Source organism: Pedobacter aquatilis (assembly GCF_032678425.1).
In the GTDB taxonomy this organism is placed as follows: domain Bacteria; phylum Bacteroidota; class Bacteroidia; order Sphingobacteriales; family Sphingobacteriaceae; genus Pedobacter; species Pedobacter aquatilis_B.
The window spans coordinates 288358-346028 of record NZ_JAVTSG010000005.1 but is presented as its reverse complement, the minus strand read 5'-3'; the positions used below and the strand labels follow the sequence as shown (position 1 = coordinate 346028).

At 38.0% G+C, this 57671-nt stretch carries 41 protein-coding genes (2 of these 41 only partly in view); 19 read left to right on the top strand and 22 right to left on the bottom strand.

Going from position 1 to position 57671, the window contains the following annotated elements; genetic code table 11:
• From R2Q16_RS16550 to R2Q16_RS16505, 10 genes are all read right to left on the bottom strand, one after another.
• Positions 1-276, bottom strand: the beginning of a protein-coding gene (locus tag R2Q16_RS16550) for a hypothetical protein (RefSeq protein WP_316738545.1). Its footprint begins 291 nt before the window's first position; the window shows 276 of its 567 coding nt (coding positions 1-276); its start codon is at positions 274-276; its stop codon lies off the left edge, out of view.
• Between the two features lie 3 nt (positions 277-279).
• A complete protein-coding gene (locus R2Q16_RS16545; RefSeq protein WP_316738543.1) occupies positions 280-1047 on the bottom strand; it encodes a hypothetical protein in 768 nt (255 codons plus the stop codon).
• A 297-nt stretch (positions 1048-1344) separates the two neighbouring features.
• Positions 1345-2073, bottom strand: a complete 729-nt coding sequence (locus R2Q16_RS16540; RefSeq protein ID WP_316738542.1) for a hypothetical protein — start codon at positions 2071-2073, stop codon at positions 1345-1347.
• Between the two features lie 528 nt (positions 2074-2601).
• Positions 2602-3072, bottom strand: a complete 471-nt coding sequence (locus tag R2Q16_RS16535) for a hypothetical protein (protein WP_316738541.1) — start codon at positions 3070-3072, stop codon at positions 2602-2604.
• A gap of 3 nt (positions 3073-3075) precedes the next feature.
• Entirely contained in the window at positions 3076-5046 is a 1971-nt protein-coding gene (locus tag R2Q16_RS16530; protein ID WP_316738540.1) for a DUF3289 family protein, read from the bottom strand.
• Between the two features lie 940 nt (positions 5047-5986).
• Entirely contained in the window at positions 5987-6847 is an 861-nt protein-coding gene (locus tag R2Q16_RS16525; RefSeq protein WP_316738539.1) for an SDR family oxidoreductase, read from the bottom strand.
• 97 nt (positions 6848-6944) lie between these two features.
• Positions 6945-7514 (bottom strand): Crp/Fnr family transcriptional regulator, encoded by a 570-nt coding sequence (locus R2Q16_RS16520; RefSeq protein WP_316738538.1) that lies wholly within the window; start codon positions 7512-7514, stop codon positions 6945-6947.
• Positions 7515-7597: 83 nt separating this feature from the next.
• Complete coding sequence (locus R2Q16_RS16515) at positions 7598-8029, bottom strand: DUF6010 family protein (RefSeq protein ID WP_316738537.1); 432 nt, start codon at positions 8027-8029, stop codon at positions 7598-7600.
• A gap of 34 nt (positions 8030-8063) precedes the next feature.
• Positions 8064-8381: a DUF3817 domain-containing protein gene (locus tag R2Q16_RS16510; RefSeq protein ID WP_316738536.1), complete on the bottom strand. Its 318-nt coding sequence runs from the start codon at positions 8379-8381 to the stop codon at positions 8064-8066.
• A gap of 517 nt (positions 8382-8898) precedes the next feature.
• Entirely contained in the window at positions 8899-9486 is a 588-nt protein-coding gene (locus R2Q16_RS16505) for a TetR/AcrR family transcriptional regulator (RefSeq protein WP_316738535.1), read from the bottom strand.
• Positions 9487-9755: 269 nt separating this feature from the next.
• Between R2Q16_RS16505 and R2Q16_RS16500 the strand changes: the two genes are divergently transcribed.
• From R2Q16_RS16500 to R2Q16_RS16490, 3 genes are read left to right on the top strand one after another with little or no spacing between them, the layout of a single operon-like run.
• Entirely contained in the window at positions 9756-10145 is a 390-nt protein-coding gene (locus tag R2Q16_RS16500) for a hypothetical protein (RefSeq protein WP_316738534.1), read from the top strand.
• 2 nt (positions 10146-10147) lie between these two features.
• On the top strand, positions 10148-12760 hold the full coding sequence (locus R2Q16_RS16495; protein ID WP_316738533.1) for a DUF4132 domain-containing protein: 2613 nt from the start codon (positions 10148-10150) through the stop codon (positions 12758-12760).
• Positions 12760-13461 carry a HesA/MoeB/ThiF family protein gene (locus R2Q16_RS16490; RefSeq protein ID WP_316738532.1) on the top strand — a complete coding sequence of 234 codons (702 nt, stop codon included), beginning with the start codon at positions 12760-12762 and terminating at the stop codon, positions 13459-13461. Before R2Q16_RS16495 ends, R2Q16_RS16490 begins: the two co-directional genes overlap by 1 nt.
• Positions 13462-13637: 176 nt before the next feature.
• Here R2Q16_RS16490 and R2Q16_RS16485 read toward each other — a convergent pair whose 3' ends face one another.
• A complete protein-coding gene (locus R2Q16_RS16485) occupies positions 13638-14075 on the bottom strand; it encodes a helix-turn-helix transcriptional regulator (RefSeq protein ID WP_316738530.1) in 438 nt (145 codons plus the stop codon).
• A 463-nt stretch (positions 14076-14538) separates the two neighbouring features.
• On the opposite strand from R2Q16_RS16485, the gene R2Q16_RS16480 reads away from it, so the two are divergent.
• From R2Q16_RS16480 to R2Q16_RS16470, 3 genes are all read left to right on the top strand, one after another.
• Entirely contained in the window at positions 14539-18240 is a 3702-nt protein-coding gene (locus tag R2Q16_RS16480; protein ID WP_316738529.1) for a hypothetical protein, read from the top strand.
• Between the two features lie 3 nt (positions 18241-18243).
• The gene (locus tag R2Q16_RS16475) at positions 18244-18786 is read left to right on the top strand and encodes a hypothetical protein (protein WP_316738528.1); all 543 of its coding nucleotides are present in this window, start codon (positions 18244-18246) and stop codon (positions 18784-18786) included.
• A 433-nt stretch (positions 18787-19219) separates the two neighbouring features.
• Positions 19220-20458: a phospholipase D family protein gene (locus R2Q16_RS16470; protein ID WP_316738527.1), complete on the top strand. Its 1239-nt coding sequence runs from the start codon at positions 19220-19222 to the stop codon at positions 20456-20458.
• Here the strand turns inward: R2Q16_RS16470 and R2Q16_RS16465 are convergent.
• Together R2Q16_RS16465 and R2Q16_RS16460 are read right to left on the bottom strand one after the other, a co-directional pair.
• Complete coding sequence (locus R2Q16_RS16465) at positions 20399-22852, bottom strand: Eco57I restriction-modification methylase domain-containing protein (protein ID WP_316738526.1); 2454 nt, start codon at positions 22850-22852, stop codon at positions 20399-20401. The genes R2Q16_RS16470 and R2Q16_RS16465 overlap by 60 nt on opposite strands.
• Positions 22845-25469 carry an Eco57I restriction-modification methylase domain-containing protein gene (locus R2Q16_RS16460; protein ID WP_316738525.1) on the bottom strand — a complete coding sequence of 875 codons (2625 nt, stop codon included), beginning with the start codon at positions 25467-25469 and terminating at the stop codon, positions 22845-22847. Before R2Q16_RS16460 ends, R2Q16_RS16465 begins: the two co-directional genes overlap by 8 nt.
• 626 nt (positions 25470-26095) lie before the next feature.
• On the opposite strand from R2Q16_RS16460, the gene R2Q16_RS16455 reads away from it, so the two are divergent.
• Positions 26096-27985 (top strand): P-loop NTPase fold protein, encoded by a 1890-nt coding sequence (locus R2Q16_RS16455; protein ID WP_316738524.1) that lies wholly within the window; start codon positions 26096-26098, stop codon positions 27983-27985.
• A gap of 869 nt (positions 27986-28854) precedes the next feature.
• Complete coding sequence (locus R2Q16_RS16450; protein WP_316738523.1) at positions 28855-29703, top strand: hypothetical protein; 849 nt, start codon at positions 28855-28857, stop codon at positions 29701-29703.
• Between the two features lie 104 nt (positions 29704-29807).
• Here R2Q16_RS16450 and R2Q16_RS16445 read toward each other — a convergent pair whose 3' ends face one another.
• On the bottom strand, positions 29808-30302 hold the full coding sequence (locus R2Q16_RS16445; RefSeq protein WP_316738522.1) for a very short patch repair endonuclease: 495 nt from the start codon (positions 30300-30302) through the stop codon (positions 29808-29810).
• A 243-nt stretch (positions 30303-30545) separates the two neighbouring features.
• Here R2Q16_RS16445 and R2Q16_RS16440 point away from each other — a divergent pair, with 243 nt between their 5' ends.
• Genes R2Q16_RS16440 through R2Q16_RS16420 form a run of 5 tightly spaced genes read left to right on the top strand, consistent with a single transcriptional unit; the run spans position 30546 to position 40236 of the window.
• Complete coding sequence (locus tag R2Q16_RS16440; protein WP_316738520.1) at positions 30546-32132, top strand: DNA (cytosine-5-)-methyltransferase; 1587 nt, start codon at positions 30546-30548, stop codon at positions 32130-32132.
• Between the two features lie 26 nt (positions 32133-32158).
• The gene (locus R2Q16_RS16435; protein WP_316738518.1) at positions 32159-33697 is read left to right on the top strand and encodes an ATP-binding protein; all 1539 of its coding nucleotides are present in this window, start codon (positions 32159-32161) and stop codon (positions 33695-33697) included.
• The gene (locus R2Q16_RS16430) at positions 33698-36874 is read left to right on the top strand and encodes a Z1 domain-containing protein (protein ID WP_316738516.1); all 3177 of its coding nucleotides are present in this window, start codon (positions 33698-33700) and stop codon (positions 36872-36874) included. It abuts the gene before it with no gap.
• Between the two features lie 3 nt (positions 36875-36877).
• Entirely contained in the window at positions 36878-37855 is a 978-nt protein-coding gene (locus R2Q16_RS16425; protein WP_316738514.1) for a PD-(D/E)XK motif protein, read from the top strand.
• Entirely contained in the window at positions 37846-40236 is a 2391-nt protein-coding gene (locus R2Q16_RS16420) for an AIPR family protein (RefSeq protein ID WP_316738513.1), read from the top strand. The genes R2Q16_RS16425 and R2Q16_RS16420 overlap by 10 nt, the downstream gene beginning before the upstream one ends.
• A gap of 119 nt (positions 40237-40355) precedes the next feature.
• On the opposite strand, the gene R2Q16_RS20385 is transcribed toward R2Q16_RS16420, so the two are convergent.
• The 5 genes from R2Q16_RS20385 to R2Q16_RS16400 form a co-directional block, all read right to left on the bottom strand.
• Positions 40356-40490, bottom strand: a complete 135-nt coding sequence (locus tag R2Q16_RS20385) for a Pvc16 family protein (protein ID WP_410478167.1) — start codon at positions 40488-40490, stop codon at positions 40356-40358.
• A 92-nt stretch (positions 40491-40582) separates the two neighbouring features.
• Entirely contained in the window at positions 40583-42928 is a 2346-nt protein-coding gene (locus tag R2Q16_RS16415; protein WP_316738512.1) for a DUF262 domain-containing protein, read from the bottom strand.
• Positions 42928-44742 carry a DUF262 domain-containing protein gene (locus R2Q16_RS16410; RefSeq protein ID WP_316738511.1) on the bottom strand — a complete coding sequence of 605 codons (1815 nt, stop codon included), beginning with the start codon at positions 44740-44742 and terminating at the stop codon, positions 42928-42930. Before R2Q16_RS16410 ends, R2Q16_RS16415 begins: the two co-directional genes overlap by 1 nt.
• A gap of 334 nt (positions 44743-45076) precedes the next feature.
• The gene (locus tag R2Q16_RS16405; RefSeq protein WP_316738509.1) at positions 45077-45622 is read right to left on the bottom strand and encodes a hypothetical protein; all 546 of its coding nucleotides are present in this window, start codon (positions 45620-45622) and stop codon (positions 45077-45079) included.
• Positions 45619-46356 carry a hypothetical protein gene (locus R2Q16_RS16400; RefSeq protein WP_316738507.1) on the bottom strand — a complete coding sequence of 246 codons (738 nt, stop codon included), beginning with the start codon at positions 46354-46356 and terminating at the stop codon, positions 45619-45621. Before R2Q16_RS16400 ends, R2Q16_RS16405 begins: the two co-directional genes overlap by 4 nt.
• 159 nt (positions 46357-46515) lie before the next feature.
• Here R2Q16_RS16400 and R2Q16_RS16395 point away from each other — a divergent pair, with 159 nt between their 5' ends.
• Entirely contained in the window at positions 46516-47424 is a 909-nt protein-coding gene (locus tag R2Q16_RS16395; protein ID WP_316738506.1) for a WYL domain-containing protein, read from the top strand.
• Positions 47425-47469: 45 nt separating this feature from the next.
• Here the strand turns inward: R2Q16_RS16395 and R2Q16_RS16390 are convergent, their stop codons facing one another.
• Entirely contained in the window at positions 47470-48369 is a 900-nt protein-coding gene (locus R2Q16_RS16390) for a hypothetical protein (RefSeq protein WP_316738505.1), read from the bottom strand.
• 33 nt (positions 48370-48402) lie between these two features.
• Positions 48403-48906, bottom strand: coding sequence for a Pvc16 family protein (locus R2Q16_RS16385; protein ID WP_316738504.1), 504 nt, complete (start codon positions 48904-48906; stop codon positions 48403-48405).
• Positions 48907-49579: 673 nt separating this feature from the next.
• Between R2Q16_RS16385 and R2Q16_RS16380 the strand changes: the two genes are divergently transcribed.
• The 4 genes from R2Q16_RS16380 to R2Q16_RS16365 all read left to right on the top strand — a co-directional run bounded on the left by R2Q16_RS16380 (position 49580) and on the right by R2Q16_RS16365 (position 55049).
• Positions 49580-50524, top strand: a complete 945-nt coding sequence (locus R2Q16_RS16380) for a polymorphic toxin type 23 domain-containing protein (protein ID WP_316738503.1) — start codon at positions 49580-49582, stop codon at positions 50522-50524.
• The gene (locus R2Q16_RS16375; RefSeq protein WP_316738502.1) at positions 50514-51263 is read left to right on the top strand and encodes a hypothetical protein; all 750 of its coding nucleotides are present in this window, start codon (positions 50514-50516) and stop codon (positions 51261-51263) included. Before R2Q16_RS16380 ends, R2Q16_RS16375 begins: the two co-directional genes overlap by 11 nt.
• A gap of 308 nt (positions 51264-51571) precedes the next feature.
• On the top strand, positions 51572-53170 hold the full coding sequence (locus tag R2Q16_RS16370; protein WP_316738501.1) for a membrane dipeptidase: 1599 nt from the start codon (positions 51572-51574) through the stop codon (positions 53168-53170).
• A gap of 583 nt (positions 53171-53753) precedes the next feature.
• Positions 53754-55049, top strand: coding sequence for a hypothetical protein (locus tag R2Q16_RS16365; RefSeq protein ID WP_316738500.1), 1296 nt, complete (start codon positions 53754-53756; stop codon positions 55047-55049).
• 335 nt (positions 55050-55384) lie between these two features.
• Here the strand turns inward: R2Q16_RS16365 and R2Q16_RS16360 are convergent, their stop codons facing one another.
• Complete coding sequence (locus R2Q16_RS16360; protein ID WP_316738499.1) at positions 55385-56596, bottom strand: hypothetical protein; 1212 nt, start codon at positions 56594-56596, stop codon at positions 55385-55387.
• A gap of 112 nt (positions 56597-56708) precedes the next feature.
• Between R2Q16_RS16360 and R2Q16_RS16355 the strand changes: the two genes are divergently transcribed.
• Positions 56709-57671, top strand: the 5' portion of a protein-coding gene (locus tag R2Q16_RS16355) for a site-specific integrase (RefSeq protein ID WP_316738498.1). Its footprint extends 246 nt past the window's final position; 963 of the gene's 1209 nt are visible here — the first part of the coding sequence; its start codon is at positions 56709-56711; the stop codon falls past the right edge of the window.

Here is a 57671-nt window from a genome sequence, read left to right as displayed (position 1 = left end):
ATTAATATAATATTCTGAAAACAAGCCTGATTTCCTGAATCTGTTTAAAAAAATCTCAACACCTGCTTTGTCAATCGATCTTTTTTTCAAATTCCCTACAGGTGTCTCTTTAACAATAACAAATCGCTTTTCCTTTGATACCGGTGTATCTTCATCAAACTTAAAAAATTTGAAAAGCGTAATTTTTATAGATTCGAACGAATCTTTCGGACTTGTTTGTGCTGTAACTACATGGCACGAACACATCATTAAAATTAGCAGAATTTGCTTTTTCATAAGCTATTTGAGGATACTTTTTCGCACTTGGGTTAATACGAAATCATGATGACCTTGAATTGAACCGTATTGGCTCATTGTCTTGCCTGATATCCTTCCTGTATTCGAATTGTAATATAATTTGTTTTCTTTACTAGCGCCATATATTGGCCAATTAGTTGAACTATTATAAAATGAGAAATATCTACCTTTTGAATCTGTTCCCATCCCAACAATTACAATAAAATGATCCGTGGTGTTATCCTCATTTGGACTACCGCTTCGAACATCAACCCCAGCGAGTACTGGAACGCCAGCGCTAAGCTTAGTTATCAAATAGGTGACTGCCCTTTTAGTCTGATTCATATCAGTTCCTGAGCTAGCAGTATAAGTTTGAAATATTTGAGACAGTTGATACCCGCCTGCCGTGTAACCATTTTTTCCTAGCTGTTCCTTTGCTAAAACAAAGCATTTTTCCACTTTTGTTGTTCCTGGTTTAAACCGATTGGGAACAAAATTTTTGTACGATATAACGCTATTTACATTAGGCCAGGTTTGCGCATCTTGGTAGGGCTGGTAAACTGTTAAATAATCGGGATCATACAAAACTTCATCGTCCGGATCTGTCCAGTCTAAATCAACTGGTAATAATGAACTATTTTCATTGAAATCCATATCACTGTTGTTCATACCGTAATTCACTGCTTCTACAAGATAATCTTTTTGCGCTGTTTCATCACCATAAGAAACCAAATATTCTGCCAATTGCTTATCAAGACCTGGTTTGGACATCAAATATCTGGATTGTGCCGGGTTTAATCCCAGACTGGCCGTAACAAATTCAAGGTTACTAAGGAGATATGGACTAGCATCACAGGGAGGGGGTAATAATTGCAGGCGAGAACCTTTGGCGAAATTTGCAGTTGAATTCCCTCCATTCCCCGCACATGGATCGAAATCCCCGGGTGTACTCGGTGTCGTACCACCCTCTCCACCGCCGCCACCACCACCAGGTATTCCACCATTTCCTTGGTAAGTAATACATGCATAATTCGTTGTACCAACAAGTGTTACACCCGGTCTTTCTCCTCAAGTTAACTGGCATTGCAATCTATCTGCAAAGCTATGTAGTCCAGATGCGCACGAATATTCATAATAGTTATAAACAGTGAACTCATAACAAAACTCAGCTAGCGATATTTTAGTGGGAACAGAACTTAACAACAACTTATCTTTAACGATAGAGTTGATGTTTCGAGTGCTTATCGCACTAGAACTATCATATAATAAAGTATGACTTATATCACCGTCAAAAGCTTGGTTCTTTTTTAATTTCCAATTTGCTATCCAATTTTTTGATGGAGTATATGTTGTCACAAAAATAGTTGTTCTTTCTTTACTTTCATCAATCGTTAGATTTTGAAATGATGTGGCATGTTTACTTGATAATTCAATCTGAAAAATATAGCTCGTATGGTCTCTATAAGTTAATGTTACTACGCTGTCCTTATTTATCTTAAGGCCACTATAGCTTTCCGGGACAGAAAGCGACATAATTTTTTCACTCATACCAGCTGGCTTTATAAACTGACTTTTGAAACTCCCTAAGTTCGAAATGTTTACCTTATTAGCAAATTCCGAATAATTTAGTATCTGAGTTTTAGGACCGCTGAGGTATTCTAAAGTTTTGGATTGTAATTTAAGGTCGATATTTTCTGTTGATTTAAGTGTTTCTTTTTTACAAGAATACAAGAAGAAAAAACAACACAAAATTAGAAATGGCTTTAACCATTTGATTGAGGGCATTAAAGTTTTCATTTTGAGAGAGGTTAGATTTATCGAATATATTTTTATTTTATCAATTTAACAAATCCAATTATCATTTTTACAGCATTATCCAAATTGACAATTACACCATACATTAATCATGGAAAATTGATATATCAAGTTAATTGTATAACATTTTATCTAACCCACGATATGTTTTTATAAAACCGCTATGACATCGCAATTTTACAAGATTCGTAATTAGTCAATCAACTAAAATAAAGAACTTTTTGACTAGGGGTGTCATGAAAGGTGTATTTAACCTAAGCAAAAAATTATATAAGAAAAATTCAGAAAATCTTTGGTAATAACTAACTTGATTACCAAAGATTGTACCCTACTACGAGTTTCAAACGAACCAATTTTTTGAAGATTTAAAGGTTTTATCAGAATTGGGGCTGCTTAAACGCAAATTGTCGGCGGGACATTAACGAACCCTTTATGAAAAGTAAATCCGGGACAACACAGAGATTGACCAGAGCGCTTGAAGAACGACAAGTAAATTCAGACGATAAAATTTTAATATACGTCCGTAACAGTTACATTATTTTGGGGCTCAATCATTTCGCCATCTCTCCATTTAATCTTAGTTGCAAACTTGCCCGAATTCCATGTGTAACTTAAAATTAGGTCATGATCTTGCGAATAACGAACCAGATCTCGTGGATTATTTTTCAACCATCCTGAATTTGTTTTTGAGGATACTTTATATATGATAATCTGATATGTATATAAATTTTTGAGTTGAGGCTCCGATTTAGCTATTGCCTTTGCAAAGCTATCAACGGTAGCATAGTTTTTTTCAGAATTTTTAAAGCCTTTTACTGTATATAACTTTAATCTAACGTTGTGAATTGAATCATTTTGACCGCGAACTGTATCACGGTAATTTGTCTGGTCTAGAGGAGCGAAGGTTAGTTTCGATTCAGTTGTATTGCAAGCGACAACTGAAATCAATAACAAAACGAAGATATAATAAGACTTTTTCATAATTTATAGGTCACCCTCAATCCTTTGTTTTAAATTAATGACAGTTCTGAATGGCTTATAGCCTCTTACGTGTTGTAGTGTCCACCATGCAGCAAACCCTTCATGCTTATACTGGTACAGTATAACATCATGTTTATCAAGGCCGAAATGATCTACTATTTCTACATTTATTATTGCTGACCAATGATTACCATTTTTCGAATAATCTTCAAGGGTAATCTTATTACTTTCTGTGTCATTTATTAAAATTTGCAAACCATTATATCGATGTAATAGTTCATCAAATTTTAATCGATTATTTATTGTTATTGACTGCACATTATTAATGTCCCCATTTACTTGCTGAAGATTAGTATTTAACAAAGATGTAAATCTCTTTACCCAGTTTTTATATACACTGCTCGCCTGAACTTTCCTTGAGAGATTTATATGACCAAATGTGTTTACATTACTTTGATTAAATGCATGAATGAAATCATGTGCAGCAACCGCCATGTCTGCATCCAAGATAGTAGTTAAATTAAATAATACTCTCATTTTATTAAACAATTGAGCGTCGCTGTATTGAAATATGGATGGCATCACACCATTAGTGTTTCCATTTGTGCCGTAGGTGAGATCTTCTCCCGTGTCTGTCCTCGGTGGAGTTGCTCCTATTAATCTACCTCCCAAAGATGGAGCATCACCTAGATCCGCTAGTATTGTTCCGTTATCAATTACAGGCCCTTCAATTACTGTGCCTGGTGGATTTGCTAAATCTGAAAATATATTTGGGACTATGTAATCATTAATGAATTTTGCAGGTGTGAAATCAGGGCTGGCTTCAGCATTATTTAAATACCATTTACAAAATGCTTTTGAATCTTGAGAATAGAGATTTTGCGATAAAAATGATAGCATAGGATCAACAAATCCAGGATTACGCACTAGAATCCTCTTTTCTTCTGGATTCAAACCTATATTTGCAACTAGAAATTCTACTGGTGCAAGTGTAACTGGCCCCCCATTATCACATGGGGGAGGAACTAATTGCAATCTAGTCCCTCTTTCGAATGAGGCACCAGCACCACCCATCAATCCATCACAGGGATCAAAATCTTCATTAGGGTCTGGTGTAGTCCCAGGATTTCCACCACTACCTCCGCCAGTTCCTCCTCCGCCACCATTAATAAATTCGCATTCTGTAGTTGTTGTAAGAACTGTTGTGTATCCGGCTGCAAGTGCTGTTCCTGCATAATCACATGCCTCGCCTGGTAAATGCATGCCTGAATAGCAAGGAAAACTAACATGTGAATACACCGAATAAGTTGTACAAACCTGAGTCAATGAAATTTTTTCTGGTGGTCCCAGCGATGCTTGTTTGTGGCTTTTAAGAGTAGATGCTAAACTTATCGATTCAGAGACTGCTTTTCCATCAATGCTAAGCATGGTATGTTCCACCTCGCCATCGTAAACTTGTTCTTGGTGTGCTCTCCATTTAGCTACCCAACTCTTACTAGGAGTATATGTTGATACAAAGATGAATGTTGAATCTTCACTCTGATCAATTGTTAAATTCTGGAATGATACAGCGTGAGGGCTAGATAACTGAACTTGAAATATAAAGCTGGTACGATTGCCATGAACGATCATTTTTACGCTATCGGTATTAATCGTCAGGCCTTTATAGCTTTGCGGTATAGAAAGGCTCATCAATTTTTCTTTGGAACGATTTTTTACAAATTGATCTTTAAATTCACCAAGCGCTCCAAGATCAACTTTATTAAGAAAATCAATATATCTAATTTGTTGAACCTTGGGTCTTTTCTGATATTCGAGATTGAGAAGTTCTTGTTTTGGATCAATTTTTTCACCTATAAGGTGACTATCTTTTTTGCAAGAAAAAATAATTAAGATAAATAAAAAAGGCAATTTTTTATAAATACTGCTAAAAGAAATCATAAGAATTTGAGATTGAGTTAATTTATGATGCAATCTAAAGAAATTTTTAAATCAAAATTTTGTCTATTGAAAGATTCCTTTTTTTTTACACGAAATCCTTTTTTTTTTATAATTGACAATGAAGGTTGTGATTCAAAACCTTTTTTTTACATAACTAATTAAGAAAACCATACAGTTATATTCTGTTTGCACTAAAATCTGCATATTTCGATAAAAGTGGTCCTTCATCACATTTGGTGAAGAACTCTGATTTGATAAATATTTTTTAGCAAATGTGTTTTCAAAACAGCAGATGGAGGAAGGCTTACGAACCCTTGCATTAAAAAAATTGCGTTTTCACCAAAAGTGACGAAGAGCTATAAAAGTGTACCGTCCATTTCGGTCCAAACTGACCAAAGATTTCTTGACCGGATTTTCTCACTAGCATCTCTTTCCCTTCCGACACTGGTGGGGTCGGCAGTCATGAAAGGTGTATTTAATAAGCAAAAAATTATATAAGAAAAATTCAGAAATTCGTTGGTAATCACTAACGTGATTACCAACGAATGTACCGATGAATGGGTGTATTTTCAACATTTGAAGTCCTTTTTGTTACTTATTGAGCCAATAGTCGATGATTTGAAGCTGAAAGGTTTAATCGAATAATGCAATTATTGTCATCAACCGTCGAAGGCGATTTCCCTAGTAAGTACAAAGGGCGGGAAGTTTTGAACCGAGAGTCTTGCTTTTGAATTATTTTTTACCATAGACAAAATTTGGTTGAGAAATTACTAAACTGCTTGGACTGAAACAGGTAGGTCACCTTCACTGAAATGTGCAGAGTTACTACTAGGATAAATCGAAACGTTCAATTCAGACTCTAATTTATTTTCTGCCTAACTGTTTATTTGGAATTCAATTTACAGATAGCTGCAGTTGGTAAATGCCAACTGTAGCTCTGCACAAAATTTACCGCAAGCTGCTATTAATGCTGCTATAACAGCTCCTCCATACCGAAAATTGCAAGTCCTTTTCCAAACTGCTCTGCCACTGCCCTGTTTGCTGCTTCGATATATTTTCCAGTTATGGGGTCTACAACAGTTCTCAAAGCTCGTTGTCCTTTTTCTGTTTCGATCAGCTTGATGATCGCATCGGCAACATCCTGTGGATTGGGATTTTTGCTCTGCATTTCACCAGTGATTGCGCCCAGCATTTTGCCCGGTAGATCAGCTATTGCACTGTAGCCCTCGAACACAGTCTGATCTGAAGCATACTGGGTTTTTTGGGACATCTCGGTCGGAAATGCACCAGGTTCGACAATCGCAACATCAATGCCAAGACGTTTGACCTCATAATGCAAGCCTTCGCTTATTCCCTCCAGGCCGAATTTTGAACCTGAATAAATAGCGGCAAATGGGAATGATACCCGTCCAAAACCACTGGTCACGTTAATGATTAGCCCATCTGCCTGTTTGCGCATAACGGGTAGCACCTGTTTGATGAATCTCCATGGCGCAAATACATTAATATCGAACAATGCCTGCACGTCAGCGGTTGTAAAACTTTCTGCGACACCATTCATAGAAAAGCCCGCATTGTTGATGAGTACATCAATAGTTTTTTCATTTGTGGTAATGGTTTCAATGGCCTGCCTAACGCTAGCATCATCAGTCAAGGTAACATCCAGCACGGTTACATTTTCCAGCGCAGAAAGTGCTTTTGCTTTTTCGGCGTTTTTACCATCAACCTCTCTCATGGTGGCGTAAACCCGATGACCCAAGGCAGCTAAACTGTGTGCGGTCAGCCAGCCGAATCCACTATTTGTTCCTGTTATCAATACGATTTTTTTGTTCATAACTCTATATTTAAATGAATAGAACAAAACTCCAAAATCGAGGCCCCATAACTTTTACCATTTGGTAAAAAGGATCATGCGCATATAAAACAGACAATTACCGGACATTTCGCCGTATCCGGCTCAGAGACTGTTGGGTGATGCCCAGGTAAGAGGCGACGCGCGAGAGTGGCACACGATTGACCAGGCCAGGGAAATGATTCAGGAACATAAAATAACGGTTGGTAGCATCTTCAGAGACCAAAGGGCTTCTGCGTTCGATTGCTTTTAACAGGCAATTTTTTTGTATTAGATTTTCAATCTCTTTCCAGCGTACAATGGTATTGCCTATCTCATCCCAGTCTCTTTTCGAGAAGACAATCAGCTCGCAGTCTGTCTCTGCCTGGATATATTCGGAAGAAATAATTTGTGCTTCGAACCTCTGCTGATCAGAAACAAAGTTGTTTTCCTCCACGAAGGAATGTGTAATATCTTCTCCCTTGTTATTATAGTAGCAAAAGCGAACCACCCCTTTTAAAAGAAACCCGACATATCTGGGAATCTTCCCAGCTTCTGAAAAATAATCTTCTTTGCGGAGATTAATTTTTTGTGCTTTAGCTGTGATGAGATCGATCTGTTGCCTGTTCAGGTCACCGAACTGAAGAATGTAGTTAACAAACGCTTCCATCCTTCAAAGTTCGGAAATCCCTTCGTGGATTTTTTTACCATTTGGTAAATATGAAATATGCCAAACAATTTTCATCAGCAGAATCAGTTGGCCAGCCTCCATCTTTTAAATACCGCCAATATGTTCGGTGCGCCAATAAAAAACCAGCAGGCCAGTATTGGATCGCAAACAGCACAACCAGCAGATGAGGAAGGTTCAATCGGCACAATAGGCGTTCCATAAAGATGATGCAGGATGTCCCATGCCGTATGCAGCAACCAGCCAATGCCAATAAAGTAATAATGTTTTAGCCCCTGAAAGGCGACAAAGAGCATTACCGAGCCAAAGACAAATTCCCAAATGCCCAGTCCCCCGTTCCAGTATACGCCGCCTGCACCGGCAATTATTATGGCGTTTAATTTTTGTCTTTCAGGCTCTTTTACCAGGGACATGATGGTAATAAATAATATCGCAATGCCCACTGCAGCCAATGCATTTATAAAGCTGAAATCAGGAATTTGATTTACCATATTCATTTAGTTATTTATTTGTTAATGGTTTAATGATTTATTATTCTGCTTTTGACCCCAATTTTCGGAGAATATGCCGATCGATATAGAATGTGCCCAAAGGAATCAGGCAGGCAAGGAGTACTTTCCAGGTTGTGTCTTTGAATTTCCATCCTTGTTGTACAGCTACACTGAAAGTGCTGAATACAAACCATAGAAACAGTGCGCCATGGACTGGCCCTATTGCTTTGACCAGAGCAGGGTTATTCCAGTAATATTTCAAAGGGACTGCTACCAATAGTAAAATAAGCAGCGAAATGCCCTCGAGGTAACTAATTATGCGCAGGCGCCCCAGGGAAGAATTGAAGAGATTTATCATATGTGTTTAAATTAAAATGTGCGGGAGTAAGGCCGGGCAGCGAAAGGAGAAAATGGCCAGGGTATTGCAACGATAATTATCAGTAGCGCAAGAAGGAACCAGATTAACATGGTCCGATACTTCCCGACATCAGAATGCATCCGCTTGGCCTTTGCCGATCCGAAAGTGATAAAAACTACCGATAACAACATCAGCGAAATGTGGATAAACTTAAAAAAGTTATGGTCATTAAAGATTTGACCATTGCTATCCGTCACTGGATATTTTACTACCGTGCTTTGAAAATATAGGATTATTCCAACCATCAGCTGAAGGTGAGCAGATGTTGCCGTCCAGTGCCTGATTTGGTTGGCGAATGCCGTGAAGACCAAGCCCCTTCGAAAACCCCGGTAAGAAATAACTATACTCAATAGTAACATGACCAATACTGCCCAGCGAAACCAAGAGTGCAATGATAGAAGAAAAGGATACATAATCATAAAAGATACTAATTGGTATGTTTTTTATTAAATTTTTTTTATGTTAAGCTGCATAAATAAATTTTGAACTGTCTGAGGAATTCTTCGTAAGCCCCTCTGCCGAAAATCTTACCCACGTTTCGAGCCCCGCTATAACTGGCAGAGATGAATAAAGCAATCTGTTTCGCATCATGGTTTTTACTAATTTTTCCTTTGTTCTGCGCAGTGGATATTGTTTCCTGCATAGCTTTTTGCCATTCCACCATTAGCCGCATCAGGGCTTTGCGGAATGTTTCGCTGATTGGGGCCATTTCATCCACCAAGTTTACTGCCGGACAACCATATTTAACTTTGAAGAAAGGATTGGTTAGCAGCAGACCTTTTAACATATTGTAAATATCCGCAGCAACATCATCGGTCTTACCCAATACTTCTACCATATAGGGCATCATGCCCGGATACATGATTTCATTGATCACGGCCAGTCCCATCTCCTCTTTATTTTTGAAGTGATAAAAAAAAGCGCCTTTAGTAACCTCTGTTGTTGCTATAATGACATCAATACTTGTTGCCTGATAACCGTTCTGATAGATAAGTTCAAAAGCCTTTTGCAGGATATTGTGACGAGTGGATTCAGCCTTGGACATAAGATACTAACTGGTATGTTCTACAAACATAGCTGAATATTTTTAGTAGGTAAAATATCAAGAGTCAGGTTTAGGTCATAAGGTGCATACGGCCCAACTGGCAAGTAAATACGTTTTTGGAAGAGGGGTCTTATTCGTCTATAACTTTACAGTTCTAAGTATTCCTAAAACCTCCTTATTTTATTCTTAATCGATTCAATTTTCTATTTGACAAAGAAAAAGAAAAAATGCATCTTGAGATCTCAATTCAAACCAAAAAAACTCTCTCTATGACCATCACGATAAAAGATGAAACCTTTGCCGGAAAAATCTTAAATGAAATCCAACTGCAATTTCAATCCAGCAGTGTCACTGTATCAGACATCATTTCCAGCCGCGTAAAAAAAGAGGTAGAAACTTACAACAATAAGCTACCCGAATACTTTACTGGTCTCGTTGAGCCCACAGAGGCGGAAAAAACACTAAATGGTTATAAGCTTAAAAACAGAAAATTAATTGATGCCGAAAAGCAAGTTTACGTCGCTTTAGATGCCTTCCAAAAGAATGGTTTTTTCGTACTCATCGATAACCAACAATCAGAAAGCTTAACACAACAAGTCGAGCTTCACCCCCACACCACCATCAGCTTTATTAAACTTACTCCTTTAGTTGGCGGATAGCGATGAAAATATTTGATAAAATTAAACAAGCCATCACAGACGCTACTGAAAAAGTAACCAGTAGCTTCAATGATGCGGTAACGAGCGAAAATCCGGAATTCAAAAAAATCATCACGGACACCAGAAACGAATGCTTAAAAATAAACGAATATTTTTATGACGTCAAATTCAGCACCATTGATACCTACCAAACTATTGTGCAGCACTGGGACAATGAAAAAAAATTAGACTTCTTATTTTATTGCCTTAAAGAAATTGATGTCTACGCCAGATCAGAAAATCTAGGCAGTCGAACCCTAGCTTCCAATGACCATACCGTTAGAGATGGCTATCTAACCCAATTATTTAGAACTAAATTGCATTTTGAAGAGCGCATCATCATAAAATTCATTAACGAATTCTTTACCAAAAAACGCTATGGTCAGTGGTCCAACGTAACCCGATGGCCAATTGCGCTCTTCCTCAATCAACTCCTTAATCAATACAAAACTGAACAACCGAGTGAGCAGGTAAAAATTAGCCTTAAAAAACTAAAAGATGCCTTCAACTCAAGCGATCAAGCCAATCTAAAAGAGAACGTTAAAATCGTTGCTAAAATCGACGAGCTGCTTTTCGAGCGTGCTATCGACGCAGTCAAGCCCATTCTTTTTCTAGGTGAAGATGCTTTTGCTGCATTTGCAAACCCTATGGTATTATCCATGGAAAATCAAGAAAAGCTCATCTGGTTTGAATTAATTGCCAAAGCGCAGAAAGCCACTGGCTCCAAGCCGAGCAAAAAATACCTCGATGAATCCCTTGCACTAATTAAAACCTTGGGAACCGATAAATTCAAAAAAGTGATTACCAGTTGGATAGATTTCGCTATCGCCCATAAAGAAATCACTACTGAGCACAGTTACGGCACCGGCAGCCAGCGCTATACCTACACTACCGCAGAGTTTTTAAGCAGCATTAACTTAGATGCCATCAAAGGCTTCATTTGGATTTGCGCCCATTTCCACGACCAAAATACCCTAAACCTAATTGCTAAACTAGCAGAACGCTGCTTCAAAAAAATACCTGGGAAAGGTCCGGCAGCGGCAGGTCTAGGTAACGCCTGTTTATATACCCTCTATAAATCCAAAGGCCTAGACGGCATCGGTCACTTATCGAGACTAAAACTGCGCATTAAACAATCCAGCACACAAGTGCTCATCGAAAAATACATCGCAGAAGCCGCTGCGATTCAAAAAGTATCTACCCATGATATAGAAGATATGGCGGTAGAAGATTTCAAGCTTAGTGGCGGAAAAAGAATGTACAGTTTTGAAGACTACACCTGCACCCTAAAAATTATCGGTGTTGGTAAATCCGAACTCACTTGGACCAAACCAGACGGCAGTCCTCAAAAAACTGTCCCAAGCTTTATCAAAGAAAAACATGCTGCGAAACTCAAAAAAATAAAAGACACGCAGAAACAAGTTGATCAAAATACCGCAGCACAAAGAGACCGCATCGATAGGCTGTTTCGTACTGGAAGAATCTGGCCCTACGAAAACTTTGAAAAATACTTCCTTCACCATGGCCTAGTCGGCACCCTAGCAGAAAAAATCATTTGGACGTTTACTAGCCCTTTAAACAGTGACCAACAAACTTTGATTCAAATTAATCAGGAATGGCAAGACAATAAAGGCAATAAAGCAGCACCAAAAAACGACTGTACCGTATCCTTATGGCATCCAGCCTTAGCCAGTACCCAAGAAACAACTGATTGGAGAACATTTTTAAGCGAGCATAAAATACAGCAACCCATTAAGCAGGCTTTTAGGGAAGTTTACCTACTGACTGATGCCGAGATCAATACCCGTACCTATAGCAACCGAATGGCCTCCCACATTTTAAAGCAGCATCAATTCAACATGCTGGCCAAAACCCGCGGCTGGAAATATTCCCTACTCGGGGCTTACGATGATGGACGATACAACCAATCGGCTCAAGTGAACCTACCAGAATATAACCTGCGTGCAGAATACTGGGTAAATGAAGTGGCCGCAGATGATGCTTTCAACGATACAGGCATCTGGAACTACATTTCCACCGATCAAGTACGCTTCGTAAACAGCACCAACGACCAGGTCATGAACCTAATTGACATCCCAGCTTTGCCCCTTTCAGAAGTCTTAAGAGATGTTGATTTATTTGTTGGCGTAGCGAGCGTGGGTAACGATCCCACCTGGCAAGATTCAGGAGGCCTTCCTGCCTACCGGGATTACTGGACCGCTTTCTCTTTTGGGGAACTCTCTGAAGTAGCTAAAAACAGAAAAGACATCATCACTGGCCTCTTGCCAAGATTAAAAATCAGTAAAGTTGCCCACATTAAAGATAAGTTTCTTGTGGTACAAGGCACTTTGCGTACCTATAAAATCCACCTGGGCAGTACCAACATTTTGATGGAACCAAACGACCAATACCTTTGTATCGTACCCGATAGAAGTCAAAAAAGCCACACCGAAAACCTCTTCATCCCATTTGAAGGCGACGCAGGCCTATCAGTCATCTTATCAAAAGCTTTTTTATTGGCCCAGGACGATAAAATCACCGACAGCACGATAACCTCTCAAATCAACCGAAGTTGATGCAGCGCTACCAACAACAAATCTTAGTACCAGAAGTACTAAAAAGTGGCCAAGAAAAACTAGCAAAAGCGAGAGTGCTAATTATTGGTGCAGGTGGACTGGGCGTTCCTCTAGCCACTTATCTTGCTTCCGCTGGTGTTGGACATATCGGCATCATCGATCAAGATACCATATCCATTAGTAACCTGCACCGACAGTTCCTATACACGATAACAGACCTAAATAAACCAAAAGTAGAGATCCTAAAAACAAGACTAAACCAAATCAACCCTGAGGTTGAAATAACCAGCTATAAGGAAAACCTTAACCAAAACAATGCAGAAAAAATTATCCAAGACTATGACATCATTTGCGACTGTACCGATGACACAGAAACAAGAATCCTTATTGGCCAAATCAGCGCAGCACACGAAAAACCACTCGTCTATGCTGCCGTTTTAGAATGGACCGCTTACCTCACTGTCCTTAACCATAAACAAAAGATCAGGCTTGAAGACATCTTTTCCAGCCAATCTTTGCGCGAAAATGCTAGTAACACCTGCAGCACAGCCGGTATCATCAACACCACTTGCGGCATCACAGGAACCATGCAAGCCTCAGAAGTACTAAAAATCATCCTTAACTTAGATAGTAATCTAGACGGAAACCTCCTTTGTATTGATACCTTGAGCAATATTTTTAGAACGTTTAAAATAAAATAATCTCATAATAATCTGAGCAGCTAAGACAAATCCAATTCATGTGCTATCAACTCGAAATGGCATAATATATCTTCCGATAAGGTATTTTAATTTCGAAGAAGAACGGAATAGCATGAGTTATTTACTTCGGTCGATTCTGTCACTACCAAAAAACTGATGCCTACTCAAAAAAGATATTAAGAATTTTGTGATCTTTTCGAATCCTTTAGATGACAATCAAAGTCGCTGACCTTTTCAAGTTTATTCATTAAAGATAATCTGTTATTTACCTGCGCTTTGTCGTAAATATTTTGCACATGTCGAGAAACTGTAGATATAGCTATAAATAATTTATCACTGACCTGCTTTTTGGTATAACCGAGTTTTAGAAGACGTATAACTTGCTTTTCACGCAGACTGAAGCCATAATTAAGAAGGTTTTCTTCAAAAACCTCCTCTGTTGGAAAATGGAAATTTTCAACTACTGTACTATTCTTATGCCATCTTCTCACGGAATAAGAAATAAATACTGGGGTAATCACTGCAAATTCCAAATTAATAAACAATATTTCAATCCACTTGGAAACATTAAAATAAATAAATAGGTCCATAACTCCCCAAGGAATTACTGCCATGCAAATCGAAATTGTCCCCCATTTACTTAAAGTAAGGCACGCCATTTTAGGCTTGAAAAATGAACGCCTTATTAGGCGAATGATTGCAATGAGCATGAAAATCAATAAGGAGTTAAACTAAATCACCCCGCCTTAATGCCAAGCGAAAATATTCGATGAAACCATAAAAAATATTTAATCTAATAATGCTGAATATTCTAAAATTTCTGGCCTTCTTTCACTGTATACCTACAACCTATTAACTAAATTTCCAATATTTTAAGTGTGCTATCGCGTAACCCTTTAAATTCAGCCAAAAAAACTGAAAAACAGATAGGAACAAAAACTTAATTTGGTATCCGAACTAGGTCTCCTTTATAAGACGTATATAGGCAACAAACATTTTTACTAAATTTATATTATAATTTAAAAAGCACTAGAAAGAGATAGATACCAAACAACTAATCAAATAAATTAACTCTCAATGAATAAAACAACCCTAAAGATTGCGAGATATCTTCAGATTTGGCTATACAAAAAAATTAAGCAATCCCAAGCTAAAAGCACATCTATCAATGACCAGGAAAATCCGAATTATCATTCCCTATCGCCAATCGGCGATGCCAATGTTGACAAATACATTGAAGCACTACAATGGGCGATTGACAATAGCAAGGAAAAAGACATCTATAATATTGCCTTAACAGGTCCGTATGGGTCCGGAAAAAGCAGTATCCTGAAAACCTTTAAAAACATATACTCACATCAAAAAGATACCTTTCTAGATATATCTCTAGCCACCTTCAAGGAAGAACTTTCTGAAGAGGAAAATACAAATACCCAATCTGCAGGCGAGAAGAAGACAAAATCAAACGATGAAATTCTGCGCTTGATAGAGCTAAGTATACTACAACAAATATTCTACCATGAAGAAGACAGCAAAATCCCAGACAGCCGATTTAAAAAGATTAAATCATTCAATCGAAAATCACTCTATTACATCACCAGTGGATTAATACTAGCCATTATTTTCGGGCTGAACATATTCTACACAGAAGAATTCAACAAACAGCTCAGACTAAACCTGACAAGCATTGGTGAAAGTATTTTGCACTGGACAAGTCTAATCGGATTCATAGTCGCAAGTACGGTTGCACTGTACCGTTCTGTTAAAGTACTATACAGTCTTAGAATAAGCAAAATCACCATACAGCAAACCGAAATTGAAATCGACAAAAACATCAGCAAATCCATCCTCAATAACCACATTGATGAAATACTATACTTTTTTGAAGTAACCCCTTACAGCATTGTTCTTATTGAAGATCTTGATAGATTCCGTCAAGCAGAGATATTCACCAAGTTACGAGAACTTAATCTACTGATAAACAATTCGAAAAAACTAAAGCATAAACACGTAATCTTTATATATGCAGTGAGAGATGAAATGTTTCAAAATAAAGATCGAACCAAATTCTTCGACTTTATCATACCAGTTATACCAGTAATAAACAGCTCCAACTCTAAAGACAAACTATCATCAATTATTCAAAACCAACATAGTGGTATAACTGATGACTTAATAGATGAGATTTCCCTATTTGTAGATGACATGCGTTTATTATATAATATCAATAATGAATACGCAATTTACAGCGGTATACTAGACAAAGCGCTTAATAGAGGAAAACTACTCGCTATATTAGTTTACAAAAATATTTATCCAGATGATTTCGTACTACTAGCGAATAATGAAGGCATGTTATATAGCCTACTGAACAAACGAGCTGAATTCATAAAGGCACAGGCGACCCACTTAGACCAACAAATAAAAGAAAATAAAAAAGAGATCGAAAGATTAGGAGAGACAATGCTCAAATCATCAGATGAATTGAGGCAATTATACACCTCAAAATACGCATCACAAACTCAGAATTTTGGCAAATTTAGATTCAAGGACACAGATTATAGCATAATTGAAGCTGCAAGCGAAGAAGGCTTTGAATACTTTTCCTCAGGTGAATTCAACTACATCACTTACATATTCTACAATTACAACCAATGGACGCGAACTGAGGTTACAGAAAATTTAGATTTCGAAGAATTCCAATACCTACTGGACCCAGATCAAAGTTACCAAGAACGATTGGCATTGATAGAAGAAAAATTCGAAGGAAAGCAAGAGATGCTAAAAAAGGAAAATGCAACATACGAAAGAGAGAAGATTTCCAACCGTAGTTTAAAACTTAAAGAGATTCTCTCCAAAACAGAAAATCAACACCTCAGCGACACATCCACGAAGCAAGGTCAACTATTAGGCTTACTATTAAGAAATGGATATATAGATGAAGAATACTTAGACTATATCTCCTTATTTTACGAAGGCAGTCTAACCAAGCAAGACAGAGCATTTATCCTAAATGTCAAAAACCAAACTGAATCCGACCATGAAACAAAGTTGACAAAAATAGAGAACATCATTAAAAAACTCCGTGCAACAGAATTTAGAGAAGTCTACATACTCAATTATAATTTAGTTGACTACCTACTTGAAAATAAAAAGCATGAAAATTATCTAATAAATCTAATGAGCCAATTCAGCAAGCTTACTGATCAGACATTTAGATTCATAGACAGTTTCATGGCCATTGGAGCGTACACAATCGAATTCATGAGAAGACTAGTGCACCAAACACCAGATCTATGGCTACAGTTAAACCATCGGGATGAGCTAACGACAGAAAGTAAAGCAATTTATTTTAAAGAAATACTGAGTGCAGCAGATGTAGAAGATTTAAAATTACCAGATATCATCAAACACTATAGAAAAGAAATACTGTCTAACAAAACCTTTCTCAATTTTTTAGAGGACAAAGAAAAAATCGCCAAAATCATTACCGAGCTAGAAATCATCTTTACAGATATAGAAATCAAAGGGGCAAGCATGGACCTCATTCATCTAATTATCGATGAAAGTCATTATGAGATCAACAATACGATGCTCAAACGAATCCTTCAGCAAGAAGACCAATTCCAACTCCCAAGATACGAACGACAAAACTACAGCGCGATACTCAGCTCTAAAGATGAAAGACTGAAAAGCAGAATCGAATTAGATATAAATAAATATATTGAAAACATTTACCTCACCCAAACAGCAAATAACATTGAGCAAGAAAACGAACTAATAAAACTTTACAACAATAGCAAAATTAGCCTTGGTAATCGCATCAACATTATCCAAAAAACAACGACTAAAATATCCAATCTATCAGCAATAAAACAACAAGAACTCGATAGCAATTTCTTCTCAGATCAAAAAATTGAACACAAATGGGAAAACCTAATAGAATACTTCCATCGTCACGCAGTATTAGACAATCCAATCGTCGATTACTTAAACAATAAGGAAACAGCCGAAGGCCTCTCAAAATTGAAGATAAACATATCCACCCCATACATTGACAAAGATACAACCAAACGATTTATACTCCAATTAATTAATACAGAAGATATTAGCAATAATTTCTATGAACAATACATCAAACAAATCCCCTATGACTACAGTATAGAAAATTTACACGTAAATGAAGAGAAAATGCGAATACTAATCGCCTTGACAATTCTTGAACCTAAGCCAGAAAACTTCATTAAACTAAAAATTGATTATTCTGGACTTCAATACGACTTTCTGGATGTATTTTCAGGAGATGCCCTTTCTGAAGCAGATGCATATGAGCTAGACATCGAAGATGTTGGCCATATTTTTGAATCTAAAGCAATTAATGAGTCATTAAAAATCAGCGCATTACAAAGCGTAAACTCATCGATTATCACTGGTAGCCATAAAGCATTAATAACAATTAAAAACTTAATGTTCAGCCTACATCCGCTACAAATATCAAAAGAAATCATGATTGCTGTTCTACAACAAAATTTCCGCGTGGAGGAGCGCGTAAAGCTTTTTAATATGTATTACAAAAACTTTGATTCTCACGATACCACATCAATATTTAAAAACTTCCCAACACCATACAATAAGATTGGGGAAAAGCATACAAGTCCTATTGTCGAAGACACCATTGAAAACCAATTCCTAGCAAATAATCTGAAGGAAAATAACATGATTTCAAACAGTAAACCATATAAAAAAGGAATTAAAATCATAAACTTCAAATGGAAATAAGTAATGTCAACAGAATATATCAAAACACAAAACAACAGAAAACGTATGCTTATCGATAGAAAATTTAAATCCAGACATAAAATACTTCAGACCCTGAGGGCACAAGCAATACCATATGATCACCTGGAAAATTTTAATCTATATGACATGCAGCTTAGCATCAATGAGCTGTCTAGGCTTGCTAAATTAAGTAAAGCCAGAATTCTTGAACAAATCGACTATCTCAATTCAGTGAGAGAAATTGATATTCAATGGATAGACAATGAGGCTTATTATCATATTACGCCAAGTGGAACAATAGCCTTATATGATGATAAGTACATTGAAATGGGTAAAAACAAACGCTTTTCCAAATTTAAAGAAACCATCACATTAGTTTCAGCTATAATAGTGACTAGCATTGCACTATTTACATTTATTGACAACTATCTAAGTACCAAAAAAAACAATAAAGCTATTGAAGATATCCAGCGACAAGTCCAAGACTTAAGTCGAAAAACTGTTCAGAAACAAAAAGAAAGCCTAAAATTAAAATGGAAACAATAGGCTACGATACTACAATCAGCCGACTAGATACCAAAAGATTAGATTCAAAAAGTGCTTAATATGGCATAACTCTATCATGAACTATCAGAGCCTCGATTTCAAATTATGCCTTGGAATGCATCAAGCGTGCAAACATGGATAAACCTGTAGCAAATGACCCCTTCTCGCCAAAAATCGTTTTCGCGTAATACTCTATTTATCAATAAATTTAGAAATGACAGAAAATTGATCCAAGGGAGTCAAATTAATTGGTTTTTCCATACATCTTTAGTACATATGTTTTAAATGTTTATTTCGAAAGATTTAATACCTTTAAAAATTTCGTTCTTATTCTAAATACAAATTAAACCATGCTTACTAGACTCATAATACTTAAAGTGTCAAATAGCATTTTTCAAAACAATCTCATTTTTATCTTTTAAACCTTCTCAACATGGAATTAAAATTTATCGGTCAAGGATTAAACCCTCTAATAAATGATAGTACAGGGCTTATACTTATCGAGTCACTTGAAGACACTAACTTTGATACTTTCAACGCTTTTGTAGCTTTTTTAAGCTCTGGCGGAATCAAAAATTTACTCGATCAATTGAATGCCTTCACTCTACGTGGCGGTAAAATCAAGTTATTCGTTGGTGTCGACCTGAACGGAACTTCGAAGGAAGCACTCGAAAAAATACTGGAATTAGGCATTGAATGTTATATCACGTATTCTCCGAATAACATAATTTATCATCCAAAAATTTACACTTTTGAAGGTCCTCTGTTATATCGAGCTATCATTGGCTCTTCAAACATGACTGAGCGAGGTTTATTCCAGAGCGTTGAAGCCTCAACTTCGATTACTTTTGAAAAAGCGAATGATATCCAAGGTATGGCTTATGTTTCGAGCTTATTAGATTATTACAAGCCAATAATTACGAACACTCATGAGAGCACAGCTCGATTAACTCAAGAGTTACTTGCTATCTTAATCGATGCAAAGGTTGTAGTTGAAGAAAAGGTCGCTCGCGCAAAACATAATAAAATCAACAAGGTTTTCCAGACCAAAGACGTTGCTGCTAACGCGAGGCTGAATGAAGTTTTCGCTAAACTTAAGGTTCAAAGGGCACCAAAAGGCTATAGTTCAGTAGTTGCAAAATCGGAGGTCAATCTGTTAGTAAATCACCAGATTGAGGTTGTCTCTCAAACAATTGAACTCCAAAATGGCTCTATGTGGATTCAGACAGGTAGAATGACCGGAGGTTCAAAGAATCAACTCGACATGTCGAAGAGTGGTCAGAATGTACATGGATTAATTCAAGGTAGTGTTAGCCATTTTGGAATAGACGCGAACGATCCCAATGAAGGTAAAAGTATAAATATCACACTTGGCGATACACAATATATCGGAAATCCAATCCTTTTCACGCCTGATAATGGCAACTGGCGCATTCAATTCAAGGGTGTAAGCCTAAATGGGGATAAGCTAACAGACATCACACGGGAGAATGCTGGTCATGACGGTGGTTTTGTTAATAAAATCCTATTATTTACGCCAATTCAAGGTGATGATTACAGGTTAGAGATATTAGAAATCGAGGAACGCGACCGATTGATAGAACACTCGAATCTATGGGGTACAATGGGTAGAGTTGGTACTGGTAGAGCTTATGGCTTTATCCAAATTTAATCCATTTAGATTCTCTATAAACCAATTTAAGTCCTCTTTTCCATAGATTTTTTCAAAAGAAGAGAGGACTAACTCTACCTCAATTGATGTCAACTTATAAGCATACATGAACAGCAGGTCTAATAATTTTATTAAAAAGCTTATGTCTTTATAGCCAGAATAATTCACTTCAGATATAGTATCAACAAGTACAGCTAATCGCTTATCACTTTTCAAAAGCTCTAGAACTATAGCTCTAATATGTACAACTAAATGAGCTTCTTGCCCCAGGAACATAATACAATTGTGAATTACTTCCTGCCCAGGAACAGGCATTTGATTAATCACAGACTGAGTGAGATCTATTCCACTTAGCTTCTTTTTCAGTATGTAATCGAATGTAACCGAGTTAAAAAGGCCGCATAAATAAATCAAATCGTTAACCTCACCTGTCAGAAACTGTACTGATTGCGATGCAGGTATGAACGGTAAAACTGTAGCAATGCAAGTCCTATTATTCGTGGCAGAAGTCAAACTTCTCCAAGCCAGCATACATGGACCAGCGTGATTTTTAGAAAGCTGAAGCCATTTATCCTTCTCAATGAAAAACCGAGCATAAGGGTTTACACCTTGAGCCTTTTCTAAATCCGTCAGTACTCTGGAAGATGACTTAGCATTATACTTAAGCTCAGCTGGCATATCATTGAATCCGGAATATTGCCCATCAAACTGATGAAAAAATTTACCCTCATAAATAGGTAAATAGTCTTTATAATAATCTTTAACAATGAAATCTGCATGTGCCGTAAAATGAACTATTCTTCCAAACTTAGCATTCCCGAAAACTTCCAAAAAATGCGGGAAATCTGTAGCCATACGAAGTAGAAAGTGCAACTCTTCATTATTAGAAAAATTTGGTACCATTTTCGTCAATGGATTTATCAACTTCAAATCTGAATTATCTACTAAAACCTCATGACCCATTTCAGAAATTTGAATAGGCTCAGTCATATTCATTCTTAGCGAAAATTTCTTTCGTTTATTGTCTCCTAAAATTAATACACAAAATCTTTCTCGGCTATCGATTTGAAATATCTTTTTTCTATTTATAAAATCATACGCTGCTATAATTTTATATCCTTCACTCCATGACCCGAACAGTTTTTTATTTACCTGACTTGTGATTATTCCACTTTTTAAAATCAGTGCTATTATTCCATTATTCGCTTTGAGTTTTACGGCAGCTTCTGCAAAAAGAGCATAGGTATTCAATTCACCCACACTCGAGAGGCTAAAAAAAGATGATTTTTTTATTGATTTTTTAGCTTTTTCTATCTCTGAATTGAAAGCGTTTGCAAAGCTAGCTAGGCCGGACATTTCGCTGGCTAGTTTTTCAATTCCAGCTGTCCTATTTGCTTTAAAGTGATCTTTCGAAACTAAACTAGAATAAAGTCCATAAAATTTCTTTTCTTCGAAACGGATTTTTTCCCATGGCGGATTGCCAAGAATCACATCGTATTTCAGTAATTTATCAGCTTGTAAGCCAAGTACTTCATGATAAACAAATCCACTAGCAAAAGTCTCTATTTTTTCTTCACTACTAAACTCACTATCAGTATGTAATAAGAAATTGGCATGCGTAAAGTTGTTACTGATTACCCTGTAAAGGTCTATATCATTTAAATCTGAAATAATGTTAAACTTGGCAAGCTCTAATGCAATACAATCGACATCAATTCCATATATGTTTTCTGCAGCCTTGAGCAAATTCAGATGTATTTCTTCAGCGTCAATACCGGCAGATTGCATTTTTCTTCTTAATATCTGCAAGCTTTGGACTAGAAAAGCTCCACCACCGCACGAAAAATCTACAAACTTGAGATCACAACAGTCTAAGATGGCCTTTTTAGGGTCAGACTTTCCATTTGACACCAGATTCTCAGTATAAATTTCTATTGCTTTCTTTGTGGTCTCTTCAGCCAGCTTTACCGGAGTATAATAACTTCCCAGTTTATTCCGATAATTATTTGATTTTATTGAGCTAATATCACTATTCTCATTTGATGACTCGACACCCAGCATAAGCTCGTATACAAAAGCAGGATCTACTCCATTCAAGTCTTTTAGCTCACAGACAGAAGACTCTATTATCTCCCTCAGCCTATCGCTACTCTCAGTATATATCTTTGTAAATAAGGTATCCTTTCCAATTTTTTCTTCCAACCACTCGCCAATCGATTTAGTCTTTAAACCATCCGGTTCAAATTTTAAAAAAATTATATAGCAAATAAAAAGTCCACGAACTTCAAAACGCTTTTTATTTAACTCCAGCGGATTTACTTGATCATGTCCAGTAAATACATGCCCCAAATATTTTACAAGTACACTTGAAAAAAGTGATAATAATTTATCCATATAATGCTCCTACTCTCACTTTATCTCCATCAATCAGCACCAGTGGGCAATTAAGGAAGCTATTTTTATGGTGAACTAAAATTATAGTACTTAGATATTCACTACTGAACTTCAACTGGTTTAAAAATGGATATTTACTCAAAAGCTGCATTGTTAGTTCTTCTAATTTTAACACCTTGCTAGTAAAGTCATTTATACTCTTCACCTCTAGTTCAAATAATATTAATTTATGTATCAAATCAGCTAGGTACTTTTGTTTAGTCTCCTTAAGGTTTGCTATGTTATTCTTTAAAAAATTAAATATTTTTTTTGGGTCCACATCAAGTCGATGAGAAATATTTTCAATCACACTCTCACTTCCGACTGAATAGCCATTAAGCGTTTTACTGTTTATCTGACAGTTAACATCTATTGACGAGGCCACAAGCTTATCTATTTGACGACATTCTAATAACTGATTATTTTTCTTATTATATAAAGTAGATTCTCCTACAATCTGTTTAACCTCGCTAAGTTCGGCATCTGTAAAGCTGTAGGCATTTCGTATCTCCTTTTCAATTTCAAACTCCATTACAAGACGCTGGAAATCACTATTGATATCAGCAAGTATCAACTCCTGGATGTAGCTCTCCAGATCCCCCATCTCGCTATAATTATTATGACTAAACTCTAGATTAGGTAATTTAGTCTTTAAATATGATTCTTTTAGTTTTAAACATTTTTTACTATTACTAGCTATTGTAGACGAAAACAAAATATCTCTAGAAACTGGGATTCTAGAAATATATCCGGCACTTATTGTAAATTTTGGATTAAGGATTTTAAGTAGAAATGTTGATATTTTAGAATTCAAAAATGCAATATGGGCATGGACGTCACCATCTAAAACTTGTATACCCGGTCCGGATGCGATGAATACCTGTCCAGGCTTCAATACTCTAACATTAAGACCTAGGCTGCCTGTATCACTAAATACCAATTGCGTAACATCCATTTTATTGACATTTCGCAAGGCACTCCCTTGATTTTTTTTAATCGCATCGCCATCTCTTCCCCAAAGCACTTTATAGTAATTCAAACCCATCCACTTGCTAAATCCCCCTCCTTTACTAACCATCTTCCAATCAGGATTTTCGTTTACCTCCCAGGCATATTTTACAAATCTAGATGAATCGCCGGTTGATGATCCTTGCATAGGTTTTCCGAAATCAGAATACTTCGGTAGCGTATTGAGGCTAGTAAAGCGTTCTTCAAAATGATAGCTGAATTCAAAATTTTCATTTTTAAAGAACTCTATTTGATTTACGCGGAAAACATGACTTGGTTCGAAATCATTCGTCTCCAAGATTGTTTTTTTCTCTGCTCTAGATTTGTATTTTAGACTGTAAAAGGTAGACTTTTCATCCTCAGATTTACCAATAATAAAAAGTCCAACATTCGTTTTCTCCCCATTAATGTCTTGAAATGCATTACTTCCAAGATCAACGAAGGTTTGTAATTGCTGGTTCCTGAGAAAAAAACTTCTAAAATCTTTCAGAGAAGATAAGTAAGTCCAGCTATTCTGAGCCACTACTCCTATAATATCGTAAGGTCGCATAAGCTCGATCATACGCTGCATGAATGATACGCACAAATCACCTTTAGACTGTGGGTAATTAGCTACCAGAAAATTCCTCAACCGTACATCCATATCTCTTTTCCCCATAAAAGGCGGATTCGTTAGAAACACTCTAGCAATATCTTCCGGAGTCGATTCCAGCAGCCCATGAAAAGACTGCTCATTGATAAAATTTGAATTGATCCGAGGGGCTAAAAAGCCGAATTGATCGTCTTTAATACCACCAAATATTCTAATTATCCCTTTCTTGCTCGGTATTGCTTTCTCGCAGGCTTTGACATATAATGATAATGTGGCAATCCTAGATAATGAGCCATCAAGGTCGTAACCGACCAATGCCTCAGATAATATCTTGTCTACAATTTTTTGATCCGACCATGCGCTATATTGTTTCTTATACAGACCATATAAACAATCAAATCCATAGATTAAGAAGTTGCCCCCCCCTGATGCTGGATCTATTATGATTAATTTATCAAGCTCCCTATTTTGCTTCTTTATCGACTCCTCGACCAGATATCGAACCATATAACGGTCAGTGAAAAACTGGGTCGTAAAAAGCAAATCTTGAGCCTCTATTTTTTTATTATTTGCTCCAACACTTGCAAAGGCTTTCTTTTCAAGCCCACGTTTGCTGAACTGATATGCCCAAGATATGATATCATCACGGTCTTCATCAGCTTCTTTAAAGGCATTTAGCAATTTCGAGTATGCATGTTCTAAAGTTGCCGGTGATATCTTTTTATGAACCTCTAAAAAGCTAGCAGCTAACTCTCCAAATCTATTTGTTAACTGTTTAATCTCATGGGAAAAATCTTGGTTAAAACCTTTGGAGCTGCGATTCGAGATTTGCATCTCTTGATAATCTTTTTTCATTTTAACACATGCAACCCAGAATGCGATAAATATGCTCAATTCATGAAAAGTGATATCAGCTCCCTTCTCCGCCTCAACACTATTTACTAAGTAGGTAACAAAAGATCTTATTTTCTGCTTCACGTATTTCTCTTCCTTTTTAAAGTAATTAGGTTGGCTTAGGAATGCCTAGCATTAACTAACAAAGTTATCTATTTCAGAGAAATTAATGCTATTTGTGAATATCTTTTTAAGCCTTGGATATACGTTCATGATAAGTAAATAGAAGCGAGTATCTATATTAAAATAAATCAACCATTTAACTACAAGACTACTAGGTATTTTCTAGAACTGTGAAGACAACCTCTATACCTTAAACAGCTTCTCTGTTTTTATTACGAATTTCGACAATAATGAAATGCAGGTTATAATCAGGCATATCGTTATAAAAGTACCTCTATTTTCCTCAAATAATCCGAGTAACTGGAGGTAGCTGTCCTTTGGACATAAAGCGTTTTGTGAGCAAAACCTCTTTGTTTAACCATTCCGCTGCTATGATAGTACCGATTAACCATATGCTAATGCAGCAAGATAAGTTACTGTACCTTAAATTACGCTTTGAATATCTGCCAACAATTGACAATTAATTTGACGACCCCAAATGATTTCCAAAGATGGTAGCATCAAATTCCAACAATAGTTCAGGACGGAAATAATCTATGTGAAACTTTTTAGAAACAAAAAAGTATTTTAGCCTAAAATGATTATTAATGGCTAAACACATTAAGGTACCAGAAGATAGGGTTGCCACCCAAATTACAGATTATCTTTACAAGGATGCTAATTCTGCACTGATGCTCACTGCTACATGGGGTGCTGGTAAAACTTATTATCTAAAAAATCACTATTTCCCTAGTTTAAAAGATACTGGATTTGTACCTATACTTGTTTCTCTATTTGGCATTAACGCTATTGATGATATCAAAGATAGAATTCAAGCAGAACTTTATCCTCTCATCACAAACAAATATCTAAGGATGGGCGGTGCGGTTATTAAGGCATTGGTTAAATCAGCAGATCTAACTGCTATTCTTGGGAAAGGACTATTAAATAATGTTGTGGACAATGCTGAAGCCTTAATAAAAGAGGGTAAACATCAACATAAAAACAATATTGATTTCTCCAATTTATTGATCTGTTTCGATGATTTAGAACGCATAAGCGAACACATGCTAACCAGTAATCAACTACTTGGATACATTAACACTTTAACTGAGGGGCATAACATCAAAATACTGCTAGTTGCAAATTATGACAAAATCAAAAATAAAAGATTCAAAAGCGTTAAAGAAAAAACCATTAGCAGTACTGTACACTTTCAGCAAAACGAATTTTCTATTTTTCAAAGTGTAGTAAGCAGCACCGAAAACAAAGACGAGCTATATTTTAAACACATCGAGAATCAGCAGGAAATTATTGAGCAACTCCTGAGCATTAAGAGAACAGAACAGATGAACTTAAGAACGCTTAAGTATTTTCTAAACTACTATTATGATATCGCCCATTTCATAATGTCTGGAACTGGCTCAAAAGAACTAGACAAGATGAAAAATGAGTTGTTAACTCGTCTAATGAAGTTCTCTCTTTTTATTTGCATTGAGTTTAAAAGAGGAACAATTAGCTTTGAAAGCAAATCGGAGCTGGAAAAAGGGCATGACTATCAAATGCGTAAATATTTCCGCAAGGAGGGGGATATGAAAACTTTAATTGAAGAGCTCCTTGATTTCTATTTTGAAAACGATGACTTTACTTTTTATGAGAGTATCCACGACTATCTTACTGGAGGAAACATATTTGATAAGCAAAAGCTAGTCGATGAATTGAAGATCCAATTCCGAATACAAGATGACCGTATTTCAGAGAGCTATAAAATCTATCATAAACTCTCAAGCACAAATTATCTTGAGCTTTCTGATAAAGAAATCAAAGCACATATAAAACAGTTAAGATCGTTTGCCCTTCGGGGGCAGTTTTTATATCGGGACTACCTAACCGTCTTCTATTATATTCTCCGGGATGGAAACATCTTAAATTTAAGTGAAGAAAAACTTTGTCGAGATTTCATTCGAGTACTCAAAACCCATGCTGCAAATCATCAGTATGACTCGATACTCGACCGTTATTTAAATCCTGAAAAGGAAAGTCCATTCTACGAATTCTATCAAAAACTGAAAACAACAATTTTAGAAATCAACAAAAATAGGTTAAACAAAGATTTCGCTCAAATGGGTTTGAGTTTAGAAAAAAAGCTGATGGTCGATTTTGAAGGTTTAGTTCAGGAAATCATGCTTGAAATTAAAAAGCCATTTAATAAAATTACACTATCTGCAGTAAGACCTGCAATTTTTTTTAGAATTTTTAAATCATCTGATAACAAGAGAAAAATGGAAATTATAAATTTATACACGATCATCTGCAACGGAAATCTTAGTAATTTTACTAGTAAAGATCGTCTTTTCTCAAAAGCGCTTTTGGATCTTATTAAAAAACATGTATTAAAAAACCCTCCGAAGAATGCTAGTGGCACCCTTATGAAGCAGCTTCAAGAAGAGGTAGCTAAACATATTGCCCAATGCTTAAGGTTTGAGGATATATATTAATCCGGTCTAGAGGATAAAAGAGTTTTTGAGACTATCTCGCTAATCTATCTAATGAACGAAGACTATGATGGTACGCACTAAGCTTAAACCTGTCAACATTTTACATCTTCACCATACACCTAGCTTTATAAATTAGCTGATGAAACGATATATTGTTGCGTATGGAGCTAATGCCACAATAGAGAAAGTCCAAACCTTATGAAGTTGAAATATTTTATCATACACAAACTCTTGGAAGCAAGACATTTTGATTAGAATATCAAACCAAATAAAAAAAGAAAGGAGATGTGCTTGCCCATCTCCCAGTATCTAAAAATACTTAAACCATCTCATAGACTAAAATCTAATTTTAAGTCTAAAACTTCTGAAGCTTATCTCAATACGAAATTTCTTCCATAAGAAAATAAGCAATAGCATCGATATCATAACATCAATAATTATCGTAAAAAAATAATTATCTAATTTTTATAAAGTATCTGTTTTTTATAATGATCTAATGCAAAGATAGCGAATTACGATTATCAGATATTATTATACTTTTTTTCTAAAAAAATCAAGTTCATCAAATAATGACCGACGCAATATTGAGTTGCTTTAACGTTAGGGCGCTATTGAGTATTGCCCGCGCTTCAGTCGCGGCATGCGGAACCCGCCCCATCATGTCAATAAATTGCGCATTTAAGAAAAAGGACAAGGTTTTGTATAGCAGGAATAATAAATAGACGGAAAATTGCAGAATTAAAAATTTCGGTTGGTACATTTACTGCTTAATTTATTGTTTACATATAACCATCATTTCTCTGATTTACGGCAAAGAATATCCCCTAATGGTCAGTGACAGGGTGGCTATAAAAGCATAGATAGCAAAAATGACGAACGGAGATAATATTATATACCATTACATACAAAAAACCCTACTTGCCGAAGATACAAGTGATGAATTTGCTAAGGAGCTAATTGAAAGACTGATTATCGACCTGTCCATCTGGCTCCCTACACATCTTTATCAGAAGATCCCGGTATTACTACCTTATGTCGTTCGGGACCATTCCTGCAGAACCAAAAAGCCCGGCCAATTAAAGCATGAATGGGGAAATGCGAACCAGTCTGGGTATTTGAGGGATGACAACTCACTTATAAAAGGGATTATAAAGCCTTTATTCGTGGATAGTCGGCGCATCATTGATTATAATAACAAAAAACTTGCAAATGGATTTGTAGCATGCCATATTTGGCAAAAACTTGAACTCACTCAGGATAAACTGGCGTCCCGACATCCAGCAACCAATTCCTTTATCCCCAATCTTGTTTGGCTACCTAGGCAAATTGCAAAACTAACCGACCGCGAGGGAAGTTTCGCGCAAAATTTGTTAAAAACGATTTCGTATAAAATTTACGGAGCATTTACTTCTCCTCTGACAGATAACATATGGCCTGAACTTTTCAACCCGCAGATTCAGACCAAATATCCGGTTGATATTAGCCGTTTGAATTATTTTAGGGTAAACGAAGCTTGGACAAAAAAACGCCGTGAGATTACGTTAGATGAGATTGAGCAGATAAAAACCATTCATTCAACAAATGTACTTGGTATTGAAATAGTTAAATGCTCTTCATACCTTCCGACTCTACTAACAAACTCTGATAAAGTCAGTAGAAAAGATTTTATAGCTTGGCTGGATGAAAACGTAAAACATTTAAGCCGCTCACCAATTTAGATTAACTCAATGTCTTCCGGCAAACGCTTCTTAGATTGCTTAACATCATGAGCATCGATTACATCTTATTATCTCTCATCTTCAGTAATATTCACCGAGCGTCATCAATATTGCTCAGGATCTGGTATTAGGCCCTGCTTACCCGATTCGATATATAGCAAAACCTGGTTCACACATTTGTTAAGCTCTGATTTTATTTGATGCTCCCAGAATCGCATAACCGTGAAACCTTTTTCAGCAAGAAAAATATTCACCTGATTATCACGCTGCATATTGCCCTCAATTTTCGCTATCCAGAAATCCTTATTACTTTTTAGGCGTTTTCTGGATTCCTCCCAATTATATCCATGCCAGAAGTCACCATCAATAAATATGACGAGCCTGTATTTGGCAATAAGAATATCTGGATTGCCCATAACTTTATGCGGATGTATCCTAAAACGAATGTTCTTTGCCCACAACGCCCTTCTGAAAAGCATTTCGACCCTCGTATTTTTTGACCGGATACGAGACATATTGTAACTCCTCGCTGGTGAGGTCACATTTTTGTTTTTCTTGGCTATGGCAGCTGTCGGAACGGATTTATTTTGAACATCCATAACAGGAAAACATTTATTGGAGCTTATAGTTTCACTATAACCAGCCAAAAGGCAGCCTAGGGTAGAAAAATAGTTAAAGGAAAAGAAATTTACTCTATTGCTGGCAGAAATCCAGGGCTGTTATTATATTTGGAAATAACCGGGCATTTTGAAAAATTCGGGTGGCATCTTTCTAATGTTTAGAAAGACTGGCCCATCACCGGCTTATTATTTTATTCAACATTTTGACAGATTAACGCTCACATGGCAATCCCTATTATAGATATTTTTGCAGGCCCGGGTGGATTAGGGGAAGGTTTTTCAGCGTTAAAAAACAATGAAGGTGAAAACATTTTTAAAATAGCCCTTTCTATAGAAAAAGATCCACTGGCGCACTTAACACTAACGCTCAGAAGCTTTTACAGGCAATTCAACAACAATGACCTGCCGCAGGATTATTACGAACTGCTGAAAGGGAATATTGACGCAAAGGAACTTTACAGTCGCTGGCCAGAGCAGGCCGCACATGCCCATGCAGAAGCCTGGTGCGGAACGCTGGGCGACCCGGATGAAAAAGATGCAAACGCTGTATCCGATGAGCAGGTAGACGCTAAAATTAGGTCTGTACTAGCTGGAAGGAACGATTGGCTGTTGATAGGCGGACCACCCTGCCAGGCCTATTCTATAGTTGGACGCTCAAGAAGGAAGGAAAAAATCCTGAATGAAGACACTGACAAACGCGTTGGGCTATATAAGCAGTATTTACGTATTCTCGCTAAACATAGCCCTGCAGTATTCGTAATGGAAAACGTTAAAGGTATTCTATCTGCAGAAACCTCGCATGATAGGATATTTTCCCGCATCTTGCAGGATCTTTCCGATCCGCAGGGCTATTATCCGGCTCTTGATGGGGATGTTATATGTCCGGGCTACCGGATATATTCGCTTGTGGCGCCTCCGGAAAGATTAGATGAAAAGGGAAGGCCGGTATATAAACCTGGTAAATTCGTTATACAGGCAGAAAAATACGGCATTCCGCAGACCCGCCACCGGGTAATTCTCCTTGGGGTGAGAAATGATATCGACATCCAACCTTCAGTGCTGCAAGAGCATGAAGAAGTGCCCATAAAATCAGTAATCGGGAAACTTCCAAGACTTAGGAGCGGTCTGTCCAAAAGGCAGGATAGCTATCAAGCCTGGAAATCGCTTCTGGAGGAATTAAGTCAAAAAGTTTCCTTAGGTGTTACCAGTCCTATTGACCTTACAATATCAGAAACATTAAAAAAAATAAGCGATACCCCTTATGGCAAAGGTAAAGATTATCTTAGGACTGAAAACCAAGAGATAGATTATAAAAGCGACTGGTACTTAGACGACCGGTTGGAAGGGGTCGTAAACCATGCATCTCGGTCTCACATGGACAGCGATATTCACCGCTATTTATTCGTTTCGAGTTTTGGCAAAGCTAAACAGCACTCTCCAAAGCTTTCTGATTTCCCGCACAATCTACTGCCTGCTCACAACAATGTAAAAGAAGGAATAGACGATAAGAAATTTGCGGACCGCTTCCGCGTGCAGCTTGAAGGAAAAGCAAGCAAAACCATTACCAGCCATATCTCAAAAGATGGACATTACTATATACATCCTGACCCCAGCCAATGCAGGAGTCTGAGTGTTAGGGAAGCTGCAAGAATACAGACCTTTCCGGATAACTATTTTTTCTGCGGACCAAGAACCTCGCAGTTCCATCAGGTGGGCAATGCTGTACCCCCACTCCTCGCCTACCAGATTGCCGGTAGCGTGGGAGAAATTTTCAGGCAGGCAGGAATACAGCAGCTCGCCGAATTATAATCATCAACATTAACGCACTCAAAATAATGCAGGACAATCAAAACCAAAAACAATACGAAGAACATTACGAAGAAGTTAGCCCACATCCGGAACACCTGATTAAATCCATCGCTGAACAGGGTTACAGCCTAGAAACTGCCCTCGCCGATTTGATGGACAACTCCATATCGGCCTCAGCTGATAAAATTGAAGTTCTCATAAGAATGGACAAAGAGCCATTCACACTTTATTTGGCCGACAATGGCCTTGGAATGGATGAGGATTGTCTGCGAACAAATATGCGCTTTCCGAGCAATTCCCCAGATTCTACCAGAGCAGAAATCGATTTGGGTCGTTTTGGACTGGGGATGAAAACTGCCTCTTTTTCCCAAAGCAGATGCTTTACCGTAATTAGCCGTAAAAAGGGCACAGCGCTTTATGCCGCCAGAACCTGGGACGTGGAACATCTTCGCAATACCGGCAAATGGCAGCTTAAAATCAATAGCCCAGAGGAAATCGAGGTAATGCTTGAGGACTATCAGCGCCTGAGCGAAGGCCATCTGAATGCCCATGAGAATTTCCAGCCTAATACGATAGTTGTCTGGAGGGGACTCTATAAGTTTGAAAATTATCTGGAAAACGAGAACCGTCAGAGTGCACTTAAAAAGGAAATCACTGAAGTGACCTCTGATTACTTATCGCTTGTTTTCCACAGATTCATGGAACGTAAAGAAAATGCGCTTCATATACGCATTAACAACAGCCGTATCCATCCTTTTAATCCTTTCCCGACCCATGAGCCAGACTTTAGGCCGATGGAATTTCGTCAACGGCAGTTCAGCACCGATTTGATCCGTATGGAGGGCTTCATTTTGCCCTCCCGGAGCATAAGCGAAAGCCGCCAGCAGCAATCGATATGGACGACCAAGAACAGAGGTCTGATGGATATGGAGGGAATCTATATTTACCGTGCCGACAGGATAATTCTTTTTGGAGGCTGGAATGGACTCATCAAGAAAGGACCAAGACTACAACTCGCTAGGCTCCGGGTCGATGTGGGCAATAGCGTGGATCATCTTTTGCACCTAAACGTAGCTAAATCGCATATTGTCATTCCCCATGACCTGAAAAATGCTTTTGAACAATACATCGATGAACTAAGGATTGAAGCAGAAAGGGAATACTATAATCGTGGGTTAAAGAAATTTGCAGGAAGCAAAAAACAGAATAATGCCCAGCTCTTTGAAAGAGTATCCACAAATAAAGGCGCCGTTTTGAAACTAAACCCTGCTTTTACACTAATTAGCAGGCTCAGTGAAACTATGGATAAAGAGCAGGCCATGCTCTTTAGACTAATTTCCAGGATGATAGAAACTACCCTCAATAGCATGAAACATGCCCATCAGGAAAAAGAATATACGGGAGTGGCAGAAGCCGATGGTCTGGGCTATGCAGATCTTGAAGCCTGCCTGAAGGCCTTCAAAAATACGGGGCTTTCTAATGAAACCATAATGGATGACATCTTGCCATCTCTGGGATTTTCTGTTGGCTCCCTGCCTGAATCTATAATTAAGCTCTTAAAATAAATGAACCACAACAATTACATTGAGGTCATAAAAAACCTCATTGCCAGCAAGGCAAAAGAACATGCCTCTAGCGCAAGGCTAGATGCCTCATTTTTTGAAGGTCTGCCTGAAAAAATCAGGGAGAGTGTACTCACCGTTTTTAAGCTAATGGGCTTCCCCGAACTCGATGAGGTAACACTTAAGGATTATTTTGCTACAGCCCTGAAAGAATATCTATCAGTAAATCCCATAGTGATAGAACCAAGCCATGCCTTAACGAAAAAAGATTTCCAGACATGGCTTACCCCTGAATATCTAGGGCCTGATTTTGTATGGAACTATACCAAGCGGTATCTCACCCAACTCTCAAAAACAGGGAGAAGTGAAAAGGTCATAAGCGAGGTAGAAGCCTCAAGTCTGTCCATTGTAGAAAAAATGGGAAATCCTCGCTCAGGTAGCTCTTTCTATACGAGGGGTTTAGTTGTGGGCAGCGTGCAATCGGGTAAAACCGGTAACTTCAATGCTGTCATCAACCGCTCAATAGACTTAGGCTATGGCCTCATTATTATCCTCTCCGGCATCATGGAAGACCTGCGAAGCCAGACCCAGCTTCGAATTGAAAGTGACGTGGTGGGTGAAGGGCTTAATATTGAAACCAAAAGAAACCAGGTAAAGGGCGTTGGCAATATCAACAGATTCGGCAAACTTGGTGAAAGTGATGTGGAGCAGGTGATATCCATCACCTCTTCAAAATCTGATTTTAATAACAATCTTGTAAAAGCTGATTTTTCGCTAAACCACACCAATATTTTAGTCTGCAAAAAGAATGTAAGCGTCCTTAAAAACCTGCTCATCTGGTTGCACGACTATATGGGAGAAGACAGGAAGCGGCACGACATACCTTTTCTAATAATCGACGATGAGGCGGATAACGCTTCACTAAACAACGAAGGAAAAAAGGGCCGTGAGTATGCATCAAAAATAAACGGACACATCCGCGCGCTGCTGAGCCTGTTTAATAAAAAAACTTATCTCGGTTACACTGCTACCCCATTCGCCAACGTTCTACAAGACCGAAATCCGGCAGGCGAGGCGAAATGGATAATCAACACCAAAATCACAAACGAAGACGGCGTCTTGGAAAAGAAGATCCTGGAACTGGAAGACTATCTTTTCCCTGATGATTTTATTGTTCTGCTAAATCCGCCTTCAAACTACATTGGTGCAAAGCAGATTTTTCAGACTACCATCGAAGACTACGAGCGTGAAAAAATTCCTTTAGTGGAAGTGGTATCTGGTCACCGCCGCTCTTTTCCTTCCAGGGTGATGCCTCTGGAAGATGGATCACTGGAAGTTGTAAAATTCTATGAAAACAAAAAAGCGTTCGAAGATGGGGATGGTTATGCGAATTTTGAAGATTACAACAGCTATAGGAAAAGTACCAGGGCGCCTAAATCATCCGATGATTTTCCACAAGTTTTGCCTTCCAGCCTTAAAGAGAGTATTATCTGCTTCATCCTTGCCTCTGCAATACGCGAAAGTCGCAAAAAAACCATGATTCAGTCTGCACTCTACAACCCGCACAATACGATGCTTATCCACATCTCGCGGTTCACCTCATGGCAGAATAGGACACTCAAACTGGTAAGCAAATACTTGGGAGACCTGCAGTCAGATCTAGCCTCTGACCTGCCAAGTGACCCGGATTCCATGTATGCTGAACTGGAAAAGCTCTGGTACAAATACTATGCAGCTATCACCGAATCCATTCAGAATTATCTACCTGTAAATTACGATGACCGTTTCATGGCACCTGTTAGCTTTGAGGCGATTAAAAAATATATACCCGACGTGATAAAGGAAACTGAAGTGCGGGCAATAAACAATGAAACCAAGGATAAGCTCGAATATAGCAACGCCTCCCCGAGGAAAATCATTGCCATTGGTGGCAACCGCCTTTCTAGGGGTTTTACCCTTGAGGGACTAACCATCAATTACTTCATTCGCTCAACCAATTACTCCGATACCCTTCTTCAGATGGGACGCTGGTTCGGATACCGCCCGGGCTATTTAGATTGCTGCAAACTCTTCATCACTCAAGATTCTGTGGATAAATTCAATTCAACCACCAGGGCAATTGAAGAACTGGAGATAGAATTCAAGAAAATGGAGCTTAAGGGCAAAACACCTTCCAACTTTGTACTGAGGGTGAGAAAACACCCAGGAACATTAAAAATTACCAGGCCATCGATTCTAACCGGGACAAAAGAAGTCAAATGGTCCTATCAGGACAAACTTGAACAGACCACTGAATTTAATCTAAAGCCAGAAAAAACAGCGCATATCTGGTCATTTTTCAGAAATGAAATTGTGGCAAAATTCCAATGGGAAGATAATGGAAAAGGTTTTCTTATCGCCACGGCGACACCTGAGGATATTATAAGGATACTTGAAACCGAAGGAACACATTTTTCCACTGAAGATTCTTTGAGTATGGCAAAGTTCATTCAGCTTTGCAATGAAAAAAATCTGCTGGAAAAATGGACTATCGCCATAAAAAACCAAGGCCAGGCTAAGGCCGAGAGTGGAAAGGGTTTTTTAACAAAAGCAGAGACGGGACTTGATTCTCAGATTGGCTTAAGTATCAGAAGAGGGCCAATAATGCCAAAAGATGGGACCACTAATATTTACCGCAGCCAGTTCTTAGATGGGCTTAAGTTTACCGCATCCGGCCGTTCTGCCAATATCATATCCTCAGGAGCTGATCTGGGTATACTGTTAAAAGATACAGAGAAGGCTGAGGCTGTCGAGAAATTCAGGGAAGAGCGCGCTCAGTCGCTCCAGAGAGAAAATAAAAACTGGACACCTGAAAAGGCAAGGGCTGAAGCAGAGAAAAAAACCGTACCCGAACGGGTTTACCGTGAGAAAATGTCTCCAAACGAAGGGCTCATGATAATATATCTCTTCGACGCTTGGTACACTTTCCTGCAGGAGCAGGGTAAAAAAGATGATGATTTTACCGACCTGGTGAAAAAACACAACATCGATTTAAATATTCCCATAATCGGAACTGCAATTGGCTTCCCTCCCATTGAGCCGGATCCGGGCGGTGATTATCTTCACGGTGACTATGGTTTTGATGAGGAAGAAGACCTTGACTATTTAGACGAAACCGATTTGGCCATTCCAAACGATTAAGCTATGAACGCAGAACAACTTGAACAGCAGTGGCTGAAAATTTCCGCCGATGTGCCCACAAGCGGGCTGAATTCTATTAGGATATCCTCCACCTGTATACCCGACTTATTTCTGGGTATAGATACCGAGGGCTTCAGAAACCTAATCCTTTCTGTTCCTAAAGACTATAAACTAAGCTTTAAGGCGATTGTTAAAGAAAATCTCTCTATTGATTTTTTTAGGGAAACTCATCACATAGTCCTCAGGCTCATAAACCATCCCTTCATGGATCTTTTCAACGATCTTGTTCTATCGCTTTACTCCAAGATTGGGCAGATGGTGTCACCTGATGAATATGTTCCAGAATTCATCAGGGCATTTCACCGTTGGAACGGTTTTTTTAGCGGCAGAAGTACCCAAACCCTGAGTGATGAAGCCGTGAAAGGTCTCTTCGGTGAAATGATTGTACTCAAACAAGAACTCGAAACAGCCGAGCCTCATTTAACTGATAGTATCCTGGAAAGCTGGAAGGGGCCTTATGATGGCCGGCATGACTTCGAGACTGATGTAAATTGCACGGAGGTAAAGACTATGGAGCTGCGTACAACGCAAATCAGGATTTCCAGTGAATTTCAGCTGGAAAATGTTCCCGACAAGGCGCTTAGGCTTTGTACAGTAGCGATTGAAAATGACATCGAAAACGGTAAAACCTTATCTGATCTCATAACTGCTATCCGTGAAATTATATACAATCAGGGGGGTGACTTGGCAATTTTCGTTGCTGCACTCTCCCGAAAAGGTATCTTCGGAACAGTGCTTTCTGAATACGAGCACCTAAGGTTTACCCCTATTCGACTATGTCTTTATGACTGCTCAGGAGAACTATTCCCAAAATTGACCCCTAAAAATCTTGCAGATGGTATTACGGAGGTTATCTACAGTATCCTCCTAAGTCAGCTGGAACCTTATAAAATATCTGAAAACGCACTCACATGGAAATAAAAGAATTACTAAAATACAGGGAGAACCTGATAAACGGTAGCTTGGACAGCAACCGTTTTACTGACCAGCATACTTTTTTAACGCAGGTACTTCCGCTGATGTATGATGCCAAACTAATTGACAGCGAGGATTACAATGAAAGCTACTACATCTATGCCCAGGACAACCTTAAAATTAACGGCTATGCTGTAAATGAATCAGGAGAAAGACTACAGCTTTTTATCGCGGATGAGACCAAACTGGATTTCTCAGTGAAAGCTGATGAACTTCTTGTATCCACTAGGTCCAGTTATGAAAATCAGTTTAAAAGGGCTACAAAATTTGTAAATAAGGCCATCAAGGGCCATATTGGGGATGAGCTGCAGTTATCGAGCCCTGTGGGCGCACTAACATCAAAACTATCTTCTTCTGAGGGCGCTGACCAATTTGACGTTGTTGAGATATTTCTGATTTCTGCTTCTGCGACTGTGGAAACCCGCGGAAGCGAACCACAACCTAAAAAGTTTGAATTCGAGGACGAGGAAATCAGCATCAGCTACAATAAAAACAGGGATAAGCACAGCAAAAAAATACTTGTGATAAAAAGGTTAATTGATCTCAATTTCCTGTATTCCGTGGAAATCTCAAGAGGCGCGAGAGAAGCATTAGTAATAGATTTCCAAAAAGACTTTTCTTATAAAATTGAGGCCATAAAGGCTGCTGATGAAGAAAACTACGAATCTTACCTCTGCGTGCTGCCTGCTACGATCCTTGCTGATTTATACAAAAGATACAGCACCAGGCTTCTTGAAAAAAATGTGAGGTCATTTTTACAGTTCAAGGGCGTAAATGCTGGAATTAGAGAGACCATTAGAATAAGTCCTGAAAAATTCATTGCCTTCAACAATGGCATCACGATTACTTCAACCGGAAAATCGATTTCTGAGGAGAATGGAAAAGTCTACATAAGCTCCCTAACCGACTTTCAGATTGTGAACGGTGGACAGACCACGGCCAGTATTTTCTTTACAAGGAAGGATGGTTTTTCGGTTGATAAAGTTAGGGTAATGGCTAAAATCAATATAGCCAAAAACGTTTCCGAGGAAGGTCTCGACGAGCTTATATCCAAAATCAGTCGTTTCTCCAATTCACAGACCAAAGTATCAACCGTAGATCTGGGCTCAAGAAATCCGCAATTGACCAAAATCAAATCACTGTCGGACAGCGTGATGATGCCTAGTGGAAAAAAATGGTTCTTCGAAAAATCAAAAGGGGAATTCAGCACTCTTGTTCGTATGGGCGGGAAGGCAGAAAAAGATTTTCCAAAAGAAGTCCGTTTTTCTAAAGAGCAGCTCGGAAAATACTATACAGCATGGGGTGACCAGCCCTATGTCGTTAAAAAAGGTGGCGACAAGGTATTCAAATACTTTATAGAAGCCATCTCAGGGGATGAAAATGGTAAGGGCAAGGCGGAAATTGACAGAAATTTTTACGAGATGTTAATTGCCAGGGTAATACTTTTCCGCAAACTTGAAGATTTGTATGGTGCCGGGAAAAATGCCATTGGCCAGATTAGATCTGCGGTCGTACCTTACAGTATTTCTGTACTCTATGACTGGATAGACGGTAGCAGAACCGGTAAGGTTTTTGATTTTGGAAAACTCTGGTTAAAGGAAAGCCTTGAGGATGACTTGGCGACTTTCATGGAGCAGCTGATGAAGCTTATGAACGACCTTATCAAAAAGTATGCGACAAGTGATGATTACGGCGAATACTCAAAACGCAAGGATCTCTGGGATAATATTTCTTCAAGCAAAGAGATAGAGAACTATATGTCCGGAGGCGATGCCAGCAAAATTTTGGACAAGTATAGTATCGGAAAAGATGAGCTGAAAGCGAAACTCGCGAAAAAATCGAAACAAAAATTCGCTGACCTTGGTGCCTTGCAGCAGAATGTGATGATCTTTACAAGGACTGCGGAGTATTACAAAAAACTTGGACTGATTGTATCAGAGGAAATTAGTAGCTCCCAGCGTGGAAAAATGGATCACATCATAAACTGTATTGTAAATAAAAATGACATCAGCCAGGAGCATCTCGATTTTGAGCGGGAAACTGTTCATCATGTGCAGTCTTCGAAGCCTGAAGTCTTTGATACTATAAATATTGAATCAGACCAGGGATGGCAGGATGCTTTCGACCTTGTTAGCAAGATATATAACCGCAGTCTCGAAGAATCAGGCAATGTGCAGTCTGCATTCCAGCGCCAGCGGGAAATAGCAAAGATGAAAGGTGCTAAATTCTATTCTGTTTATGATGAGATCGGGAAACTTCTAGCTGAGGGTAAATCGCCGACGATGAGGCAACTCTATAGCGTGAAAACAACTATCTCACAGGGATAGATTTCTGTCTCTTAGGCATTGTTATAAACTCTGGATATGAAAATGCAGCCCTGCAAAGCATTTTGGGGCTGCATGTTTTTTAATTCTTTAAAAGCACATCCTTTGATTTTATTCATCAATTAGCCATTCGAAAGTATTTCGATTGAATATAGCATACTGGGTAAATAGTTTACGTTTAGTCGCGACCATAAGGCATTTAGCTCATCCATTGATAGCGTTTTTGGCGTTAGTAGAAAACGTTTCACCTCTTCTATTCCATCTAGCGGGCCTGTGCTTTTAAATCTTGGATTGGATTCATAATAATTAATAAGGAAGCTTAAAATCTATAGATAGCGCTTAAGGCCCGCTAACTTTCAGTAAACTCTGCTGCTTTTAACTCCTTTACCTCTATAGGCTTTAAATTTGCACAAGCCAAAATAAAGGGTATCACATCCTCGATAAGATTATTGCAACTGAACCGATATTCTCTATTTTTTAAAGCCTCTAAGTTAAAAAGTTCTCTAAATTCTAAAAATCCTTCCATATTTTCACCATCATGAAGCACCCAAGAGTGATTGGCTTGTGAAAGGGATAGACCATTATTAAGTCTCAGGCGGGCGTAGTTAGAATATTGTGCATAACTCATGGGCATATTGAGTAAACCAGTAAGCTCTTCTCTCTCTCTAAGTTCCAAAACAAATGGATTGCAATGGTAGCCAATCAATGCGGTAACATCAAATGCTTCAATCGTTGGTACTTCCCATTCTGCATTAGCTATTGTGAAAATTGCCTTCTTTGTCATTACTGGATATTCAAGCAAGTACCAATTCAGACTGTTCTTAGGCAAGCCCTTCTGTATATTTTTCCAATAACTATTACAGAAATCCTGAACGTTTGCATTACGATCTCTGGTTATGAATAACTCGAAAAGCTTGGCTAATGATTCCCGAATTTCTCCGTCAGGAGAAGCCATTACTCTATGCCATCTATCAGATCTGCCCCATAATCTCATCTCTCCAATACTAGTATCCGCAATATGTGTCCCTGTATATCCCAGAGAAATCAGCAGACGTATCAAACCCTCTGTATCATTTGCATCCATTAGGGCTAAAAAGTCTGGCACTATGAGCGATAACTCAGCCGCGGAATATTGTTTTAGCTCAATATTGAAAAGCAATCCCCTGAATACCCAGTTATCTTCTAAACGTTGAACCAGTAATTTTAATTCTGAATCTGCCTGGAAATACTCATATTTTGTTTGCTCATAGCCAATATATCTTTCTGAGCTAGCACTTGATTTTTCCAAGGCTCCGTAAATATCTTCTGGATGGTAAACTTTGGCAAGGACTGCCAGAATCTTTCCGAAATCTTCAAAACGGATCTCGCTAGTGAGGCTAAATGTCCTGCGGTTCTTTTGATTGATGTTATTGAGGTAATTTCGGCAAACACGTAGGTAGTCCCGTAAGTTCTCACTAACCTCATCGCTACCTTTCTCTTTGCAATAGATCAGCCATGCAAAAAAAAGCAGCCTATCAGTAGCATCTACAGATGCACCTTCTAATACCGCGCCAATAACATTCATAGTCCCTCCATGTCGAACCCGGCCCGCAGTGCTTTGATGCTTTGCGTAAATCTCACTAAAATAATCGTCATAACTATCCAGTTCTCTAGCGCAGATATGCTCCATCGACTCAATCAGAAAAGCAATATTATCTCTATTGCTATAAAGCTGTATCATAAGCTCCTCAGAAAAGTTGAAGTTTTTCTCTAAAGTATTCGCCTTATGAAAAAGCAACTCAGTAATAGATGTTATTAAGGCCAATAAGTACTCTCCAGAGGCTTTACTTCTATCTTTTGTGTTGTTCAAATTACTACTAAGCGTCCAGACCTTATCTAACCAAGCTCTATCTATTGCCTGTGAAAACCGCTCATGCATTTCTAAATCCACCGCATGTATTGCGCCTTCCAGTATTGCCTTAAGGTTTTCAAAGTCTGTTAGTCCTTTTCCTCGAGCATTCATTTTTATATATAGGCTATCTCCTTTACCATTTTCAGGGATGTCGATAAGGTAAAATCCTACTGAATTCTTTTCAAGCAATGTCTCTGCTTTGATATTGCCAAACTTTGAGGCAATATCTTCTAACATGACCATTACGGACTGTATCGTGGGATCCTGCATCCAGCGCTCATGGAACCAGCTTTGGTCTTTTATTACTGATGCTAAGCTCCAACTATCACCCTGTTTCTTTTTTATCTCAATTTGCTCATAAAGGCTCCTCACATGACTTTGCTGATTGAGGCATTCAAAGAATTCACTCGAAGATACTCGAGAGCGATAAGAGATTCGACCAAAGGTTTCTAGATTTTCTAGAAGTTTTCCTTGATTGAAGAACAAATACCAGTGAACCAGGTATAAGGTAGTTAAGCGCTGCTGTCCGTCTAAGGGAATGAATCTATTATTAGCTAAATAACCATAGACGAAGTCTAACTCTAGCGGCTCCACATTTTCAATTCCATTTTGAACAGATAGGAGCTGCATGTAAATTGCGTCTAGGAAATTCTTTCGAATTTTTTTCGCTCGTACATCTTCACGCCCTTGTGCATAATCACGCTGAATCATCGGCACCTCAATCCCTAGAGGTATCTTGTTATCAAATATCTCAACTGTATTCTGTAGTAAATCCCAAAGGGTATATATTTTGCTATTTGCCATTATAATTTTTCTGCTTTTAATGAATCAATAAGATTTTCGATTTTTGACATGTATGTTTTACGGTCGGAAATAGTCCAATTAACAAGCTTATTTGGATAGTCACTATAGTATTTTAGAAATACGTTTTTCGTAGCTTGTGGTATAAATGCACCGGCTCGTTCTTTATCCAAAATTTTCTTCCTTTTTACCGCAAATACACTATTACCTAGAGATGAATTACTTCGTGCATCCAAAAGTGCCATATTCGAAATATGATCTACATCTATCCACGGATCACGCTCTTTACTGTCATCCTTTTTGACCGTTTTATGCTCTGAAAGAAATTCAATGATTCTTAATGCTAACTCTTCAAATTCACTCTTAAGGTCAGCTGGTTTGGCTGAAGGCAGGATCTCTATTTGGAAATGCCTGATGCGCTCTTCTAATTCAACCGCACCTTCAAAACCTGAACGGGCGACCTCTGCCAGGTGTTCGCTGAGCCAGTCCATGTAGTCTTTCTGAACAATATCTTCTGCATTCTGGGCATGGATATGTTCTAAACTCCACTTATTTTTTTTACTTTTTAAAAGCCCGAAAGGAAAACGCTGTGAGGCGTCTTTGCTGCTATTGGCGCTTAACACATTAAAGAGTACCATTATTTTTTGCAGCTCATAATGATTCTTATCATAATAAAGGTCGTTTATTGCTGTTTTACCTACTGTAGCATATGCAAGGCTGGCAAGTCTCTCTCTAAACCGGGTCTTATTATCTTCTCTGTAATACTCAAATAGTGTTAGCAAATCAATTCCATCATAAATCAGATAACCAATCAGGTGATGAAGCTCTTTATCTGCGTGCCATTCCTCTAGAATCGAATAACATGTTTTAACTGCTTTCCACTCAGCAGCCAGTAGCATACCTGACTCAATTGGGTTATTTTTTAATTTATTAAAGCGTTCATAGAAGAACCTAAAAGCGCTATGTTCATCTATCATATCGGCACCATTCTCTCGGGCAATCAAATCAAAGATAAAGTCGATTCGGGTAGCTGTATCATTTTCTCTATGATTAATAAAATCCCAAAGACTACCCCTCTGTAGACCATATTCAATCTGGTTCCAATCACTAGCAAGCTCAACCTGTTTAAAATACTGATCGCCTAATTTTAGATCTTCTCTCGAGGATTGCACATTTAGATTATCACTGCTTAAGAAAATTGCTTTAATTAATTCCGCGCCTGTGAGTGCGATTTTGCCTACATTTAAGCGTGTAAATATTTTAACTGAGTCTTTGCGATCCTCTTCAGGATCATTTTTTGGCTGGAGTTCATACCATATGATCTTTAACAGTCCAGCGAGATAAAACAAATACTTCTGCCTCTTTACCGGTGTATGCAAATCTTTCTTATCTGCCCAATCATTAATAAGCTCATAAGCTTCGCTTATATGAGCATAATCAGGATTTTCATAATTCGATTCTTTTTCCTTCAAGGCGAGTAAAAAGCCTGTACATCCACTCCTAGTTTCGTATTCCATAGAAAACAAAGTGCTAGGATCAGTGGACAAGCGTAATAAGATTAGGTAAAGGGTTGTCAGTCGCTGCTGCCCGTCTATCAATTCGAAACGCGCGTCTTTTTTAAGTGTTTTAACAACTATCGGTTGCAAACAATAGCCTTCAACTCCACTCGCCTCTGCTTCATCGATATCAGATAGTAACTCCGATACCTGCTTTGTATCCCATCGATAGCCTCGCTGGTATGATGGCACATAGAAAGTGTATTCTGGATTAATTATCTCCTCGAGTTTAATCCTGTCAATAGTATTGGTCTGGGTCATATATGGAAAGCGATCTCATTTGAGATCAATTAATTTATAACTTATAATGCATTCGAAAAAGACACCAAGGGAAATTGATGCCTACCTAAATCTGTTATAGATTTAGCTCTCAAGAAATTCTTCTTTAAACCTCACAGATAAATTGGCTCGAGCGATTTTTCTTGAACAAAAAATTTGAAGTTTTGGATATTTTGCTTGCTGAGATTTCGGTCAATAACCGATTGGAGAAAGTTCATTTGATGTTAATTTAGAGTATTAGCGTTTAGCTCAAAAATTAGAATAATTATTAATATTTCAATAAAATATGAATATTTTTTTTCAAAAAAGTTTTTGCTCAAATCCTGTAATAATAACTTCTAGTTACTACTGTGTCGCTTAAGCCAGGTTTCAATCTGAGACCATCGTAACTTAATCCTTCAAAAAGGCTGAGCGAATTAGGTCCTTGATTTATGGTCGCCTGATGAAATAGTAAGGAGGCTGATTGAAAACTCTTGATTTGCTTTTCGAAAGAAAAAACTAATCCCATCTCCCTCTCTTCAAAACATATCTCTCGGAGCCTATCTGAAAGCTCAATTTTGCGCTCCCGAACATTAAATAGGGGGAATAGCAGTCCTTCCATTGCAACTTCATTAATTCTAGTTTTATGAATTTTCTTACCTCCAAACCATATTTCAATTCTATTTTGGTAAGTATTAAGAAGTCCCTGAACTATTATTAGGTCATTCATTCTATTACGAAGTGCATAGTCATTAAGATAGGCATTTAAATCTTCATCACTTTGCTCGGCAATGCTGGCATAAACCTCATTCAGCTTACTCAAGCGAAAGCCCTCTCCAAAGAAATTAACTTTTAGTTTTTTAAGCATCTCGAGATTATTCATCTAATTAACTGAATTAACGCGAGTATACCCGACTCTATATTTTTTATTTTTGCTACATAATGATAAGCTTCAGATATGACCATTTTTTCTTTGATTAGCTTTAGAGTGGATAGTTGATTCTCTAGCTCTGAGATTGTACTCTGCCGAAGCACTTTCTCACTTTTCAAATCTATGATATCCAAATCGAACTCTTTTAACAGACCGGACAACTGCTCCTGAAATTCGTTCACTCTCTTGAGCTGACCAAAATCTTTAAGCAAAAGTAAGTTAGATTTATACTCTCCTAGCCTACAGCGAATAAGCAATAAACTAAAAGCAACATCTTTTAGCATAACATCTATAATTGACTCTAATGGCTTCATCTTAATTAAACCCGCGCCATTAATTTCCAAATCAAGCAGACTCTGCCGAATTACCCAGGCTCCAAATCTTTGATAGCGAAATTCCGAATGTTGGCCAACCTTCTTCAAGGCGAAATCCTTTAAGGCTTCAAAGGCATAACTAAAGCGTATATCAAGGGGAAACCGGCTCTCTCTTTGATTTAACATAACCTTATATATCAAACTTTCCGATGCTACCATTATCTCCCCTATTACCTCTTTATCTCCCAAACGAAGTTTGGTTAAAAGGCTTTCCATGGAAGCATCATCTATGTCTTTCTCCAAAGCCTTCGCTAAACGAGCCATTAATTCATCTTCACGGCTGCCTTTGCTTTCGGTATTTTTTAACGACATTTTTTTCAATGGTTTTATCTTTCAAGTTAATTGTATCGCAAAACTAAACAGACACTACGTCAAACTATGGCGTAGTTAAAAATTAAAATCTGAGAGACTAAATTAAATTCACTAGGTCATAAAATGTCGCAGTAATTCGGCATCTTTAAAAAAAAGAAAATGTCGAAACGTGAAATTACTTTGAGGCAGACTGCCATCATCAATAGACTAAAAAAGAGCCCTGCAACTCTAGCAGAGATTTTCGATTATCTATCTAGGGAATCAGAACTCTTGGACTATAAGCTGAGCACGTCTAGACGAACCTTTCAGCGGGATTGCCAGGATATTCTATCTCTGTATAATATTTCAATTGCCTGCAACAAGGCAAAAAATGAGTATTATCTATCTGAGCAAGAGGATAATTCTTTAAGTAATCGTATGCTGGATGCTTTTAACATCTTCAATGCCTTAAACTCGAGTAAGGGTATGAGCGAATATTTAGACTTTGAACATCTCGCGGACCGCGGTGCAGAACATTTTTATGCTTTGCTGCATGCGGTAAAAAATAACTTACAAACAACTATCCAGTACCAGAGCTACTGGGATGATCAGCCAAAAGAGCGGATTATAGAACCTTATTTTTTTAAAGAGTTTAAAAACCGATGGTATTTGATTGCAAATGATAAACACAAACAACAAATCCGCACTTTCGCCTTTGACCGGATAAAGGCGCTGGATATCAGCAAAAAAAGATTTAGTTCAGTTGCAGCAAAAAAATCACGAAACTATTTTGAGCACAGCTTTGGTATTATCTCTCAGGATTTAAATGAGCCGCTGGAAGCAGTTCTGCTTTCCTTTAACGCCTTTCAAGGTCAATACATTAAATCTCTCCCCTTACATTCAAGCCAAAGGATTATAAAGGATAATGAAGATGAGCTCTTGATTGAGCTCCTAATTCATCCCACATTTGATCTTGAAATGCAAATATTGTCTTATGCAGAAAACGTGAAAGTCTTAGCTCCCGAAAGTTTGAAGAAATCGATTCGCAAAAGAATCAAGGATTGCTACGAACAGTATAAGGAGGACTAAGCATCATTCTAAAATTTTCAATGCCGTTTGTATAACTATCCTTGATTATATTATGAGGTTATTCCCTATGAAAGCTCTATTTGAATGGATAAGTGCTTGTCGATAGCATGCAATAAGAAATTCTTCCCGAAGATTGCTCAACCTGGTTTTCTGTAAGGGGGTATGATCTATAACTTCAACATTGTGAATTTCTTGGTAAAAATCCTCATGATATGTCTGTACATAGGCCTCAAACATTGGCAAGCGCTGTGCATTCCAATAAATCCCTCTAGTTTTTGGTGTTGGTAAAAAGAATAAATCGAATACCCGACTTTTGCCATTTTCCAGTGTAATATTTGCCGTTCTATGCCATACGCGACCAAATGCTAAATGCTCCGCTACAATCTGCAAATTTTGTCCGAAGATTTGGGCAAACCAGCCATAAGGACTTTTAGCATTAATCATTGTTGAGGTGAAATATATTGCCGAGATCCCTTCGTTTTCACTCAGCAATGCGGGGATTTGGTGATTGAGCATTATATTCTCATTTACCCAATCGTCTTCGCTTTGAACCATTAGATGTTTGTCTTCCGAGCTAGTAAGGATTCTGTTTGTCCTACTCAGCGCGTCACTTATAAGAAAATTATTATCATAAAGCATCTGTGCGCAGCGCTCAACTGCGATATTTGGCGGCAAATACGCTCCGTTTTCTTTTCTTGGATCTAAGCCTGCGATCGCCTGCCCAGTGTATTTCCAGAACTGGCTCATTAGACTTCCGTAAAAAAAGCGCATACTTGCCTCCTGACCGAATCTCTGTTCAGGGACTGCTACATTCTGGTTTATGGTATTCGTTACTGCATATATTGGGAAAGACCCCACTATCAATCCCTTGTAATGTCCGGAAGGATAAGGGAACTGCTGATGATAATTTAAATAGGGATGTTCTTCGAGTTCGTTAACTGGCATGGCGTTTTTAAAATTGGCTTTATAATAATTTGCTTAATCATTCGGAAGTATCTGTATTGAATACACTAGGCTCGGTAAATAGTTTACGCCCAGGCGTGACCATAACCCATTTAGCTCATCCATTGATAGCGTTTTTGGTACCATGAGAAAACTTTGCATCTCATCTACTCCGTCTGGCGGGCCTGTGATTTTAAATCTTGGATTGGATCCATAATAATCTATAAGCAGGTCTAAGATCTCTAGGGATTCAAGATATGCATTGGCATTAGACATGGCTGAAACCAAGACTGTATATTCGAAATACGTCTTACGTTTAACCCTATCACCTCTCTCGACTAAATCCCGGTTACGCATCTGGGCGCTGATATCGTGTATATCGATTAGAGTGAGTACGATTTTATTAGAGCCAAGCGCTATGGCAGATCCATCGAGATTTTCTAATGGGGCAACAATTGTTAAGTCTTCTGTCCTGTTTAACTTATCTTTTAAGAAATTATTCGAAGCCAAACAGAGCTGGGAAAGCATTGCATGTATCATAAAGTAAGTTAAGATTTTTTATGGTGTTTTATTTGGCTATGGGTATTTTTTTGTGAGAAACTATGTAGAGTGGTGGTTACTTGAGTCTTTTCTATCAAATACGATGAAAAAAATGGGTTTAAGACTCAGTGAAGCACAAAGTTATCACTAAGCCCTCTAACTGCAAACAACGTTTCCTATACGTAAAATAAATTTAATAGTGTATGGGCTTCTCCACGATTGCGGCTTGCGGACCCCGCCCCCTCTTGTCACCATATTCTTTTGCATCTAGGGTTTGAAAAAGGTTGAACATTTTCCTTGAGGGAATGAAGGATGGGCTAGGCGTCGTGGATTGAAAGCTTATTTCCTCTTATTGACCTCTTAAAAAACAGCCGGCAGCAAGCGCTTTATCTGATGAGTAAGGAATGTTTTCTATACAATCTGAAAGCTAGGTCGTCCATCATTTATCTACCGCTTTGGCTTTAAGGCTAACTGGACTAGATAACTTGAAAACCAAAACTCTTTTCGCTCAAACTAAAGAACAAAATACTTAAAATTAAGTATTTCATTTTGAATTGATTAGCATTAGATTAGTTATAACCAAACAGGAAGATATATATCTTATTAACGAAAGCGCTACTCTCAATACATCAAGCTACAAAACAGCGAAGATCAGATATCCTCCATCGAAAAGATGAAAAAATTTTTGCTTAGCCTAAGCTTATGCTTGGTCTTTTATACGAGTAAATGCCAAGAAGATTGGACGTATACACCCTATATATCTTTCGGGGTAAACATATATCCCACCTTTGGATCAAAACAATTCTTTCCAGGTATTAATCTTTACGGTGGATTCGCGGTAAGCGCGGTCTACAGAGAACGATTCATTGCCAACTATGGTGGGAATATTTCCTTTTACAAAAAGACCATTGGAACGAACCTCAATCCATTGATTGATAAACTGGAGATCGATTTCACCAACTCTTTCTCAGCTGGGATTGGGGGCAATAACCTTAGTTATCCAAAGTTCATTCGGACGCTTCACAACTCCGCCTTTTACAATATACAATTGAAAAACAATTATTTTGCTTTGCTTTCGACGCACGTTATTTTTAATAACCATAAGCGAAATCAAACCGTGGGGGCATTAACGCTATCTGGCCCAGGCGTGAGCTTTAACTACTATAACGACGGTGCTATCCCGATAAAATTATTTGCTGGTGGCGATGGATTTGATAGATGGTGGACGGGAGGTGGTGCTTTCTATCTGCATTCCAGGCGATCATTTAATTATGCAGAACTCGGATTCGACCAGTTTACCGGCTACCAGCCATTTTTATATGAACTCTCGGATATCCTAGGTATAAACTTACCGCCTTATTCAAGAGATGAAACGATCATTGACCGAGCAAATATCCATTCGAATTACAATAGCGCGCAATATCACTTGAGAATAGGCTTAAACCGAAATTTCAGTATCGATGCCGGCGTAATGGGATCCCTTAGATATGGAAAAGGGGTTATTTATTCTTTTCAAGATCTCATTCATATCCTCGGGAAAATGCCCATGCATCCCAACAATGACCAAAACAAAGTATTTATAGGGGGATCATTTAATCAGATCAAATATGTACAATAAATATACACTGATTTCGCTGATCGGCTTTTGTCTAGCTTTTAGCTCATGCAAAACGAAATACTATCCTTTTGATTTCAATACACACCTAACACCGAAAATCCTATCTGAAACCTTCGCTACTCAAGACAATAATAAATCTGCGAGGGAAAAAGCCAGTCAGGTAGCTTCCAGTAGTCTGGAGCAGAAAACTGTTCATATTTACAAAACCAAATTTATCGAGGGCTGGTTAGAGCAAGACAACTTTTTAGACTGGGCGGTACTCAATGAAAATAGACAGCGCGAATTTGCTAGCTACGATGGTGGGCAGAAACATCTTTACAACTGTTATATCTTGCTTGCTAAAACGCCAAACGAGCCCTCTGCATCTTTCATTTTATTCACCGTGCAATCCGAATCTGGAGAGGACGGAGCCACTGGTTTTGGGAAAATCTATTATGGTAAGCTAATCACAAATGGGAAAGCAGACTATTTAAATGCAACCAGGATATTAAAACTAAAATTTGATGCTGCCACAAATCAATACACTTTCAAAGGGGACAAAAACACCCACCTGCGCTTCATTTTAAAAGAAAGCCCATCCTGGAGCAATCCATCGGACGAGCTGACCATCACAAAAGTAACCTTCGGTGATAAGAATGAACTCAGTGGCAGCAAAGTAATTGAAATACCTGTAGACAAAGTAATGGGTAGCGCCGGCTCTTTGAAATACACAAAAAGAAATCAAATCAGCATACCTTAAAAATAAATCCAATGGGAAAATTTAAGCGATCAAGAGCAAGGCTAAGGGCTCAAAAGAGAATGGGCAGGAGGAAAAACGTAAGCGGGGCGGCGGCGGCTGTAGCTGCACCTGGACCCGAACGCAAATGTTTCCAAAGGCCAAATGGCTTTGTTGTATGCGAGCGGGTGCCTGGTGGTGGCTGGACGGAAGTTTCAGGAATGCGCTTCGACACCTGTGAAGAGTGCAAAGTAGCTACCAACACAGATAAGTGTTATGAATAAGCCCGACAGTAAATAAATAATTCAAAGCCAACCCTAAATTAAACCTCTATGCAATACTTCGACTTACACTGCCATCCGGGCCTAAAAACCTTATTTCAGCCTCAAAACGGCACTCAAAAAAGCCCTTGGGAAAACCTAGAACCTCACGATGGCATCATCGGAAATATACTAGAATCACAATCATCTTTAAAGATGCTTACTCAGACCAATGGCTTTAGCCTGGTATGTATCACGCTTCATCCACCGGAAGTGGGCATGATAGACCAGGTGATAATAAGCCTCGCCTCCCTACTTGGTTTCCCCAGATTATTAAGCAGAAAAAGATTAGACCAAATGATATCTCAAGAATGCCTTTATCAGCAGGTGTTTTATGAGGAACTAAAAAACCTGACCAACTTACCCCTAGACCAGTATGGAAAACCGATTCCTAAAAACATAAGATTTTTAAAAAGAGGCGAAAAAATCGATAACAACAGCCCGAATACCCTTCAAGTTATTTTCAATATAGAAGGTGGACATAGCCTCTACGACCAGAAAAATAAGGTTAAAGATATACAGGCCGTCAAGCAGAACTTAACAAACTTTTTGGACAATGAAAATTACAAAACACTTTACATAACCCCAACCCACCTCACTCCAAACCAATTTATTACCCATTGCTATGGAAACAAAATACTAAGCAAAGGAAGGCTACTCCCAAAAGGAATTGGCATTACCCAGTACGGAAAGGAGTTGATAGACCATGCTTACCGGAAAGATATACTGATTGATGTCAAACACATGAGCCTGGTATCAAGACAAATTTTTTACCAGTACCGAAAAAAATATCACCCGGATAAACCAATTATTGCCAGCCATGTTGGGATGACCGGGAAATACTGGAAATTTTTTAGGGATTACTATCCTTTTAATAAAGAAAAGAGTTATGGCTTTAAGGCAACAACAAGCGCCATTAAAGGCTGCCTAGCCAATACACAATATTACCCATTGAGCATTAATCTATATTTTGAAGATCTAAGGGAAATACTAAATAGCAAAGGACTTATAGGCATCTCGCTTGATGTCAGGATTCTTGGCGGGCAAATCCCCTTTAATAATGAGATTAAGGAGTTTTTTAGCCTGGAAGAATTCAAATTACTCTCGAGTAGCAACTCCGAAGCGCAGATTGAAAGCCTGACTCAAAAGCTAATAAATAATAATATTAAAAACGGGAATACGACTATTGATGCCACAGATGAAGAGGGACAGGAAAATGAAGAAGTAAATGAAGCTACGCAAGAACTTGAGGAAATGGCAATAGCGAATATCGCATCTGCTATTCCAGAGGATCGCCAGCATTACAAGCGCCACCTATATCTAGTCTTGAACCATATCCTGGGCATTTATAAATTTACTAAAGATGAAGGACTGGCAGCACCATGGAATAATATCTGTATTGGGTCAGACTTCGACGGGCTCGTTGAGGCGGTTGATTGTTGCAGGAATGCGGCAGAGCTGCCTCAGTTTGCTCAAAGCTTGATAGCTGAACTAAAAACAATAGAAGCCGCTAAGTCTTTTGAATACCCGCTCGACCTAAGTCCTGAAGAAATTATAAATAAAATTATGTTTGCCAATGCGAGAGATTTTATAAACACTTACTGCAAGTAAAGCCCAGCACTGAATTTGGTAATCATTTTTTTTATGGTAGACCTAATGGTAAGCGATGTGGAAAAGTTTCTGAGTAGTAAAAAACAATGTGGTTAATTTTCAAGAACGCTATATTAATCCAATGAAATGGTTTTTTCCTCGCACTGATTACCCCATGCGAATCCAAACTCTTATGTTGATAATTTCAGCATTTAAAGCGCAATGAGGACTAGCTCTTTATAGATCAAACATATTATGCTAGTAGCAACAGCGAGAGGGCTGTTAGCCTTATCTAGAATCTTTTTGCTGATTCTAAAGAAACCGATGCCCCTTGCTACCTGGCATAAAATATACAAGCTTTCAGAAAAACTTGGGTATACAGTTTCGTATACATACACAAATGTATTCACATAGTAGTACTTGATTATTGGTTACAGAACGAGCACTTATGTTGCCAGGTTAGTTAGATTAATACACCAACTGAATCTCCATTTGGGACATTATGTTTCAGTCAAATTTCATGTTAGCTTATTTTAGAATTTTTAATACTTTAGACCAGTAAGTCACTTATAACAAGTAAGTAACATTAAAAAACATTTAAACAATGTATAAAAATTGCGCGTATATAATTTTAGGAGTCCTCCAACTAAATGGACTAAACATCAAAGCCCAGAAGCCAGAAATCCGGGATAGTATTCGGGCAGGTATCCATAAAATCATGATTCAGGCCGACAGCACATGCAGTTACTGGATAGGAGAAAAGACCATTTCACCGTTATATCGTATGCCAACCTCGACTTATAACGGGGGGTCAATACAAGGTTCTATAGGGCCTAATAGAGATCATAAAATCAATTACAAGAGTGATAAGGTTTCACTCACTGTTTGGGGCGGAGAAAAGTCGAGCTACATCATAACCAATCAGAGGCCGAAACCTATAGATCTACATATTTCGGCGTATATGGATAATTTAGATATTAAGTATGGCAATTTTAAATCAATAAATTACATGCGGGCAATGACGGGATCTCCCATCAACAATTTTTCAATTGAGCGGGTATCAGCAGATACAATAACGAACTACATCGGGATCAAAACTTGGATTCACAGCAGTAACATAAAGACTTTAAATTTAGGCTTTCCAAGCATGGATTTCATCAAAACCAAACTTGAGATCATAAATAGCAGAATTGACAGCCTAAAATTCACTTCAGATCTACCAGATACTATTTTATTGCAAGGTATCGATTTTAGCGGGGTTAAATCTTTCCTAGATTTATCAGCACCAAGAAAGGGTGCAGGAAGGACTGTATTAGCTGTTCGGGAAGTAGACATGAGTAAATTGAAATTCAACCTCGGGGATGTCTGGGTTTACACATTTCAAGATGCGAGTTATGATGATAAAATTGCTGTCCTTCAGCAAATGGTCAAGCTTTGCAGGGATAAAGGATATAGTGATGATGCAGCTCGTTATGACAAGGCTTACCAATCTGAAAAATACCTCCATGACGGACATTGGCTTCTAGATTACATCAGCTGGATTTGGTGGGATTACGGTTATGATAAAGGCCGGGTATTTTACATTAGTCTATTGCTCTTTACCATGTTTGCAATCGTAAACGTGATTCTCTCTCACAAAATACGGGAAGTTTATTGGCCGGATCGTTTCACTATGTTTTATGATCGCACCAATTTGCAATACAGTAATCAAAATATGCGAAAAAAAATGAAGCATTCCATGGGTATGATATTATTCACCGCCTATATATTCTGGGGTGTTAAACTTGACCTCAAGGAACTTGAAATCCGGAATAAATGGATATTGCTATTGATCATAGCTCAGTACATAACGGGAATCATTTGTATCGCTTATCTGGCAAACTTTATAATCTCCAGATAGCTTCAATATGGGCAAAGCAATGCTTTGAAATACGAAAAAATCCTTGAATCCTTTCAAGGGTAGTCTATCAATTTCGTCAAATGAAGGGATATTTTTAATCTTTTTTACAATCGATTAGCTCCAACCTTGCAGCAAACTCATGAAAATCACAATTGATAACTATATGCATACTAATACATAATAAGTTTAAAAGTCAAATTATAAACATTTGCATATGAAACTGTTTCTGTATTAGATATAAAATCTATACGGTTTAAATGCAACCATCGTGATCCAATAAGCGAGATACACAGCTATTCTTGGGTTAAATTAGCTTAACATTTGATGCTGACATTTTACATATCATACTTTCTGTATAGATATTCCGGAAGATAATAAATATTCAATCGACTCCTATTCCACTTAATAATCTGTAACCTGAATGGCTTATCTTCTAAGTTTTCCGCATCCAGCTGTCTAAAGTATAAATCTCTATTTAAAGCTAGATGAAGCAGGAATGGAAACCAATATGCATCTCTTAGCAATTCGAAGGCATTTAGTTGTGGGTTATTAGCCGAAACCTCAGCGCCAGAAGAAAATACGATTTTTGAGAATCCTTCGAGCCCCTCTTTATCAGGAAAAACTCTGTAAAAATCTGTTAACAACCCCAAATACCTGCTTTGAAACACATCTTTTGGCACCTTGTAAAGATTATCGAAGTGCAATGAGAGCAAATATGTCATTCCATAAAATGCAATACCTCTGTCGTATAGATTGATACCTATACCAAACTCACCTCTTCCCTCCCTTTCCTTTCTAGTAAGACTAATCTGGCGTTCTAACATTTTCTTCACCAATTGGATATCTTCATCATTTACTCCCGCCTGTCTAAAATTTTTCTGAAGCAGTTTTAGATTACTCAAAGTATGGGTGATATCATCTGCTAGAAAGCTCACGTTCGCGTGACCCATTTCCCCCGTATCTGATACGTTAAAACCGGATGAACCTCCGCGCTCGATAAATTTACCTGCTTTAGCATTGTAATTACTCCGCATCAACCATAAGGCATATGAGAATGTATCCTTTTGTATATTTTCAAGAGCACTTATCATATCACGTAAATGGTTATCCAATAATCTACTGATCTCGACCAAATCTAAATTTGAAATAGGTTTCTGGCTTTCTGACTCGCTTGGATATCTAAGGACATCAGAAAACACATGATCAAAATCAGCGCTATTTAAATATAACTCTGTGATGGTATTTGATAATGTTCTAAATGGCGTTAACGCTGCAGATATAATCTCATTATAAGACTTATTATCTTCCCGCGCTTTTTCTTTTTCAATCAAAAGTGTGGAAATCCGAGCAAGCTTAATGGCTACTAGCGCACCTGCGAAAGAAACTGCAACGCCTAGTGTACCTTGGATAACATCAGAAATCGAGGCTAGCTCAGTAAAAGAAAAGCTACCATTTCGATGCTGAAAAAACAGGGTGAAAATTAAAATGAAAACAAAAATCCCAAAAATTAATAAGACAAAAGCAAACTGGGGCCTAGATTTCAACATATTGAGCGTAAGCAATTAAGACCCTGAAAGGTAAGTAATTAATTCTATGGAGAGGAATTCTATTTTTCATTTTTTACAAATGATACACAACTTAGCGTCATTAAGCAATTACATGAATCAAAATTTAAGTATTTTATTTTTTCCTAAGCGTACCAAGAAAGATTTTAACCTGGTAACGATTTACTGCAGAATAACATTAGATGGTATACGGGAAGAAATATCCACTGGCTGCCAATGCCCTAAGAACGAATGGGACAGGCCTACGAAACGAATTATTGGTACAACCAAGCACACCCAATCTTGTAATAAAATCTTGGAAGATCTCGAATCCAAAATCCAGCAGGTTTATAAGAAATGTTTGCGACTGAAGAAAAATCTGCTTCCGCATGAGTTTAAAGACGAAGTGCTTGGCAGAAAGAGGAGCAAGCCCACTTTGATTTCAGTTTTCAAGGAACATAACCTGAGAATGGAAACCTTGCTCGAAACCGAATATGTCAAAGGTACGCTCTCCAGATACCAGACGACCTTATCGCATATCCAAGCTTTTCTGCTCAAGAACTATAAATCGAAGGACATTAGCCTTAACAGAATAGGCTATGGTTTTCTGAGCGACTTTGATTATTTCCTTAGAACAGAAAAAAAATGCAATAAGAATACGACTAATAAATACCTCAAGAATTTGGGGAAGATAGTAAGAATCTGCCTTGGCAATGGCTGGATGCAGATAGATCCATTTATAAATTACAAACTTAGCAATAAGGCTGTTCATCGTACTGCATTGACCCTTGAGGAAATGAAACTATTGATTGGTAAATCCTTTGATAGCAAAACATTGAGCCTGGTTAGGGATGTGTTTATCTTCTGCTGTTATACGGGCCTATCCTACATTGATTTAAAAAATTTAAAAACTGAAAATTTAATTACCGGCGTAGATGGTAGACGCTGGATAAGTATTGTAAGAAGTAAAACCGGTGTGGTTTCTAAGATCCCTATTCTTCCCATAGCCCTTGATATTTTAATGGCGTATGAAAGTAAGCAGATGGATTCAATTTATCAGTATGCTTTCCCTGTCATC

Bases quoted from the DNA above. Each gene is read 5' to 3' on its own strand.
- R2Q16_RS16545 (WP_316738543.1), bottom strand. From the start codon at position 1,047: ATGTCCAAACCAGGTCTTGATAAGCAATTGGCAGAATATTTGGTTTCT.
- R2Q16_RS16540 (WP_316738542.1), bottom strand. From the start codon at position 2,073: ATGAAAACTTTAATGCCCTCAATCAAATGGTTAAAGCCATTTCTAATT.
- R2Q16_RS16535 (WP_316738541.1), bottom strand. From the start codon at position 3,072: ATGAAAAAGTCTTATTATATCTTCGTTTTGTTATTGATTTCAGTTGTC.
- R2Q16_RS16525 (WP_316738539.1), bottom strand. From the start codon at position 6,847: ATGAACAAAAAAATCGTATTGATAACAGGAACAAATAGTGGATTCGGC.
- R2Q16_RS16520 (WP_316738538.1), bottom strand. From the start codon at position 7,514: ATGGAAGCGTTTGTTAACTACATTCTTCAGTTCGGTGACCTGAACAGG.
- R2Q16_RS16515 (WP_316738537.1), bottom strand. From the start codon at position 8,029: ATGAATATGGTAAATCAAATTCCTGATTTCAGCTTTATAAATGCATTG.
- R2Q16_RS16510 (WP_316738536.1), bottom strand. From the start codon at position 8,381: ATGATAAATCTCTTCAATTCTTCCCTGGGGCGCCTGCGCATAATTAGT.
- R2Q16_RS16505 (WP_316738535.1), bottom strand. From the start codon at position 9,486: ATGTCCAAGGCTGAATCCACTCGTCACAATATCCTGCAAAAGGCTTTT.
- R2Q16_RS16500 (WP_316738534.1), top strand. From the start codon at position 9,756: ATGACCATCACGATAAAAGATGAAACCTTTGCCGGAAAAATCTTAAAT.
- R2Q16_RS16495 (WP_316738533.1), top strand. From the start codon at position 10,148: ATGAAAATATTTGATAAAATTAAACAAGCCATCACAGACGCTACTGAA.
- R2Q16_RS16490 (WP_316738532.1), top strand. From the start codon at position 12,760: ATGCAGCGCTACCAACAACAAATCTTAGTACCAGAAGTACTAAAAAGT.
- R2Q16_RS16485 (WP_316738530.1), bottom strand. From the start codon at position 14,075: ATGGCAGTAATTCCTTGGGGAGTTATGGACCTATTTATTTATTTTAAT.
- R2Q16_RS16480 (WP_316738529.1), top strand. From the start codon at position 14,539: ATGAATAAAACAACCCTAAAGATTGCGAGATATCTTCAGATTTGGCTA.
- R2Q16_RS16475 (WP_316738528.1), top strand. From the start codon at position 18,244: ATGTCAACAGAATATATCAAAACACAAAACAACAGAAAACGTATGCTT.
- R2Q16_RS16470 (WP_316738527.1), top strand. From the start codon at position 19,220: ATGGAATTAAAATTTATCGGTCAAGGATTAAACCCTCTAATAAATGAT.
- R2Q16_RS16465 (WP_316738526.1), bottom strand. From the start codon at position 22,852: ATGGATAAATTATTATCACTTTTTTCAAGTGTACTTGTAAAATATTTG.
- R2Q16_RS16455 (WP_316738524.1), top strand. From the start codon at position 26,096: ATGGCTAAACACATTAAGGTACCAGAAGATAGGGTTGCCACCCAAATT.
- R2Q16_RS16450 (WP_316738523.1), top strand. From the start codon at position 28,855: ATGACGAACGGAGATAATATTATATACCATTACATACAAAAAACCCTA.
- R2Q16_RS16445 (WP_316738522.1), bottom strand. From the start codon at position 30,302: ATGGATGTTCAAAATAAATCCGTTCCGACAGCTGCCATAGCCAAGAAA.
- R2Q16_RS16440 (WP_316738520.1), top strand. From the start codon at position 30,546: ATGGCAATCCCTATTATAGATATTTTTGCAGGCCCGGGTGGATTAGGG.
- R2Q16_RS16435 (WP_316738518.1), top strand. From the start codon at position 32,159: ATGCAGGACAATCAAAACCAAAAACAATACGAAGAACATTACGAAGAA.
- R2Q16_RS16430 (WP_316738516.1), top strand. From the start codon at position 33,698: ATGAACCACAACAATTACATTGAGGTCATAAAAAACCTCATTGCCAGC.
- R2Q16_RS16425 (WP_316738514.1), top strand. From the start codon at position 36,878: ATGAACGCAGAACAACTTGAACAGCAGTGGCTGAAAATTTCCGCCGAT.
- R2Q16_RS16420 (WP_316738513.1), top strand. From the start codon at position 37,846: ATGGAAATAAAAGAATTACTAAAATACAGGGAGAACCTGATAAACGGT.
- R2Q16_RS16415 (WP_316738512.1), bottom strand. From the start codon at position 42,928: ATGGCAAATAGCAAAATATATACCCTTTGGGATTTACTACAGAATACA.
- R2Q16_RS16410 (WP_316738511.1), bottom strand. From the start codon at position 44,742: ATGACCCAGACCAATACTATTGACAGGATTAAACTCGAGGAGATAATT.
- R2Q16_RS16405 (WP_316738509.1), bottom strand. From the start codon at position 45,622: ATGAATAATCTCGAGATGCTTAAAAAACTAAAAGTTAATTTCTTTGGA.
- R2Q16_RS16400 (WP_316738507.1), bottom strand. From the start codon at position 46,356: ATGTCGTTAAAAAATACCGAAAGCAAAGGCAGCCGTGAAGATGAATTA.
- R2Q16_RS16395 (WP_316738506.1), top strand. From the start codon at position 46,516: ATGTCGAAACGTGAAATTACTTTGAGGCAGACTGCCATCATCAATAGA.
- R2Q16_RS16390 (WP_316738505.1), bottom strand. From the start codon at position 48,369: ATGCCAGTTAACGAACTCGAAGAACATCCCTATTTAAATTATCATCAG.
- R2Q16_RS16385 (WP_316738504.1), bottom strand. From the start codon at position 48,906: ATGATACATGCAATGCTTTCCCAGCTCTGTTTGGCTTCGAATAATTTC.
- R2Q16_RS16380 (WP_316738503.1), top strand. From the start codon at position 49,580: ATGAAAAAATTTTTGCTTAGCCTAAGCTTATGCTTGGTCTTTTATACG.
- R2Q16_RS16375 (WP_316738502.1), top strand. From the start codon at position 50,514: ATGTACAATAAATATACACTGATTTCGCTGATCGGCTTTTGTCTAGCT.
- R2Q16_RS16370 (WP_316738501.1), top strand. From the start codon at position 51,572: ATGCAATACTTCGACTTACACTGCCATCCGGGCCTAAAAACCTTATTT.
- R2Q16_RS16365 (WP_316738500.1), top strand. From the start codon at position 53,754: ATGTATAAAAATTGCGCGTATATAATTTTAGGAGTCCTCCAACTAAAT.
- R2Q16_RS16360 (WP_316738499.1), bottom strand. From the start codon at position 56,596: ATGTTGAAATCTAGGCCCCAGTTTGCTTTTGTCTTATTAATTTTTGGG.